Below are 46,372 nucleotides of genomic sequence, written 5' to 3'. Positions count from 1 at the left end.
GCCCGAGAACTGGCTCTTCCACTTGTAGTACGTCGGCTCGCTGATTCCGTGCTTCCTGCACGTCTCGCCGACCCTCGCTCCCATCTCGACCTCCTTGAGGATGCCGACTATCTGCGCTTCGCTGAATCTGGATTTCTTCATGTAGAGACTCCGTCTGGGGAATTCTCTACTTCCGGGTGGCTCAGGTTTTCAAGGGGACTTCAGTGACGTCAGCGCCGGGGTCGCATCTGCCAGCGTGCGACAGCCGCAGAGCGCCATGGCCATTTCCAGTTCGTCGCGCAGGGTGCGTACCAGGCGGGCGACGCCAACGGGGCCTGCAACAGCCAAGGCGTGAACGACCGGCCGGCCGATCATCACCGCGCGGGCGCCCAGGGCGACGGCTTTGAGCACGTCGGTGCCGCGGCGGATGCCGCCGTCGACGATGAGAGGCAGCGCTGGGCCAACCGCCTCGGCGATGCGCGCAAGGGCCTGTGCGGTGGCCGGCGCGGTGTCGAGTGTGCGGCCGCCGTGGTTGCTGACGATCAGGCCGGCCACGCCGAGGGACTGCGCCTGGCGCGCGTCAAGTGGGTGCAGCACGCCCTTGAGCCACACCGGCAGGCGCGTCTGGGCCTGCAGCCAGAGCACGTCGTCCCACGTGGGGGCGCTGGCGGCCACGCCTGCGCAGAAAGTGGCTGCGTCAGCGTGAGCGGCCTCGGTGCCGCGGCCGCCGTCCGACAAGTGCACGGCGGAGATGCCAGCGGGCAGACGGAATCCGGTGCGGCGCTCGGCGTCGCGCATGCCTTGCACCGGCGCGTCGACGGTGAGGACGATGGCCTCGTAGCCCGCGGCTTCAGCGCGCTGCAACAGTGCGCGGATCACGCCGCGGTCGGCCTGCCAGTACAGCTGAAACCACAGCGGGCCGCGCGCCGGCTCCGGCAATACGGCCTCGGCCACGCGTTCCATCGGCACGCTCGACAGCGTGGGCAACACGTACCCGGCGCCCTGCGCCGCAGCGGCGAGGGCGCTGGCCCATTCGCCCTGATCGTGCGCGAGTCGCTGGAACGCGACAGGTGCCACGAGGATGGGATGCGCAAGCTCACAGCCTGCAAGCGTGGTGCGGGTGTGGCCGCCTGTCAGGGGCTTGAGCACGCGCGGCCACAGGGTCATGTCTTGCCAGGCCTCGGCGTTGGCGCGCAGCGTGCGCTCGTCTCCCGCGCCACCGTCAAAGAACGCGGCGACGCCGGGGTCCAGCCGCGCACGAGCCGCTGAGGCGAGATCGGCCAAGCAGGCGGGAAAGTCAGTCTCTTGCATCAATTTTGATAGCTGGTCGCGCTTGCCCTGTATGGCTTAGGCATTGATTTCAATCGAACTCTCTGCCAGTGACGCGGTGCATGTGTCGTCTGGCGGATCCCTGCGCAGAAGGGCGACAGAATGCCTCAGGTGCTGCCCCACATCCGCAGCAGATTGTGGTACGTCCCGGTCAGGCGTGTGGCTTCGGCGCTTTCGCCGTCGCGCTGGCGCAGGGCGAGCAGGGCCATGTCCATGTCGAACAGCAGGCGGCGCTGCTCGTCGCTGCGCACCATGCTTTCGATCCAGAAGAAACTGGCGATACGGGCACCGCGCGTGACGGGGGTGACCTGGTGCAGGCTGGTGCCGGGGTAGAGCACCGCGTCGCCGGCAGCCAGCTTGACGCGCTGCTCGCCGTAGGTGTCCTGCACCACCAGCTCGCCGCCGTCGTACTCGTCCGGCTGGCTGAAGAACAGCGTGCACGACACGTCGGTGCGCACCCAGCTGTCGTCGGCCCGCGAATGCAGCACTGCACCGTCCACGTGGTTGCCGTAGTGGTTGCTTTGCCCGCTGTAGCGGTTGAACAGCGGGTTGAAGAATTTGCGCGGCAGCGCGGCCGAGAACAGCAGGGCGTCGCGCCGCACCGCGCCCAGGACCAACTGGCGCATCTGCGCGGCCACATCGCTGTCCTGCGCCAACTGCTCGTTCAGCTTCTGCTGCACGGCCTGCGCGCCGGCGCTGCGGCGGCCGTCGGTCCAGGGCGCATCGGGGCCCATCAACAGGGCGCGTCCGTGTGCCAGTTCTTCGGGCGTCAGGACATTCTTGAGATGAATCAACATGGAAGGAGCCCCAAAGCAAGGCAGCCGCCCGAAGGCGGCTGGTGGTGGTCTTGGAGAACGAGAGTGCCTTGCGTCCTAAGCGATTAGAACAGTGCCTTGAACGTCAGTTCCACGCGCCGCGGTGCGCCAGGTGCGTAGAAGCCGCGGTACAGCGCGTCGGCGTAGAGCCTGTTGGTCAAGTTGGTGACGTTCAGCTTGAGCGACATGGTGTCGGTCATGCTGTATTCGGCCATCGCGTCGAAGGTGACGAAGCCCTTGGCCTTGACTGCGCGGCTGCCCTCGGGGTTCTGGCTGCTGCGGTAGTTGGCGCCCAGGCCCACGCGGAATTTCGGCATGAAGCGGTAGGTGGTCCAGATGCTGCCGCTGTTGCGCGGCGTCAGACCCGGGCGGTCGCCCTGCACCTGCGCACCGCCACCGTTGGCCGCCAGCTGCTGGTTGCTCTTGTCGATCTTGGCCTTGGGGATCCAGGTGTGGTTCCAGAACACTTCCCACGCCGGGGTAATGCGGCCAGCGGCGTTGAACTCCATACCCAGCGCGTGGCGCTTGCCGGACAGCAGGTATTGCACCGCAGCGCTGTCGGGGTCGGTGTTGCGCTCGTTGTACTTCTCGGAGTAGAAGAGGGCAGTGCCCAGCGACAGGCGCTTGTCCAGCACGTCCCACTTGCCACCGATCTCGAGGTTCCGGCTTTTCTCGGCTGGCGTGTTGGCCAGCGTGTTGTTCGGGCTTGAGGGCGTGAACTGGTAGGCGTCGCCCGAGGTGTTGTACGAACTGCCGTACGACACGTAGTACGACTGCGTTTCGCTAGGCTGGTACAGCAGGCCGACGCGCGGGCTCCACAGCGATTCGGACTTGCTGAAGCTGTACGCTGGAGTCACCGTGCCATTGGCAGCGGTGGTGGCCGCCGTGTCGTAGCTGCCCTTGAAGCGGTCAAACCGGATGCCTGCGACCAGCTTGAGTTGCTCGGTCAGGCTCATCGTGTCCTGCACGTAGATGCCGAAGTTGCTGGCATCGAACTTGTTGTAGACCGGGTCGCCGCGCGTGTCGTCGCGCCACTGGTGCGGGTTGGGCTGACCGACGGTGGTCGTCAGCGTGCTGGCCGGGCCGGCAAAGTTGTTGTTGCGCTTGGACTTGTCGTAGTACAGGTCGACGCCCGCCATGATGTGGTGCTGGCGGCCGCCCCAGTTGAACTTGTTGCTGTAGTCGCTTTGCAGTTGGGTCAGGTCGCTGGTGCCCATGCGGCCCTTGGGCGCGCGGGTGATCAGGGTGTTGGGGCCCCAATTGTCGATGGTGGTGGGCGCGCCGTTGGTGGTGCCAAAGCGGATCACGCTGGCCCACAGATCGCGTTCGTAGCGGCCGTGACGGAACTGCGTCTTCAACTCGCCGCCATGGTCGAAGCGGTAGATGTGCGACAGGGTCGCGTACGTCGCCTTGGTGTTGAGCTTGTCGCTGTCGAAGCCGTAGAAATTGCGCGCCTTCAGTGTGGGCACGATCTCACCGTCGCGGATGAACCAGGGGTGGCTGTAGGTGGAGCGGCCTCGCGTGTCCAGGTGGTAGAAGCCGACCGAGAACTCGTTGCGCGTGCCAATGCCCCAACGGAAGGTGGGCGCCACGCCGAATTTCTTTTGCTTGCCGCCCCAGTTGTCGGCGTCGTAGGCCATGGCGTTCAGGCGGAAGGCCGAATCCTGACCGGTCTGGAAGTTGAAGTCGCCCGTGACGCGTTTGAGGCCGCCAGTGCCCAGCGTGGTGTTGACCTCGTGCTGGTTCATCAGGAAGGGCTGCTTGCTGACCTGGTTGACCACGCCGCCGGTCGAGCCCTTGCCGAACAGCATCGAGGCCGAGCCCTTGATCACTTCAACGCGGTCGTCGTTGAAGGTGTCGCGTTCGTACAGCGCGCCGTCGCGCATGCCGTCGCGGTAAATGTCACCCGCGGTGCCGAGCGAGAAACCGCGCAGGCGCACGTCTTCCTCGCCCGTTTCACCGGCCTGGAAGGTCACGCCGGCCGTGGTGCGCAGGACTTCGCGGAAGTCGTCCAGGTTGCGGTCCTGCATGAGCTTCTCGGTCATGACCGTGACGCTCTGGGGAATGTCGCGCAGCTCCTGCTGGCCCTTGCCGATCTCGGTCTTGGTGGCGCGCAGCGTGGTCTTACTGTTGGTCGAGCCGTCCTGCTCGGCACGGTCGCGCACGGTGACCGTGGGAAGCGTGCCAGCGGCTTGCGTCGGCGACGCGCCGGAAGCAGAAGCGGGGGTGGCGGGTGCAGCTGGGGTGGCGGTCTGCGCCAAGGCCGCCGTGCCCATCGAGCCGGCCAGCAGCATGGCGCCCAGAGGCAGCAGTGGGCTGCTGGTTGCTGCGTTTTCAGGAGCTGTCTGCGCTTGTTCGGCAAGCGTTTCTAGGCGTTTTTTTTTGGATCGGCGGGCAGCGGACATGGCAGTAGGCAGCTAAGAGGTTGGGTCAACAGCTGGCTACGTGGTCAAGGCCAAGCCGCCCAAAGGCGGCCTGACAAGACATTGGCTGGCTCTACGGAGGAGAACGGGCAAATTCTACATAAATGAGAATGATTGTCATTAAATTCTGTTAAACATGTCGACAGATCGCAACAAAAAGGGGCCTGAAAGGCCCCTTGGTGGAGGTCGGCGCACGCGACGCCGTACGCACGCCAGGCAGCGTCAACTCTCCAGTTCGCCCATCTGGCTTTGCAGGTAGTTCTGCAGGCCGACCTTGTCGACCAGCTCGATCTGGGTTTCCAGAAAGTCGATGTGCTCTTCGGTGTCGTCCAGGATTTCCTGCAGCAGGTCGCGCGAGACGTAGTCGCGCACCTTCTCGCAGTGCTCGATGCCGTCCTTGATGGTGGCTTGCGCGGCTTGCTCAAGTTTCAGGTCGCAGGCCAGGATTTCCGGCACGTTTTCGCCCACCATCAGCTTGCCCAGGTCCTGCAGGTTGGGCAGGCCGTCCAGCATGAAGATGCGGTCCATCAGCTTGTCGGCGTGCTTCATCTCGCCGATGGATTCCTCGTATTCCTTCTTCGCCAGCTTGTCCAGACCCCAGTGCTTGAGCATCCGGTAGTGCAGGAAATACTGGTTGATAGCCGTGAGTTCGTTCTTGAGCTGCGCCTGCAGGAACTCAATGGCTTTCGGGTCGCCTTTCATGGCTGCGCTCCTTGGTTGTGTGGATCAAGCCGACCATTCTAGGCAGCCATATGAAAGCGGCCAACCTGGGGATATTCGGAATGCGAACGCTTCGCGCCCACGTTCGCGACGCCGAAAATTCGCCCAGTCAGATCGCTGACCCTGTCCCAGAATTTCGAACTGTTCGGTAACACAGCAGCCGCCATGATGAGGGCGCGTTGGGCCGTCTGCGTTGCGCCGGCTGCGCCAGCTCGAAGAAGAAAACCGCAAGCTCAAGCAGATCATGGCCGATCTGAGCCTGGACAAGGCGATGCTGCGGTCGGTAGTCGCAGAAAACTTTGATGTCAGCCCCGACCTACTTGTACAAGCCGGTCAAGAAGGACGAGTCGGTGCTGGGGATGCGGATTAAGGAGATCACCGACGCGCGGGTGCATTACGGCCGCCGCATACACGTGCTGCTGCGCCGCGAACGCCACACTTTGATAACGTCAGGTGCGTTTACCGGCTGTACCGGGAAGAGGGGCTGTCACTGCGCCTGAAGCGGCCGCGGCGCAACAAGGTGGCCAAGCTCAGGCAGCCCAAGCGACGGGCAGACGCCATCAACGAGATATGGAGCATGGACTTCGTGGCCGATGCGTTGTTTGACAGACGCAAGCTGCGCATGCTCACGGCGGTGGATCTGTACACGCGCGAGTGCGTGGCCATCGATGTCGGCCAGAGCCTCAAAGGAGAGGATGTCCTGAGAACACACAGACAGTTATTGTGTCCCCCAATCCACTAGGAGCGGATTGGGGGACAACTGGTTTGGCGCGTCAGTCGTTGCCGCCTGACAGGCCCAGCAGGGCGAGCAGGCCCTGGAACACGTTGAACAGGTCCAGGTACAGGGCCAGGGTGGCGCTGATGTAGTTGGTTTCGCCGCCGTCGATGATCTGCTTCAGGTCGTACAGCATGTACAGGCTGAACACGCCCACGCACAGGGTGCTGATGACCATCATGCCGACGGTGGAGCCCACGAACACGTTGACGATGGCGCCCACGAAAATCACCAAGGCGCCGACGAACAGCCATTTGCCCATGCCGGAGATGTCGCGCTTGATCACGCTGGCCAGGCTGGCCATCACGAAGAAGACGCCGGCGGTGCCGCCCATGGCGGTCATGACGAGTTCAGAGCCGTTCTTGAAGCCCAGCACCATCGCGATCATGCGCGACAGCATCAGGCCCATGAAGAAGGTGAAGGCCAGCAGCACCGGCACGCCCGCGGCCGAATTCTTGGTCTTTTCGATCGCGAACATGAAGCCGAAGGCACCGCCCAGGAAGACGATCAGGCCCAAGCCACCGCTCAGGCTGCGGGTGATGCCGGTGCTGACGCCCACCCAGGCGCCCAGCACGGTGGGCAGCAGGCTCAGCGCCAGCAGCCAATAGGTGTTGCGCAGCACCTTGTTGCGCTGCTCTTGCGATACCGCCCCGCCGTGCGCGATGTCGGCGTAGGCCAGGGGTTGTGAACGGTCGTTCATGGTGTGCTCTCTCCAGGGGTTTTTGTCCGGTGGTCGCCACAGCGGCAACCTCTCGGGGCATTGTACGTAGAGTCGTCTGCGCTGCGAAAAATTCCCTTGCAGATCAAAAACCTACGTGAAATGTCGTTCCGCGATGCGGGGTGAAGGCAGGGCGCGTGCTGGGGCGACCGTGCAGGCCTGAGCGATACTGCCCGCTGCCATTTCCATGCATGCCCTACAAGGAGACGCACCCATGAAGACCAAACCCACCCTGGAAGCCGCCGACGTCAAGGCGATCGCCGCCGCCGCCGAGGCGGAAGCGCTGAAGAACGGCTGGGCCGTGACGATTGCCATCGTGGACGATGGCGGCCATTTGTTGCACCTGCAACGCCTCGATGGGGCCGCGCCGATCAGCGCCCACATCGGCACCGCGAAGGCGAAGTCGGCCGCTTTGGGCCGGCGCGACACAAAAGGCTACGAGGACATGATCAACCAAGGCCGCTACGCCTTCCTGTCCGTGCCCGAGGTGGACGGCTTGCTGGAAGGCGGCGTTCCGATCATGAAGGACGGTCAATGCCTGGGCGCCGTGGGCGTCAGCGGCGTCAAGTCGACCGAAGACGCGCAGGTGGCGCGCGCCGGGGTGAATGCCCTGGGTGCTTGAGGCAGGGCGGATTTTCAAAGAAATCTGACTTACGCCTTACAACCATCTACGCTGGCAGCTATTGAATCAGGAGTGATTGACTGCCGCCCGGGGTTGTCCGAATCGCTCAGCCGAGCGCTTGATGCAAGGCCGAGGGGCCGCGCCTGCGATTCTTTTGTTCTGTTCTGCGTTTTGCGCTCCGGTCGGCGAGCGCGTGCGCCAGCCCGGCTGTAGGGGTAGGGGTTGGAGATTTCTAGTCAAATCGGTGTCTGGCCCTACAACCACCTGCGCGGGCAGCTACTGAATCGGTAGCTGGCCGGCCCGCCCCAGGCGTTCTGGTGCACCCCGCTTCTCAGTAACTCAGCCGCTCCGGCCGCACTTCCTGCAGGATGGTGGTGGCGATTTCCTCGATCGACTTGGTCGTTGTCGACAGCCAGCGGATGCCGGCACGGCGCATCATGGCCTCGGCCTCGGCCACCTCGGCGCGGCAGTTCTGCAGGTCGGCATAGCGCGAATCGGGTCGGCGCTCCGAACGAATTTCCGACAGCCGCTCGGGTGCGATGGTCAGGCCGAACAGTTTTTTCTTGTGCGGCACCAGGGCCGGCGGCAGTTGCCGGCGGTCGAAATCCTCGGGGATCAGCGGGTAGTTGGCCGCCTTCAGGCCATGCTGCATCGCCAGGTACAGGCTCGTCGGTGTCTTGCCGCTGCGGCTGACGCCGATCAGGATGACGTCGGCGGCGGTCAGGTCGCGGTTGCTTTGCCCATCGTCGTGCGCCAGGCTGTAGTTGATGGCTTCGATGCGGTCGTGGTATTCGCGGCTTTTGCTGACGTCCGAAAAGCGGCCGACGCGGTGGTGGCTCTTGATGCCCAGCTCCGTCTCCATCGGCTGCACGAAGGTGCCGAACATGTCCAGCAGCATGCCCTTGCTGCCCTGGATGATGGCCAGGGCCTGCCGGTCGACCAGGGTGGTGAAGACCAGGGGCTTCTTGCCTTCGACCTCGGCCGTGTGGTTGATCTGGCGCAGCGCCTGATGCGCCTTGTCCGGCGTGTCGATGAAGGGCAGGCGCACGCGCCGCGGCTTGAAGTCGAACTGGGCCAAGATGGCGTTGCCAAAGGTCTCGGCGGTGATGCCGGTGCCGTCGGAGACGAAGAACACGGTGCGGTCGGACATGGGAGGCGTACGGTCAATACAATCTGCGCATTATGCGAAGCCGCGCCGCGTCCACCACGCACAAGTCCAACAACGGTGATGCGCCTGCCGGCTGGCCGCCCACACACAGGGCCGCGCCCCGCGACGATTTTTAAACTCTGGAGCTTTCCCCATGTCCGCACTGTTTGCGCCGACCGATCTGGTCGTGCCCTTCGAAAAACTGAGGATGACCGACGTCGAGGCCGTCGGCGGCAAGAACGCCAGCCTGGGCGAGATGATCTCGCAGCTGCCGCAAGGCGTGCGCGTGCCCACCGGCTTTGCCACCACGGCCCACGCTTTCCGCGAATTCCTGGCCCACGACGGCTTGTCGGACCGCATCAGCGCGCGCCTGAAGGCGCTGAACACCGAGGACGTGCGCGCCCTGGCCGAAGCCGGGGCAGAAATCCGCGCCTGGGTCGAATCGCAGCCGTTTCCGGCCGATCTGGAAAAGGCGATTCGTGAGGCGTTTGCCACGCTGTCGGCCGGCAACCCCGACGCCAGCTTCGCCGTGCGCTCGTCCGCCACCGCCGAAGACCTGCCGGACGCATCGTTTGCCGGTCAGCAGGAAACCTTCCTGAACGTCGTCGGCATTGAGGACGTGCTGCACAAGATGAAAGAGGTGTTCGCCAGCCTCTACAACGACCGCGCCATCAGCTACCGCGTGCACAAGGGCTTTGCGCACGACGGCGTCGCGCTGTCGGCGGGCGTGCAGCGCATGGTGCGCTCCGATCTGGGCGCAGCCGGCGTCATGTTCACCATCGACACCGAAAGCGGGTTTGATCAGGTCGTTTTCATCACCAGCAGCTACGGCCTGGGCGAGACGGTGGTGCAGGGCGCCGTCAACCCGGACGAGTTCTATGTGCACAAGCCGATGCTGCAGGCCGGCAACAAGGCCGTGATCCGCCGCAACCTGGGCAGCAAGCTGATCCAGATGGTGTTTGCCAGCGCCGAAGACAAAGCCGCCACCGGCAAGCTGGTGCAGACCGTCGACGTGCCGACCGAGCTGCGCAACCGCTATTCCCTGTCGGACGTCGACATCGAGCAGCTGGCGCAGTACGCGCTGGTGATCGAGCAGCACTACGGCCGCCCGATGGACATCGAATGGGGCAAGGACGGCCAGGACGGCCAGCTCTACATCCTGCAGGCGCGCCCCGAGACGGTGAAGAGCCAGCAGCAGGGCAAGACCGAGCAGCGCTACAAACTGAAGGGCACGGGCACTGTGCTGGCCGAAGGCCGCGCCATCGGCCAGAAGATCGGCACCGGCCCCGTGCGCCTGGTGCACAGCATCAGCGAGATGGACAAGGTGCAGCCCGGCGACGTGCTGGTCACCGACATGACCGACCCGAACTGGGAGCCGGTGATGAAGCGCGCCAGCGCCATCGTCACCAACCGCGGCGGGCGCACCTGCCACGCGGCCATCATCGCGCGCGAGCTGGGCATCCCGGCCGTGGTCGGCAGCGGCGACGCCACGGAGCGCCTGAAAGAAGGCACACTGGTCACCGTCAGCTGCGCCGAAGGCGACACCGGCCTGATCTACGACGGCCTGCTGGAAACCGAAGTAACCGAGGTGCGCCGCGGCGAAATGCCGCCGATCGACACCAAGATCATGATGAATGTGGGCAATCCGCAGCTGGCCTTCGACTTTGCCCAACTGCCCAACGAAGGCGTGGGCCTGGCGCGGCTGGAATTCATCATCAACAACAACATCGGCGTGCACCCCAAGGCCATCCTCGACTACCCGCAGGTCGATGCCGACCTGAAGAAGGCTGTGGAAAGCGTGGCGCGCGGCCACGCCAGCCCGCGCGCCTTCTACGTGGACAAGGTCGCGGAAGGCGTGGCCACCATCGCCGCCGCCTTCTGGCCCAAGCCGGTGATCGTGCGCCTGTCGGACTTCAAGAGCAACGAGTACCGCAAGCTGATCGGCGGCAGCCGCTACGAGCCCGAGGAAGAAAACCCGATGCTGGGCTTCCGCGGCGCTGCGCGCTACATCAGCGACGACTTCCGTGAAGCCTTTGCCATGGAATGCGAGGCGCTCAAGCGCGTGCGCGACGAGATGGGCCTGACCAACGTGCAGGTCATGGTGCCCTTCGTGCGCACGCTGGCGCAGGCCGAGCGCGTGACGCAACTGCTGGCCGACCGCGGCCTGAAGCGCGGCGAGAACGAGCTGAAGGTCGTGATGATGTGCGAGGTGCCGAGCAATGCGATCCTGGCCGAGCAGTTCCTCGAATTCTTCGATGGCTTCTCGATCGGCTCCAACGACTTGACCCAGCTCACCCTGGGCCTGGACCGCGATTCCGGCATGGAACTGCTGGCCGCCGACTTCGACGAGCGCGACCCCGCCGTCAAGGCCATGCTGCAGCGCGCCATCAACGCCTGCAAGGCCCAGGGCAAGTACGTCGGCATCTGCGGCCAGGGCCCCAGCGACCACCCGGACTTCGCGCGCTGGCTGGCGGATGAGGGCATTGCCAGCATCTCGCTGAACCCCGACAGCGTGATCGAAACCTGGACCCTGCTCGCCGGCTAGGCGGCAGCACCGGTCGCGGCGGGCGATGGCTACGTCTGCTAGAAAAAGAAGAGCTGCCCGCGCAGGTTGGGTACGGGCTGCACTTCTTTTTCTTTGGTTTCTGGCGTCCTTTGGCGTGGCCTTCTTTGCGCGCGAGCTGGACATGGTGGTGGGCGGTTGGCCGCTCAACTTCTGGCTGACCGCGCAAGGCGCGGTGCTGGTCTTCATCGCGGTGGTGATGCTCTACGCGGCCTATATGAACCGCGCCGAGCAGGACGAGCCGGGTGCGCCGCCGCCCACGCCTGCGCCCACGCCCGCGCGCGACGCTGACGATGCCACCCGCTGATTCCACGCGGCCGAGCCGAACGCCCTGGCGGCTGCACCGCAACCTGCTGCTGTTCGTGGCGGGTTTTCTCGCCTTTCTGGCGCTGATGGACTGGGCCGAGCGCGCCGGCCTGTCGCGCGCCTGGATCGGCCCGATCTTCCTGTTCCTGTCGGTGATGGTGTACGCCTGCATCGGCATCTACGCGCGCACCGGCGAGCCGGAGGAGTTCTACGTCGCCGGGCGGCGCATCCCGGCCATGTACAACGGCATGGCGACGGCGGCCGACTGGATGAGCGCGGCGTCTTTCATCAGCCTGGCCGGCGCGCTGTACCTGCAGGGCTTTGCCGGCACCGCGGCGCAGCCCGGCGGACTGGCCTACGTGCTGGGCTGGACCGGGGGCTTCTGCCTGGTTGGGCTGGTGGTGGCGCCGCGCCTGCGCGCCATGCAGCTGTACACCGTGCCCGACTTCTTTGCCGTCCGATTTGGCGGGCGCTGGCCGCGCTGGCTGGCGGCCATGGGGGCCATCGTCTGCTCCTTCCTGTACGTGGTGGCGCAGATCTACGGCGTCGGCCTGATCGCCTCGCGCCTGACCGGCGTGCAGTTCGAGATTGGCATTCTGCTGGGCCTGGGCGGGGTGCTGCTGTGCTCGTTTCTTGGCGGCATGCGCGCCATCACCTGGACGCAGGTCGCGCAGTACGTGGTGCTGCTGCTGGCCTTCCTGATCCCGGTGTCCTGGTTGGCCTTCAAGCAGCTGGGCACGCCGCTGGCGCCCATGGCGTACGGTCAGCAGTTGCCCAAGATCGAACGGCTGGAGCAGAAGCTGATCGAGTCCCCAGCCGAGCAAGAAGTGCGCGCCGCCTTTGCCCAACGCGCGCGCGAGTACGCCGAGCGCCTGAATGACCCGGCCGCCGCCCTCACGCGGGCACGCGACCAGCTGGAAGAGCGCATCCGCATGCTCAAGGCCCAGGGCGCGGACTTTTCGCTGGTGATGCAGGCGCGGCGCGAGTTGGCGGCGTTGCCGCGCGACGTGGCCGGTGCGCGCGAGCTGTGGACGCGCCAGATGAACGAGGCCGAGGACCGCAGCAAGCCACTGGGCGGGCTGCCGCGACACGGCCAGGCCTTTGCCGGCGACCCGGATGGCACACCGGCCGAGCAGGACGCCTTCAACGCCTCGCGCCTGAACTTCATGGCGCTGATGTTCTGCCTGATGGTCGGCACGGCGAGCCTGCCGCACCTGCTGACGCGCTTTTACACCACGCCCACGGTGGCCGACACGCGCAAATCGGTGGTGTGGTCGCTGGTGTTCATTTCGCTGCTGTACATCAGCACGCCAGCGGTGGCGGTGCTGGTCAAGTACGAGATCATGCAGGGCCTGGTGGGCAGCAGCTTCGATGAGCTGCCGAACTGGATCGCCCAATGGGCGCGGGTGGACCCGGGCTTGATCTCGGTGCAGGACATCAACGGCGACCGCATCCTGCAGTTTGGCGAAATCCGGCTGGGCGCCGACATGATCATGCTGGCCACACCCGAGCTGGGCGGGCTGCCCTACGTCGTCTCGGGGCTGGTGGCGGCGGGCGGCCTGGCGGCGGCACTGTCCACCGCGGACGGCCTGCTGCTGACCATCAGCAACGCGCTGGTGCACGACACCGCGACGTACGAAAGCGACCATGCCCGGGCGCTGTCGGACAACCGGGTGATCCTGTCCAAGTTCGCGCTGCTGGCTGCGGCCATGCTGGCCGCGCTGGTGGCGGCGCTCAAGCCGGCCGAAATCATCTCGCTGGTCACCGCGTCGTTCTCGATGGCGGCCGCCACCTTCTTTCCGGGGCTGGTCACCGGCCTGTTCTGGCGCCGCGCCACGCGGCGCGGCGTCGTGGCGGGCATGCTGGCGGGCATGGGCATCACCGTCGGCTACATGTTGCAGGCCAGCCCATCGCTGCGCGCCTGGTGGGGCCTGACGCCGGGCGGCCTGTGGTGGAGCATCCATCCGGTGTCGGCCGGTGTGTTTGGCGTGCCGGTCGGTTTTGCGACCATTGTGGCGGTTTCGCTGTGGGACAGCTGGCGTGGCCAGGCGACAGGCGCGCTTCCAAAACAGTAGCTGCCTGCGCAGATCCCTGCTGCGCTGGCGCTGTTTTTGACATCAAGCCCGGGCGTCGCTCGGTCAGTTTATGCCGCGCCGGCCAGCGCCGTCTCTTCGACTTGCTCGCCCAGAAAACCACCGCTCTGGCGCGCCCACAGTCGGGCGTACAGCCCGCCTTGCGCCAGCAGCTCGGCGTGCGTGCCTTGCTCGACCACGCGGCCCGCGTCCAGCACCACCAGTCGGTCCAGCGCGGCGATGGTCGACAGCCGGTGCGCAATGGCGATCACGGTCTTGCCCTTCATCAGCTCTTCCAGGCTTTCCTGGATGGCGGCTTCCACTTCACTGTCGAGTGCGCTGGTGGCCTCGTCCAGCAGCAGGATGGGGGCGTCCTTCAGCATCACGCGGGCGATCGCCACGCGCTGGCGCTGGCCGCCGGAGAGCTTCACCCCGCGTTCGCCCACCTGCGCGTCGTAGCCGCGCCTGCCCTGCAGGTCGGTCAGCTCGGCGATGAAGTCGGACGCCTGAGCGCGCTCGGCCGCGGCCCGCATGTCGGCCTCGTTCGCATCAGGTCGGCCGTACAGGATGTTGTCGCGCATGGCGCGGTGCAGCAGCGAGGTGTCCTGCGTCACCATGCCGATCGCCTGGCGCAGGCTGTCCTGCGTGACGTGAGCGATGTCCTGCCCGTCGATCGTGATGCGGCCCGAGTCCACGTCGTGAAAGCGCAGCAGCAGGTTGACCAGGGTCGACTTGCCGGCGCCCGAGCGGCCGATCAGCCCGATCTTCTCGCCGGGCCGTATGGTCAGGTTCAGGTGGTCGATCACCGGCGCCGAGCCGTCGCGGTAGCTGAACGTCACGTCGTCGAAGCGCACCTCGCCCTGGGTGACGACGAGCGGCGTGGCGCCCTTGGCGTCGACCACGGCGCGCGGGCGCGACAAGGTGTTGATGCCATCCTGAATGGTGCCCACGCTTTCGAACAGGCTGGTCATCTCGAACATGACCCAGTGGCTCATGCCCGACAGGCGCAGCGCCATCGCCGTGACGGCCGCCACCGCGCCGGTGCCGACCTGGCCGATCGACCACAGCCACAGCGCCGTGCCGCAGGCACTCAGGATGAGCAGCACGATCAGCGTGTGGTTAACCACTTCGAACAGGCTGACCAGGCGCATCTGCGCATAGCCCGTGCGCTTGAATTCGTCCATCGCCGCGCGGGCGAAGGCGGCCTCGCGCTGCGTGTGCGAGAACAGCTTGACGGTGGCGATGTTGGTGTAGGCGTCCGTGATGCGCCCCGTCATCACGCTGCGCGCATCGGCCTGGGCGCGGCTGACCTTGCCCAGGCGTGGCACGAAATACCAGCAGGCCAGCACGTAGGCCACGGCCCAGCCGACGAACGGCAGCACCAGCCAGCCGTCGAAGCCGGCGGCCAGCACCAGCATGGTCACGATGTACACGCCCATGCCGATCACCACGTCGGTGGTGGTGAAGATCATGTCGCGCACCGCCAGCGCGGTCTGCATGATCTTGGTGGTGATGCGGCCGGCGAATTCGTCGGCGTAGAAGGCCATGCTCTGGCCCAGCATCAGGCGGTGAAAGTTCCAGCGCAGGCGCAGCGGGAAGTTGATGGCCAGCGTCTGGTGCTTGACAACGGTTTGCAGCGCGACCAGGGCGATCGACGCCAGCAGCACGGTCGCCAGGATCGTCAGCAGGGGGCCGCGGTCGGCCCAGAGCGTGTCGGGCCGCACCTGGCCCAGCCAGTCGACCACGCGCCCGAGCATGGCGAACAGCAGCGCGTCGTAGATGGAAATGGCGGCCGACAGCACGGCCATGGCCCCGACGTAGCCGCGCACACCGGGCGTGGCGGCCCAGACAAAGGCCAGGAAGCCCTTGGGCGGCAGACCGGGTTCGCGCTCAGGGTAGGGGGGAAGGCGTTTTTCGAAGTAACCGAGCAAGGCAGCTCCGTGCAGATAGAGGGCCGCTCACCGGTCGACGGCGATCAGCCCCTTTTCAAGGTATTCATTGAATTGCACCAGCGGGATCGCAGCGTTCATGGGCTGGCCTTCTTCCTGCCAGCTCATCACCATGCTTTGCGGGGCGCGCTCCAGCTCCAGCTGGGCGTCCGGCTCGATCGTGATCATCGGGCCGTCGCCCGCGCGAAATTCGAGGCGACCGATGACGCGCGCGCGCGCCTGCTGACCCGGGGAAAGGCCGTCTGGGCCCACCACGTAGTCGACGTCGGTGCCTTGGGGCGAAACGGGAGGGGTATTCATGTTGGAGGTCGCTCCTGAGTGAGGTGGGGGCGCGCCGCGCGCCCATGCAAGCCATTGTGCACGCGCCGGCGCCGCCGCGCCGCCGCCCGGCATCGGCACAGGCGTGCCGAAAGCGAAGTCGAAGACTATGAAAAACGTAGCTGACCGCGCTGTCAGGTATTGGTTTGCAGCCATATTTAATGTGAAATGTGACGGTCATCAGTTGCCTCGCACCCCGGCGCCACCCTTGGAAAAAAGCGGTGCCCGCCGTAACGGGCACCGCATCAAAACCGCAGCCGAGGAGGAAGGGAGGAGAGAGGTTCGACTGCGGAGACCTGAGCCGCCCGTCAGGGCAGTGGCGCTGCCGCGCTGCCTGAGCGCGAGAAACGGCGCCTACGCGAACCGTGGCACGTGCGGTGGGGGGTGGAACTGGGTGTGGGCTGAGCGGATATTTCCTCGAAATCCGCGAGCGAGAAAAGTCTTGTTCTGGTGCATGAAAACCGCAATGCGAACTCCCATGAGAGGGTGTTGCCAGATATTGAACTGGGTAATGTAGATGGCCTATCGTCCTGACCCGCGGCAGCGTGTCGGACAAGACCGTCAGCCCAGCCTGCTGGCGCGGCGGAATCGGCGACTCAGAAGCGGCGGCTGAGGAAGCGCGAGCCTTGCAGGCCGAAGCGCCAGGGAAGGTCGGTCGCCTTAGTGATGCCGATGCGCGGACCGATGACTACTGGCGGCGGCATGTCGGGTGGCGCAGCGGTCAGCTGGAACGGCGCGCGGTCGAGCGGCAGGCCGTTGTGTTCCTGCGTGATGCCCAACGCCTGGCCCAGCCGCCCGGGGCCGGCACAGAGCAGGCGTTCGTCCTGCAGGCCGCGCCGCTCGCGCATGGTGTCGATGCCGATCATTGGGGCCAATGCGCGGATCAGCACACCGGCGCCGTGGCCCGGTTCGCGGCAGACGAAATTCAGGCACCAGTGCATGCCGTAGCTCAGGTACACGTAGGCATGGCCGGGCGGGCCAAACATGACCGCGTTGCGCGGCGTCGGGCCGCGGTGGCTGTGGGCGGCCGGTTCGCTGGCGTCGTACGCCTCGGTCTCGACGATCGTGCCGCCAACACCGTCCACCAGCAACGTGGCGCCGATCAACGTACGCGCCAAGTGGGATGAATCCACGGCGAAATCGGCCGGTGTGAGGGCGCGGGTCATGCCGCTTGTCCCTTGGGGCCGCCGAGCTCCAGTGCTTCCCGCAGCCACTGGATCTTCGGGTCGTCTTCCTGCACCGCGCGGTACAGGAGACCGACCGAGCCGCGTGCCAGAGGCGGATCTACCGGCAGACGCACCACCTCGCCGGCGGCCTCGGCTGGCCGCAGCACGTCGACCGGCAGCGCGCTCAGACCGACGCCATGCGCCACCAGCCGCAGGTTGGTGCTGGGGTGGGCCGACTCCATGACCGGTGTTGGGGTCAGGCAGCCGGCGCGGCCGAACGCTTCGTCAACGGCGCGGCGTGTGGTCGACATCTGCTCGGGGAGCACCCAGGGCTCGGCGCGCAGTTGCGTCCAACTCACTCGGCTCGCACCGGCCAGGCGGTGGCCGGGCGCGGCGATCACCGCCGATTCGGTCTCGAAAAGCTTCTCGTAGTGCAGTTTCGGGAACGCGGTTTCGCTGAGCTCGCGCGAGAAGGTGGTGACCAGCGCATCCAGGTGCTTGTGCATCAGCGCGTGTGCCAGCACCGGGGTCAGCCCTTCCTGCAGGTGGACGCGCACGCCGGGCCGCTGGCGCGCGAGGTTCTGAACGACCTGCGGCAGGTAGGCAAGCGCGACGAAGGGCGGTGCGCCGATGTGCAGCACCGCACCCGCCGGTTCGGCCGTGGTTTCGGCCACCAGATGCGACAACTCGCGCAGCAGGCGCTCTGCCCCGCGGATTGCCAGCTGGCCGACTGCGGTCGGCTGCATGCCCCGTGCACCGCGTATGAACAGCGCCAGCCCGAAGGCGGATTCAACCTCGTGAAGGGCCTTGCTGAGCGTGGGCTGCGTCAGGTGAAGCTCAGCCGCCGCCGCGTGCAGGCTGCCGACGCGGTCAAGCGTCACCAGCAACTGCAGGTGCTTGAAGCGCAGCTTGCCAGTCAGCTGGCGCATCACGGCAGTGGCATCCGGTGGCGTGGTGAGCATGGTGAAGAGGCGTGTCTTGCTACGGAATTCTTATTGTGAATCGCTTGATAAAAATTTATCACTTTTTCGAATAGAAAGACCAACCTAGACTGAAACCAGAGCCGAGCACCATTCACTCCACAGGAGACAACATGCAACGTCGCCATTTTTGCGCCTTGGTGGGCGCCAGCCTTTGGCCAGCAGTCGACGCCACAGCAGCCAGCGCATTTCCCAACCGCATGATCCGCGTCATTTGCCCCTACGCTGCCGGTGGCGGCCCCGACGTTCAGCTTCGCCAGATGGCGCCTGTGCTTGGCGAGGCGCTGGGTCAGTCGGTCGTGATCGAGAATAAGGTCGGTGCAGGCGGCGTACTGGGCGCGCAGTACGTGGCGGCGCAATCTGCGGACGGCTACACGCTGCTGCAACTGGCGAACACGCACCTGGTCCAGAAAATGATGACCCCGAGCCTGAAGTTCGATCCGCTCAACGACTTCGCGCCCATCACCAACATGAGCATGTCGCCGACGGTTCTGGTCGTACCGGCGAACTCGCCTTTCCAGCGCGCGCAAGACTTGATTGCAGCCGCCAGGTCCGCACCGGGAAAGCTCAATTACTCGTCAGGTGGCATTGGCACCTCCGCGCATCTGGCTGGCGCCACGTTCGCCGCGTTGCCGAAGCTGAACGTCACCCATATTCCGTTGAAGGGCTCGGTGGAGATCACAGCTTCGTTGCTGCGAGGCGATACCCAATTCGCGTTTCCCGTAGCAGGGACCGCCATCCCACAGGTCAAAGGGGGGAAGCTGCGCGCGCTTGCGGTGACCAGCGCCAAGCGGATGACGCAGCTGCCTGACGTGCCTACGCTGGAAGAAGTCCTGAAAAGCAAATTGGCGGTTCAGGAGTCCTGGTTTGCCTTGGGCGCCCCGGTGGGCACGCCGAAAGAGGTGATCGCCAAGTTGTTCACTTCGTTCACTGGCGCGATGAAGGTGCCCGCTGTCCGCAAGGCGATTCAAGACTCTGGCAGCGAGCCGGCACCAAGCGGCAGTTCGGAAGAGTTCGCGGCATTTGTTCGCGCGGAGAACGCCAAATGGGGGGAAATTGTCCGCCTCGCCGGCATCACCGCAACCTGAATCACTGGAGGTTTTGTGATGTTTCAAGCCTTGCAAGGCGTGCGGGTCGTCGACATGTCGCATGTCATCGCCGGCCCGCTCGCCTCGTTCTACCTGGCGCAACTCGGCGCGGAAGTCATCAAGATCGAATCGCCCGAGGGCGGCGACGTCATGCGCTCATCCAAGGCGCGGCCGGAAGAGGGCGACACGCCCGGTGGCTTTGCCGCGCTGAACGCGGGCAAGCGCTCGTTCGCCGTGGACATCCGCACGCCCGAAGGCGCGCGGCTGGTGCGCTCGCTGGCGGCCACCGCGGACGTGTTCATCGAGAACTTCCGTCCCGGCGTGGTCAAGCGCCATGGCCTGGACTACGACGCCATCCGCGCCGTCAAGCCCAACATCCTGTATTGCTCCATCTCCGGCTACGGCCAGGCCGGTGACTGGGCCGGGCGCGGCGCGTACGACCACGTGGTGCAGGCGCTCACCGGCATGATGATGATGAACGGCGATTCGCCCGAGGCGCCGCCGATGAAGGTCGGCTTTCCGGTGATCGACGTGGCCGTGGGCATGCTGGGCGCGTTGTCGATCGTGGCCGCATTGCAGGGGCGCAGCCGCGACGGCCAGGGCCAGTACATCGACGTATCGATGGTGCAGGCATCGCTGATGCTGATGTACCCCAACGCCAGCAACTTCCTCACCAGCCGCGCCGAACCGCCGCGTGCGGGCAACCGCGGCTATACCGGCAGCCCGGCCGCGGACACCTACCGCTGCCGCGACGGCTGGCTGTCCACGGCGGCCAACACACCCGCTCAGTTCCGCCAGATGGCGGCGGTGCTGGGGCTGGAGCACCTGTGCGACGACGCCGAAGCGCTGGACCTCGATGCCTTCAACGCGCCCGGCGGCTTTGTCGTGCCGCGCGATGTGGACCGCGTGCGCGCCGCCTTCAACGCCGCTCTGGCCGAGCGTAGCGCCGCTGACATCGAGGAGGCGCTCAATGCCCGCGGCGTGCCGGCGGCCCGGGTGCGCAAGCTCGGCGAGTTCCTCGACGAGGTTCAGGTAGGATCAAAACTCCCGTTCACGCCCGTGCGCTACGCGCAAGGCGTCGGCACCGTGCGCACGCCGGGCATCGGTTTCCCTCTCGGCCACGGGCCCGCCCAGGGCCTGCCGGGTGCACCGCGCCTGGGTGGCGATACCCGGGCGGTGTTGAGTGAGTTGGGCGTGCCGGCCGCCGATGCGCGCGCCCTTGCCGACGCGGGCATCGTGCGCGAAGCCACCCATCAGACTTAGCGAGAGATTTATTCCATGTTCCAAGGCCTGCTGCTCACCCGCACCGACGATGGCGCCCTGAAGGCCACCGTGACCGAACTGGACGACGCCCAACTGCCGCCCGGTGACGTGATCGTGCAGATCAGCCATTCCACGCTGAACTACAAGGACGGCCTGGCCATCACCGGCAAGGCGCCGGTGGTGCGCAGCTTCCCCATGGTGCCGGGCATTGACTTTGCTGGTGTGGTGCAGTGGTCCGACGACGTGCGTTTTCGCGAAGGCGACGCCGTGCTGCTGAACGGCTGGGGCGTGGGCGAAACGCATTGGGGCGGGCTGGCGCAGCGCGCGCGGGTCAGGGCCGACTGGCTGGTGTCCCTGCCGGGTGGTTTCACCGCTGCCCAGGCCATGAGTCTCGGCACGGCGGGCTACACCGCCATGCTGTGTGTGATGGCGCTTCAGCGCGAAGGCATCGTTCCCGAAGCCGGACCGGTGCTGGTCACGGGCGCCAACGGTGGCGTGGGCACGATCGCCATCGCGCTGCTGGCGCAGCTCGGCTTTGAGGTGCACGCCTCCACCGGCCGCCCGCAGGAGGCCGACTACCTGCGCCAGCTGGGCGCCAAGGAGGTCATCGACCGCGCCGCACTCAACGCCCCCGGCAAGCCACTGCAAAAGGAGCGCTGGGCCGCCGCCATCGACAGTGTGGGCAGCCACACACTGGCCAACGTGTGCGCCAGCATCCGTTATGGCGGCGTCGTCGCGGCCTGCGGTTTGGCGCAGGGCATGGATTTCCCCGGCAGCGTGGCGCCCTTCATCCTGCGCGGCGTGACACTGGCGGGCGTCGACAGCGTGATGGCGCCGATGGCGCGCCGCACGCAGGCCTGGGAACGGCTGGCGCGCGAGATCTCGCCCGAACTGCTGGCCCGCAACACCGAAACCATCGGCCTGGGTGACGCCGTCGCCACCGCCGAGCGCCTGCTGGCCGGGCAGGTGCGCGGGCGGGTCGTGGTGGACGTGAACCGCTGAGGCCCCGCACCACCCAGTACGCTGAGCCGGCGCGCCGCCACCATTTACTGGTGACGGGCGAGCGTCCGCACCATGTTCGCGGCCGCTTCCCAGCAGCGCCGGGGAACGTCGTCAGATGCGCGCCGCTTGCTCGCTGGCAGCAAAAAAGCAGAATGAATGCTATTTAAATGGTAGCTTGCTGCGCAGGTGGTTGTAGGGCTTGACTCTGATTTTGATCGGAATACGCGCGGCAGCTCAGCGCTGCCCGCATGGGTGTACCTTCCAGCACCTCTTGCCGTTCAGAACACGCGTTTGACGGTGAAACCGCGCGCCTTCAGCAGGGCCGGCAGGCCGTTGGGGCCGATCATGTGCAGCGCGCCCACGGCCGCAAAACTGCGGCCTTCCCTGGCGTGCAGCGCATCGATGCGTTCGGCGAGCACGCGGTTGCGCTGGTCGACCACACGCTCGGCCAGCGCCCGCTCGGCAGGCGTGTCCAGGCAGTCGCACCAGTCGGCGTAGCTTTCCAGGCGCTGCAAGTCGCTGTCGGCCCAGCTATCGGCCAACTGACGCACGACGCGTCTGGCCTTGACCGATGCCAGGTCTTCCAGCCCGGCCTCGATCAGCTTGACCTGCTCGTCGGGCGTGCTGGCCGACAGGGCGGCGATCTGTTCGTCCGCGGTTTCAAGACTGCGCGTGCGCAGGCCCAGGTGCGGTGCGATGCCGGTCAGCGCCACCTCGCTGCCATAGGCAGCTTCCAGCCCTTCGCGCCGCGCCAGCGCCAGCGTCACGGCGGTCAACTGAAACTCCGGGCGCTGGTCGGCCACCTGGTCCCAAGGCACGCACTCTGCCGCCGCTGCGGCGCGCAGGCGCTGCTGCAGCCGCTCGGGCAGCGGGCTCGCGCCGGTTTCCCGGATCTGGGCCAGCAGACTCTGCACGACCTGCGGATCGCTGATGTCCAGCTCCAGCGCCAGAACCTTGCTTGCGCGAAGTGCGCGTGAAAGCTTCGGGCCGGGCACTGTCCAGGCCAGCTTACCCAGGTGCAGGGTGCCGTACAGGTGGGACGTGCGGCCGTCGCGTTCGAGCGACCACAGGAAACCCCGGTCCGGGGAGGCTTGCCGCGTCAGATCCGCGATCTGTTCGGCACTCGGCGGCGTCAGCGGTGGCGGGCAGTCCTGCGCCCGGCTCCAGCCGCCGGCCAGCAGCGCCGACAGGGCCAGTACGCCAGCCAGCGCGCGCTGGCGCAGGGATCGGGTCAACACCATGCGGACAACTCCAGAGTCAGGACAGCACACCGGCGCTCTCGTGCGGCTCCCGGCGCAGCAGGGTCAGTGGGTGCAGGGCATTCTAGGGGGCGCACTGAATGTGCTGAATGCCGCCTGCGGCTGCTGATTTTGGGGGAGTGTCAGAAAACAGGCCTTGCAGGCCGCCGCCGATGCCCCGGGCGCTCCACTGTGCCGTCCCAAACGACCGCCTACTGCGGCTGGCAGCCTTGGCGTTCGTACACGCCCCACGCCAGGCGCTGCTGTTTCGCCAGTTGCGCGGCATTGGCGTACAGCGAAAGCTCCATCTCGCACGCCTTGCCGGCACGCGGCGCGATGCGCAGCAAGGTGAAGACGTCGTCACCCAGGCGACAGCCGGCCTGTCCGGGCAGCGTGATCTGCACCGCGTTGCCGCTGGTCTGCCCCTGCACGCTGCGCGCCACGGCGCCGCAGGGCTTCCAGGTCAGGCTTTGTGCGGTCAGTGTCAGCGGGCCTGGGGCTTCCAACGCCTTGCTGACCGGCGTCCAGCGGCCCTGAACGCTCGCCGGCAAGACTTCGGTGGCCACCGTGGGCGGAGCCTGCACGGCTGTCGGGGCGGTTCCTGGCGCCTGGGCGGTCACGGCGCGAGCGCCGCAGCCCAGGGTCAGCAGCGCGACCAGCCAGGCGCCCGCCAGTGCGGCGCGGAGGCGCAGTGGGCTCATTGGAACAGCTCCGCCGGGGCCTTGTGGGCGGCGGCCCAGCCTTCCCAGGCGACATCGGTCGGTCCGACGGCCAACTCGACCAGTTTCCAGACGGTGCCATCGCTGTGCAACAGTGCGACGCACAGGCTGGATACACCGCCCGCCTGGGCGGCGTCGTGGCGGTCGGTGCCAGCGTAGTCGAAGCGCTTGCCGGCCGGATCTTGCATCTGGGCGGTCAGGAAGACCCAGTTGCCGTGCCGTTTGATTTGCTCCGGGACGACACGCAGCTGCGCCGCTTCGACCTTGAGCGCTTTGGCGGCCGCGGCGCTGGTGGTGGCCACCATGGCGTCGCGCTCGGCCGGGGTCACTGTGACGGTCGCGGCGTCAGTGGGTGGCACCATGCTCAGGCAGACGACCGGCAGGGCCAGCCATTTTGTCGGAAATTTCATGGGGATCAATCTCTCAGAGTGACATCGGCTTCATTGGACCATCGCCGTGCGCTGTGCCTGCGACGAAACGTAGCTGAGCATAGTTGCTATAAAAATAGAAGCTTCCAGCACTGGTATGGCAAGGGCGGAGTCCGAATATGTCGCGAAAATCAAGCGAAGAAAAGGCGCCCGAAGGCGCCTCAAGCGGGAAGAGGGCTCAGGGGGGTGTCAGGATGGCCGACACCTTGTTGTGCCACCAGCTGTTGCTGTCGTAGGTGATGCGCTGGCTGCCGTCGGTGTTGCGGTTGTTGGAGCCCACCAGCGTGATCTTTCCGTTCTCGTTCTTCGCAACGATCTCCGTGTGCGAGACCCCGTTGCGTTGCATGATGACCACGTCGCCAGGCTTGGCGTTGGCCATGTCGACCGGCTTCCAGCCCTTGCCGCGCAGCGTCTTGTGGAGCTGTGCCACCGAGTCGGTGTGCTCGCCTTTGCTCAGCAGCCCGTTCTTCTCGAGCACCGCCGAGACGAAGTTGGCACAACACACGTTGTTGGGCACATTGGGGTTCATCGGCAGCTCGCCGCTTTTCTTCAGCTCGGAAGCGTTGCGTTCAAGAAAGCTTTCGGCAATCTGAGCCGTGCGCGCGCCCGCGCCATTGCCCACGGGCGTGGGTGTTGCCGGGCCAACGACGCCCGGGCCATTTGACCTCTCGCCCGGCCGTGCACCGCCGCCCGGGATGTTGATCTTCTGGTCGGGGTAGATCAGGTCTGGGTTGGCGATCTGCGGGTTGGCCGCGATCAGCGACTGCAGCGACACACCGTGCGCGCGGGCGATGGCCCACAAGGTGTCGCCCGACTTGACCGTGTAGCTGCCTTGCCGCGCGCGGCCGGTGCCTGCGTAGTCCGCGCCATTCGGTGCGGACGATCCGTTCGGGCCGGATGGGCCTGCGCCGTTGCCTGGCGGGCGCTGGTTGCCGAACATCTGCGCTTCTTCGTTGCGGCGGCGCACCAGGCCTGGCAGCACGCGGCCACCGGCGTGCACGTATTTGCCGAATTCGGCCTGCGCGCCGGCGTAGTCACCGGCGTTCAGCTTCTGCAGCAGGCCAGAGCGGCCCAGCGCGCCGGCGCCCAGGTTGAAGGTAAAGCTGACCAGCGCGTCGAACTGGCCTTGCGACAGCGGCACCTTGACATTCTTGCGCACCGCATCTTCAGCCCAGCCCACGTCCTTGCGCAGCAACTGTTCGGCCTGGGCTTCGCTGATCTTTTGACCAGGCTTGGCGGTGCCGGTGTGGCCGTAGCCGATGGTCCACACACCCACCGGATCCTGGTAGGCGCTGGTGCGCAGGCCTTCGTGGCTCTTGATCAGATCGAGCCCGCCAGAGCTGAGGCTCATGCCTGCCGGATGCGCACCGCCCTGACCGGGCGCAGCACCATGGGCGCTCCCGGTCGGAGTGCTGCCACCAGCGCCGGTGGACGGCTTGCCGCCCCCCATGCCGCCGGGCACGCTGATGACGTCGCCAGGGTAGATGCGGTTGGGGTTGATCAGCTGCGGGTTGGCGGCGATCAGTGCGTCGAGCGAGATGCCCAGCCGCCGGGCAATGGCAGAGAGGGTGTCCCCGTGGTTGACGGAAACGGAGCGGCCGGCGCCGGTGCCGGTACCCTGCGTACCGCCGGTGGCGAGAGAAATCGCTGTCATATGAATGCGTCCTTTCTAGGCGAGGATGGGAGGGTCTTGTGCCCTCGTTCCCGGCCTTCTGCGAGGCCTGTCTGTTCCCCTGGGTTAGTGAGCACTTTCATTCTGTGCCTCTGCCAAACTGGTGAAAAGCTGGGATGGTTCCCAATGGGAACGGCACCACCCAGGCGCGCTTGGGTACGCCGAATTGAGTTCATTGGTACGCATTCAAAGCCCCTGCGCTAGTAACGTTCCCAGTTTTCAAGGCACTGGCCCCTCGTTCACACTCACCAACCAGCATGATTTCTCACGATCCGAAAGACGCGGCCCCGTTCGATGGGCGCGCTACCGACGCCGATGCCGTACCCGATGCGGTGGCGCCCTGGGTGTTCGAGGGCGAGAGCCCCTGCGGCCCGTTGCGCCTGACACTGCCCCGAGAGGCTGGCGTCGACGAGCCGCTGTCTGGCGTTGCTCAGGTGCTGGACCTGGCCCAGGCCGAGCCCTTGATCCGCGCGGTCGAGCAGTGGCTCAGCAGCCCCTGGGATCCCGCGCCCGTGGACGCGGGCAGGGCGCCCGCGCTCTACCGCGCCGTGGTGCGCGACCCGGCGCTCGCCCGCCCGGGCAGCCACCTGGAAGTGCCGCTGGCGGCGCTGCATGTGCCGCCGCCGGAGGCGCTGCGTGCGCCTGCGCTGGAGTGGGCCACGCACGATGCGACGGTGCTGCTGGGCGAAGTGCCGCCGGAGGCGCTGGCGCAGTTGCAGCCCGGCGCGCTGCTGTGGCTTCCGGGCGCATTTGCTGCCGCCTGGGACGTGCAGTTGACCGACGCCGACCGGCGCCTTCCACCCTGCATGGCCCAACTGGACCTGACGGCCCAGCGCCTCGTCGTGCCAGCAACCAGGGCCGGTGGCGCCTTGAGCGCGGGCCCGCGCGACTCGGCAGCGCCCCAGGTCGTGCTGTCTCGCCCGGTCCGCCTCCCGCTGGACCGCTGGCTGGGTTGGGGCTCGGCGGGCAGCGCCTACGCGTGGCCGACGCCGCAGCCCTGGGCGGCCGAGTTGCGCCAGGGAACGCAGGTGTTGGCGCGTGGCGCGCTCATGCCCATGGGCAAGGGCTGCGGCCTGCGCATCGAGGCGCTGGCGCAGCCCGCGGTCGCGGCCTGAGCGTTTTGTCACCGGATTGGCACTGCGCGCAGGTAGGATGTGCGCAGACAGCTATGGTTTAGATAGTAAAAAAGTGTGAGAACGCCCTTGCATTCCCTTTGTCGAACGGGCGCGCGCAGCGCCACCCCCGAATGTGGGCCGAGCCATGCCGTACCCGGTGCGTGCCGGCTGGCCCAGGAGGGCTCAGCATGGACTTGAGCCAGTTCACCCCCTCCTCGGCGCTGATCACGGTCATCGTGGTGGCGCTGGTGCCCTTCGTGGGCGTGATGGTGACGTCCTTCACCAAGATCATCGTGGTGCTCAGCCTGCTGCGCAACGCGCTGGGCCTGCAGCAAGTGCCCCCCAACGTGGTGCTGAACGGCATGGCGCTGGTGCTGACGATCTACGTGATGCTGCCGGTGGGCATGGACATGGCCGAGCGCGCGCAAGGCGTGAGCAACCCGGCGGGCAGCACGGCAGGCTTGATGGCGGTGACGGACGCCGCCAAGGAGCCGCTGCGCGATTTCCTGGTCAAGCATTCCAGCCCGCGCGAGCGCGCCTTCTTCCTCAAAACCGCCCAGAAGAACCTGTCGCCCGAGCGCGCCGCGCAGCTGACCGAGCGCGACTTCGTGGTGGTGATTCCGGCCTTCACGGTGGGCGAGTTGTCGGCGGCCTTCCAGATCGGGTTTCTGATCTTTTTGCCGTTCCTGATCATCGACCTGATCATCGCCAACATCCTGATGGCCATGGGCATGATGATGCTGTCGCCGACCACCATCTCCTTGCCGTTCAAGCTGCTGCTGTTCGTGCTGGTGGATGGCTGGGTCAAGCTGTCGCACGGGCTCGTCCTCTCGTACTGAACAGAGGTTGACGGATGCTGGATTCGCAAGCCATTCAACTTGTTTACCAGGCCCTGTGGCTGGTGCTGGTGCTGTCGGCGCCGCCGGTGGTGGTGGCCGCGCTGGTGGGTTTGCTGATCGCGCTGATTCAGGCGGCCACGCAGATCCAGGAGCAGACGCTGCAGTACGCGCTGAAGTTCTTTGCCATCGTGTTGACGATCTTCATCACGGCCTCGCTGCTGGGCGGCTCGCTGTACCAGTTTGCGGACCGGGTGATGACGGAATTTCCCGCGCTCGTGAAGAAGTGAACCCCCCTGAGACGCTGACGCGCCTTCCCCCCTTTGCTGCGCAAGGGGGGACCAGGCCGACGCCCGGCGCAGGTCCGGGCGTGGCCTGCGCTGGCCGGGGCAGTGTGGTGCGGGCCGCGCGCGCACGGCTGGCGAAAGCACTCCCCGGTGGCGCGCCGCATCGGCTTCGTGCGAGGCGCGTCCATGGGTGAGCTCGCCGACGTCGGCAGCTTGGGCGATCTGGCGCTGCTGGCGGCGCTGGCGTCGACGCGGTTTGCGATGGCGTTCTTGCTGTTGCCGATCCTGGCGCAGGACACGGTGCCGCAGATGGTGCGGGCGTCGGTTTTTCTGGCGTTCGGGGTGATCACGCTGGCGGTGCAGCCGATGATCCACGTCAACGACTGGAGCATCGGGCAGTGGATCGGCATGTTCGGGCGCGAGGCCTTTCTGGGCCTGGCGCTGGGGCTGCTGCTGGCGGCGGTGCTGTGGGCCTTCGATGCGGCGGGCGAGGTGGTGGACGGCGCCAGCGGCATGGGCATGGCGCAGATCGTCGATCCGCTGTCGGGTCGGCAGACCTCGCTGTCGGGCGCCTTCCTGGGGCGTTTGGCGGTCTACGTGTTCATGTTCTCTGGTGGGCTGATGCTCTGGGTGGGTGTGCTGATGGAAAGCTTCGTCCAGTGGCCGCTGTCGCAGCCGGGCTTCACGCTGCGGCCGCAAGGGGTGACGCTGTTCGAAACCGCCTTTGCGCAGTTCGCCGGGCTCACCTTCATGATCGCCGCGCCGGCGCTGGTGGTGCTGTACGCGATCGACCTGTCGCTGGGCCTGATGAACCGTTATGCCCCGCAGCTGAACCTGATCTCGATCTCAATGTCGCTCAAGGGCGTGGCCGCCGTGGGCGTGTGGCTGGTGCTGCTGGGCACGCTGGTGCGCACCCTGATCGACCGGCTGGGCGAACTGATGCCCACCATCATCCAGCAGGTGCGCGCCTTGCTGGGATGACTACCAGTATTGATTTTTAGATGAAATTGGCCTCTAGCCCATGTCAAGCATGCGCGAGTAGCTATGAAAACAGGAGTTTTTTCCAACCCATGAGGGGCGTTGGCAGGCGTGAAAAAGTTCGCACCTACTGGGAACGATCCCAGTAGCGGCGAGCAGGCCGGGGTCGTAATATCTCCGTCACGAAACCTTTTTTGACGACCTGATCGCCATGAACACCTTTCCTCCCCTGTCCTCTCTGCCGCCCGGCCTGCACGCGCCGGCCGCCGGTTGGGACCGCGCCCGTCCGGCGTCGGACGGGACGGGCACCACCGGCGATGCGGCCCAGCAGTTCGGCTTTCTGGGCGACCAGCAGGCTGCCCGCGCGCTGACCGTGCCGGCCAACAGCGGCCAAGGTGCGTCGCAGTTGGAAGCGCGCTTTCTCGCCTGCCTGTTCCAGTAAGCTGCGCCTTGTCATCCTGCGGCCACCGCCGCGCCGCATCCGGCGCGGCTTTTCTCTTTTTTAGCCTCCCATGAGCAGCCCTGCGCCCACCTTGGTCCCCAAAACCGAGCCCGACTGGTCCGGCGCCGCCGAGGTGCTGATCGAAGGCTGCGCCCACCTGCCCACGCCCGAAGAGCGCGTGCGCTGGCTGGAGCGCCTGTGCATCTCCCTGGGCGACGCGCTGTACCCCGCCTTCCTGCAGGTGCTGTGCCGCGTGGGCGAACACGGCGACGCCGCGGCGCAAAAAGCCGTCGCCGACACGCTGGTGCTGGCGCTGCAGACCGGGCGTCTGCCGTCTGGCCGCCACACGGCCTGGGGCGCCACCCACGGCACCGCCACGCGCGCCATGGGCCCCGTCGAATACCTGTGCGCCTGGCACGCGCAGCCCGACAACCGCGGCCCGCTGGCCGCCACCGCGTTCGACCGCGCCGCGCGCGCCGTGCTGGGCCTGGTGTCGCACAGCGATCAGGCGCGCCGCATGTACTGCGCCAAGCTGCTGGCCGATGCCGAAGACCCGCTGGGCGGCGCCTGGGCACGCGGCACCCGCCCTGCGCTGGCCGCCATGGCGCGCAGCTGGGGCGCGGTGAGCGCAACCACGTCGCCCCAACGCGCCGCGGCCGACGCGGTCGACGCCTTTCTGGCCGAGCTGCGCCGCAGCGGCGGCGAGGGCGTGGCCCAAGTCACGTCCGGCTGGATCCCGCCAGCGCCCCTGCGGTAAGCAGGGTGGGCTGCCGATCGGAATGAAAACGCCCGCCAGAGCGGGTTGAATCTGCGCAGGCAGCTACCGTACAGATAGCAGCCGCCACGCTTCAAGCGACTGCCCATGCCCCCACATCGGGGATCTGGCATAGGTACAAGTACCAGCTGGTGCTGTTCCTAGCTCGTAACGCCCTGAATGTTCATCAGGCGCGCTCTTTGCTGCAATCAGACAAGAGTCCGGCCACAGCCGGGCTTGCATTTGGCAGTCAAGGAGTTTTGCCCATGTCACCCCCCATTTCGAGCGTTGGCCGCGCCGGCGATAACGTTGCCCACGCGGCAGTCGGTATGTCCGACGAAGCCCAGGAGCTGCTGGAGAGCGCCAGCCACCTGGGTGTACCCAACACGCAGGCGCTGGCCCAGCAGCTTGGGAAGGTGTCCGACCCCACGCAGCGCACCACGCTGCTCAACGAAATTGCGCCCAGCCTGGACGCGCGTCAGGCGGCCGACGTCAGCAGCGAGCTCGACAGGTTGGGCAAGCCCGCCAAGCTGGACGAGGACGCCGCAGCCGGGGCGGGCAAGAAGGACAACCCGGACGGCGTGGACGCCGACCTGGTCATGGACCTGACCCAGATGGGGCTGGACGTGGCGGGGATCTTCGACCCCACGCCCATTTCCGACGGCGCCAACACGCTCATCTCGCTGGGTCGCGGTGATTGGCTGGGTGCGGCCCTGAGCGCGGTCAGCATCATTCCGTACGTCGGCGACGCGGCCAAATTGGGCAAGCTGGGCAAATGGGGCGAAACGGTGACCAAGGCCATCGACGCAGCCAAGACCAACCCGGCCATGCGCGAAGCCATCAAACCGGCGATGGACGGCCTCAAGAGCGCGCTGGACAAGATCCCTCTCGACAGCTTGCCCGAGAGCATGCGCAAGCCGCTGTCCGACCTGAAGAACCAGGTGGACGACTTCGCCAAGGCGGGCAAGGGGATCGACTTTGGCAACATCCCCCCGCAGCACCATGGGCGGTATGAGCGCTATGTGGAAAAGGCCAAGGTCGACGGCAAGGAGCCCCTGGCACCCGATGCCTGGCTGAAGAAGGCCGAGACGGTCTGGGCCAACAACGCAGCGGGCAATGCCTACGAAACCTCCGTGCGCGAAACCCTGGGTTTGAAAGTCGGCCCTGGCTCCAAGCCGGATGTCATCGATGGCTACATCCCGGACTTTCCGGTTGGGAAGCAGTGGGGCGTGATGGATGTCAAGAACGTCAAGGACATTACCAGCAGTCCACAGTTGGACGCGTTCTACAAACATGCCAAGGAAAAGGGCTTGCCCTTCAACATCGTGATCGGTCCCAACACCGAGACGATGTCGGCACCCTTGATTGGCAAGATCCTGGAAACAGGCGGTCAGGTGTTCAAGATGGATGGTGACAAGCTGGTTCCCGTTACCATTGAGCAAGGTTCCCGACTGGTACTCTGATATCTATGTTCAATCTCTTCGCTCTTGCCAAAGACGATGCGGGCTCTATCACCAACGAGTCCCTGATGCGCGACTTGCAGAACGATCCCGGCTTCAAGCAGTTCCGTATCTTCACTGAGGATCTGCAACTCCCCCGGACCACCATCGTGGTCATGGAAAAGGATGGTTGGCGTGTGCGCTTTTTCATTCGGCCGGGTGAGGACATGACGCTGAGCGTGACGGAGGTGAAGAAGGTGATGGGCAAGAACGCCGCCAAGTTGCCCGCGAACTTTCTGGACTACAACACCGAGATCGCCATCGTCTTCGGGGATGACCCGGACAAGCGTTTCACCAACGACATCATTGAGATTGGCGAGTTCGTGCGGGGCAACTACCCTGGCGTGGTGATCTTCGACCAGTACAACAAGGACGTCTGGTAGCGCGCCACCTGCACCATCTCGCAGGTGTGCTGGAAAAAGCATAGCTATCTGCGCAGGTGGATGTAGGGCTGGAGATATCTTTGGCCGAAATTTTCGGTCAAGGGCAGCGCGCCATGGGCGCCGGTCGCTTTCTCAAGCGTCGTGATCGGCCGCCAAGGGCGAGGGTGCCGCCGCGCGCTTGTCGATCAGGCTGACGTTTGCCGCGGTCACCCCCAACACGTATTCGTGGTCGCCGTCGCGCACCACGATCAGGCGCTCGCGCCCGCCCAGCGGGACGGCCTGCACGACCTGCGGGGGCGTACGGCCGTCGATGGAGCGCATCGTGGTCGCGCGCTTCAATAGGCGCAGGAACAGCCAGGCCAGCGCCAGCACGAAGGCCAGCGCGAGCATGGTGACCAGTACGCTGGACCACAGACTGGCTTCGGGCGGGCCGCCGGCGACTTGGGCGGCGGACGCTGCTGCCGATGCGCCGTTCATGCCCGGCCTCCGTGCCCACCCCGTGGGCCGCGTCCGTGCGCGTCGCCGCGGCGCCAGCGGCGTGGCACGTAGCGGGTGAAGCGGCGGCGCGTGGCGCTGTCACCGTCCGCGCCCTGGGGCGCATGGTCGTAGCGGGTCAGGTCTTCGCCGGGCGGCTCGCGCCGTTTGCGAGGTTGGTCGCCGCGCGCGGCTTCTTCGGCGTGCGCGGCCGCTTCACCGCGCGCCTTGGCCAACTCGTGCCGCACATCCTGCGCCCACAGGACCACGGTGGCGATGATGTCGAACAGCTCGGCCGGGACGATTTCACCCGGTTCGGCGTCGGCCAGTAGGCTGCGGGCGAGGTCGATGTTGCGCAGCACGGGCACGCCCGATTCCTGAGCGGCCATGCGCATGGCCAGGGCGTCGTCGTCCTCGCCCTTGGCGGTGACGGTGGGCACCGGGCAGGTTTCCCGGTCGTAGGCGATGGCGATGGCCACGTGCGTCGGGTTGACCACCAACACGTGCGCGTTGGCGGCGGCGTTGTTGGCGCCTTGTTGGGCCCATTCCTGCTGCAACTGCTTGCGCTGGCCCTTGAGGTGGGGGTCGCCTTCCGCGTCCTTCATCTCCTGGCGGATGTCGCGCATGCTCATGCGCATCTTCTTGCTGTAGGAGTAGCGCTGCCAGGCCAGATCCATGGCCGAGACCAGCACGAAAGAGCCGCCGGCCCATGCCAGCAGCAGCCAGGTGGTTTGCCACAGCGCTGCGCCAACGCTTTCCGGCCGGCCGGACACCAACAGGGGCAACTGGGGCAGGACATCGCGCAGGACGAGCCAGGCGATGGTGCCGACGACGGCGGTTTTCAGGATGGACTTGATCAGCTCCACCAGGTTGTCCATCGAGAACATGCGCTTGAGGCCCTTGGCCGGGTTCAGGTGCTCGGCTTTGGGTTTGAGTTTTTCCGTGGTCATCACTGGACCGGCCTGGATGAACTCGACCAGCGCGCCCACCAGGGCGACCGGCACTACGACCAGACCGACGACCGTGAGCAGTGTCATGCCAGCCTGCCGGCCCAGGCGCGGCGCGGCCTGGGCAAACGGCTCCTGCATCACCTCAAAGCTGGCACGCACCAAGCTCGCGACCTGATCACCCACGACCGGCAGTGCCAAGGCCGCCAGCCCCAGGATGACCAGCATCCCGGCCGTGGACGTGATGTCCTTGCTTTTGGAGATGTCCCCCTTCTTGCGTGCGTCCTGCAGCTTTTTGGGGGTCGGCTTTTCTGTTTTGTCGCCGCTGTCGTCTGAACCAGCCATAAACCTGAGGCGAATTACTCGCGCAAATCGGAAATTAAGTAAAAACGATTCAATTTAAATCGCACCGAAAAATCGATGCTGCCGCAAGTCTGCGCGGCGCCGACGACTGCATTATGAAAGGTGAAACTGTACGTAACCAGATACAAATCGAATCTCCCTCCATGTATCCCTATGGGGCTCTGTATAACGATTCGGGCGTTTTGATTTGTCAAGCCAGGACACCTGGATACATGTTTGCGCGATATCCGTCACGAAACAGCCAAACCCGTCGTCAATACTAGTTGTTGTAGCTAACTGCAGATGTGTACCTGTGCGAATTCGGATCCATCGGCCAATGGCCGCGGGCGAGCCTTGGCGTTCGCCCCAGGCTTGGGCCATGCTGTTTTTCACGTGGACGTCCCTGAGCGTCGCCGTGGCGGGCGCGAGCCCGGCCACCCCTGAGGGGGGCGGCTGCTCGAGCGGGTGGGGGCAGTTGCTCCCGGCGGAGCAACGCAGCAAGGCGCTGGAAGCCCGAGGCTGTGGCGACGCTGCCAGCCGCCCTGTGGCGCTGGCCGATCAGATGACCATCTACGACCGTCCGCTGGACCGGGGCGCGTTGGGCCCGCTGGCCGACCCGGACGCTCGTCATTCCGGCGCGGCCTCGACGCGGGCCGCGCGCGCGGTCTCGCGACCGCAAGGAGGGGAGAGTGTGCGTTCCGGCAGTTTCCGCCCGGCCGCGTTTGCACCGCTGATCGACCGCGCCGCGCGCGCACACGACATCGATCCCCTGCTGCTGCACGCCATCGCCAGGGTGGAGTCGCGCCACCAACCCAACGCGGTGTCGCACGCCGGCGCCCACGGGCTGATGCAGGTCATCGTGCCAACCGCGCGCCGCTTCGGGGTGGGGGCGGCACAGCAACTGCGCGACCCTGAGACCAATCTCGATGTCAGTGCCCGCTACCTCAAGACGCTGCAGCAGCGCTTCGGCAACGATCTGCCGCTGGTGCTGGCCGCGTACAACGCAGGCGAGGGCGCGGTCGAGAAGTACGGCCGCAAGATTCCGCCCTACCGTGAGACCCAGGGCTACGTGCGCAAGGTCATTGCGGAATACGACCTGCTGCGGCGGGTGAGCACGGGCCACCGTTCTGCGACAGTGCTGTCGCGCGTGGCGGCGGAGTCCGATCTGTGAGTCTGGCGAGCTATTTCCAGACGGCCAATGCCGCGAGCAACCGCGGCGGTCTCATGGCGCGGTTCACCGACATTGCGCTGGTGGCCGGCATCGTCGCCATCATTGCGCTGATGATCGTGCCACTGCCGACCTGGGCGATCGATGTGCTGGTGGCGGTGAACATTGCCGGCGGTGTGCTGCTGCTGCTGCTGGCGATCTACGTGGCGAACCCGCTGGAATTCTCGGTTTTCCCGAGCGTGCTTCTCATAAGCACCCTGTTCCGGCTGGCGCTGTCGATCGCCACCACGCGGATGATTCTGTTGCACGGCGAGGCGGGCCACATCATCCAGACCTTCGGCCATATGGTGGCGGGCGGCAACCTGGTGGTCGGTCTGGTGGTGTTCCTGATCATCACCGTGGTGCAGTTCATCGTGATCGCCAAGGGCTCGGAGCGCGTGGCCGAAGTCGCGGCGCGCTTCTCGCTCGACGCCATGCCGGGCAAGCAGATGTCGATCGACTCGGACCTGCGTTCGGGCCTGATCGACAAGGATGAGGCGCGCCGCCGCCGCCGTGTGCTGGAAAACGAAAGCAAGCTGAACGGCAGCCTGGACGGCGCCATGAAGTTCGTCAAGGGCGACGCCATCGCCGGCATCATCATCATCATCATCAACCTGCTGGGCGGCCTGGCCATCGGCGTGATGCAGATGGACATGTCGATGGGCGATGCGGCGGTGAAGTACTCCATCCTCACCATCGGCGACGGCATGGTTACGCAGATTCCGGCGCTGCTTGGCGCCATGTCGGCCGGCCTGCTCGTCACCCGCACGACCGACGATGAGCACGACAAACACCTGGGCGACGCCATCGGCCGCCAATTGACCGCCAAGCCGCGCGTGCTGCTGGTTGCGGGCGGCTTGTGTCTGCTGTTCGCCATGGTGCCGGGCTTTCCGGCCATCGTGTTCGTGCTGCTGGGCATGGGTTTGTTTACCGCTGGCGCAATGCTGACGCCGGCGCTGCGTGCTCGCTGGGAACGCTTCATGCAGCCCAAGGTGGCCGCCGTGCGCCGCCGCGCGCCGGTGGCGCCGACCCTGATGTCGACAGATGCCGCGCCGCCGCGCCCCACGGTGCCGCTGCTGCTGGAGGTGCCCGCCGGTCGCCTGTCGGCCGACGACAGCCGCGAATTGCTGCATGGGCTGGAGGGGGTGCTCGACCATTTCCAGCTGTACCTTGGCCTGCGGCTGCCGCGCATCGATGTCCACGCCGTGCACCTCGACGAAGAAGCACTGGCCGACGAGCATGCGCTGGACTGGCGGCTGCTGGCCCACGAGGTCCCGGTGGCCCAGGGTCCCTTGCCCACCGAGCAGACGGCGATCGGCCTGACCGACGCGGTGCGTGAGAGCCTGCGCCGCCACACCTCGCTGTTCCTCGGCACGCAGGAGGCTAACCACCTGTTGACGCGCGCCAGCGCCGACCTACCTGACGTGGTCAAGGAAACCTTGCGCGCACTGCCGCTGGCCCGCGTGGCCGAGATCCTGCGCCGCCTGGTCGAGGAAGAGGTCGCCATCCGCAACCTGCGCGACATCCTGGAGACACTGTCGGACGCCGCGCAGCGTGAAAAGGATGTGTACGCGCTGACCGAACTGGTGCGAATCGGCCTCAAGCGCCAGTTGTGCTACCGCTATGCCCCCGAAGGGCGCCTCAACGCCCTGCTGCTGGAGCCCTCGCTCGAGGAGATGCTGCGCGGCGCGGTGCGCGTCAACGGCGGCGCCCAGCAGCTGGCGCTGGACCCGGCGCAGACCGCTCAGCTGATGCAGCGCTTTCGCGAGGCCGTCCAGCGCTACAAGCCGGCGGCCATCGTCACCGCGGTGGACATTCGCCGCCACGTGCGCAAGCTGATCGAAGCCGACTGCTTCGACACCCCGGTGCTGAGCTACCACGAACTCATGCCGACGCTGCACCTGGAGGTGCTTGGCCGCGTCGGCGCGGAAGGCACGGCCATGCTGGAGGTGGCCACGTGACCGCCAAGGAATTTTCGACAAACCACAAGGGAAGAGGAATGTTTTCTGCCATGGGAATGACGGAGGGAATAACGATGGGTACGGCCACCGCAGGTGTGCGCGGCTGGCGCGGCTTGTTGGCCGGCTGCGTGCTGGGCGCGGCTCTGGTGGCCGGCGCGGCACACGCGGCGCCCATGCCGATCGAGGGGCGTCAGGTGGACATGACGGCACGCGAGCAGCCGATTGCCGCGTTCCTGCAGGACTTCTTTGCCACGCTCGACGTGCCGGTTTCGGTCAGCGGCGAGGCCAAGGGCGCGGTCAATGGCGTGTTCAGAGGCCCAGCCGACAAGGTGCTGGCCAATATCCTGCGCTCGTTCGGGCTGATGGCGTATTACGACGGCTCGGTTGTGCACGTCTATACCCCGGGCGAAACCACCACGCGCACCTTTGCCATGCGTCAGGGCAATGCCCCTGCGGTGATCACGACCGCGCGCGACATGGGCCTGACCGACTCGCGCAACACCTTGCGCGTCAGCCAGAACGGGGCCCTGATCGCTTCGGGCAACAAGCGCTTCGTCGACATGGTGGGCGAGCTGGCGACCGGCCAGCAGAGCCAGGCCACGGCGATGGCGCCGCTCGGCTTCAAGGTCTACTACCTGCGTTATGCGTGGGCGCACGACGTGCAGGCAAATTTCGGCGGCGGAACCACGGTGATTCCCGGGGTGGCGACGATCTTGCGCTCGTTGCTGACGACGCAGCGCGGCGGCGGCACGGCGCCGCTGGCGCAGTACCGCAATGGCGGCGAGCAGAGTCTGCGCGAGCAGGGGCTGCGTCGTCAGGGCACGCTGGGTGCGCGCGGCGCCAACCCGATGATGCCGACCGCCGACACCGTGCAGCGCGCCTGGGACCGAGGCGGCGGCGTGGACATCGCCATGATCGATTCGCGCATGCTCGATGGCCTGCGCGAGAGCCCGGCGCCGAACGATGCACGCGTGGAGGCCGACACGCGCCTGAACGCCATCATCGTGCGCGATACGCCCGATCGGCTGCCGTACTACGACGAGTTGGTCAAATCGCTCGATGTGCAACCGCAGGCGCTGGAGATCGAGGCGACCATCATCGACCTCAAGACCGACAAGCTGCGCGAACTGGGCATCAACTGGCGCCTGAACGACGACCGCTTCTCGTTCCTGTTCGGCAACGGCACCAACAGCGATAACCGGCTGGTCAACGGCGTGCCGGTCCAGGACATCACGCCTTCCGGCCAGGGCGGCTTCATGTCGCTGGTGCTGGGCGGGCGCAACAACTTTATCGCCCGCATCACCGCGATGGAAAACCAGGGCGTCGCGCGCGTGGTTTCCAGCCCACAGGTGATGACGCTGTCGAACGTCGAGGCGCTGTTCGACCACACGCGCAGCTTCTACGTGAAGGTGGCCGGCCGCGAAGAGGTGGATCTGTTCAAGGTCTCCGCGGGCACCACGCTGCGCGTGACGCCGCACGTCTTCCAGGAAGGCACCGACGTGCACATCAAGCTGCTGGTGCAGATCGAGGATGGCTCCATCCTGCCCACGCAAGTGGACACGATTCCGGTCGTCGAGCGCTCTTCGGTCAACACGCAGGCGCTCATCGTGGCTGGCGAAAGCCTGCTGATCGGCGGCATGGTGCGCGAAGTCACCTCGGAAGGCGTGACGAAGGTGCCCTTCCTGGGCGACATCCCGGTGCTGGGCCACCTGTTCAAGACCAACACCGACATTGGCGAACGCGTGGAGCGCCTGTTCCTGATCTCGCCGCGCCTGGTGCCGGCACGCCGTCCGATGAGTGCCAGTGCCCCGGTCGGTCCGCAGCGCCCGGGTGGTGCGGTCGCGGTCCCGCCGATGCCTGAGCACGAGAAGCCGGCCTGGCTGCGTCCGCGTGAAGGCGCGGCCACCACGACGAACCCGTCGCTGCCCGCGGCGGGGGAGCAGTGAACGACCCCCATCTGTCCGTCGAACACTTTGACAAGGAGTTGCGACACATGAAAACTACTCTGTACGAACTGAGGGTGCTCAATGGCGAGCAGCGTGGCGCCACATCGGCAGTGCGCCCGGGCGATACGCTGCGCATCGGCCGCGAATGGTCGAACGACGTCGTTGTGCAGGATGCCGGCGACAGCGTTGCCAGCATCCTGCTGCGCGACGATGGCTCTCTCGCGCTGGGCGCCGACGGCGGTGACTGCAGCGTCGACGGCGCCGCCCTGGAAACCGATCAGCCGACAGAGGTGGCGCTGTACACGCCTTTCACGGTAGGCGGCACTTGCATGGCGGTGGGCCGCATTGGCGCCTCGCAATGGGGTGCGTTGTTTGGCGACACACCCGTGCCCGAGGAGCCAGCGCAAGCAGCGCCAGCGGCTGAGGACCAGCCGCTGGCCGCGGCCGAAATGGCGCCAGCCCCGGCCCGCAAGCGTGGCGGCCTGTCGCAGCGCCTGCTGACCGGGGGGGCAGCGCTGGTGGCGGTATCCGCCTGCGCGCTGACCATGGCCTGGGCCATGGGCCCGGGCACACTGAAGCCGGCCGAGCAGGTTGAGCACCTGCGCCAGACCCTGGCCCACCTGGGCTACGGCATGCTTGACGCCGAGCACCGAGACGGCCAGCTCGTCGTCAAAGGCTACCTCGACACCGTGGCGCAGCGCTCGCGGCTGGAGCAGGCATTGGCTGGCCAATCGCCCGCGCGCCTGGCGGTCACGGTGAACGAGCAGGTCACCGCCAGCGTGGCCGACGTCTATCGCCTGAACGGCATCAGTGCCGACGTGAAAAGCGGTGGCCCCGGCGTGGTACAGGTGCACACGCGCGAGGCCGACCAGGCGCGGCTGGATCAGGTGCAGGCCCGTGCGCGGCGCGATGTGCCTGGTCTGAGCCAGATCGTGGCGTCCAACGACGCGCCGCCGGTTCAGCCCAGGCCCGAGGCCACGATCAGCGACCCCGGCAAGCGCGTGGCCGCGATCGTGCCGGGCGAGCCCGCCTACGTGGTCACTGCCGACGGCACGCGTTACTTTGAAGGCGCCGTCCTACCCACCGGCCACCGCATCCTGGCCATCCTTTCCGACCGTGTGCAGATCGAGCGCGACGGCGCCGCCAGCACGCTGAATTTCTGAACCTTGCCGCGCAGCGCTTTCTGGACCCTCGCTGTGCCGCCTCCCCTTCGTTTCGGGTCCCCTTTTGTGCAGCTTCAACCTACACGAGGTCTTTCATGAACAACAACGCCAACATCATGGCCGCGATGGCGGTGACGCCGATCGCCGCGAACAAGCAGGCCAAGCCCAACAGCTGGTACGAAGTCATGGCCGAGGCATGGGGCAAGACGCTTGACGCCAAGGCCAGCGAGATCGAATCCGCTGCGGCCGAATTGACGGGCGGCAACGATCAGCCGAGCCACATCACCCAGATGACGGCACTGGCGCAGCAGATGGGCTTCATGTCCAACAGCGCGCACACGTCACTCCAGTCGGTGGGCACGGCGCTCGAAACCGTGGCACGCAAGCAGTAAGCGCCATGACATCGATCGTTGCCTCATTGGCCGCGCCTGAGGCGCTGGCTTCTACCGCTACCGGGGGCGTGAACGCCGGCTACGGCGTTTCGTTGACCGACCTTTCGGGTTTTTCCGCGGCCCTGTCTAACGCCCAACAGGGTGGCGCGGGTGTGCTCGAGCCCCAGGCCGTTGCCGGCCCCAGTGAAAGCATGCAGGCGCTGTTCAAGCCGCTGGAGCACATCAACGCGGAAGCCGCATCGCTGCACCAGACGGCCGAGGCGGCCATGGCTTCCGGCACCGAGATGACGCCCAGCGAAATGGTCATGCTGACGGTGCAGGCGCAGGAATTCCTGTTTCACAGCCAGTTGACGGCCAACGTCGCCAACCGCGCGTCGGACGGGCTGCAGCAGCTGTTCCGACAGCAGGCCTAAACGGGGCCGTGCCGATCGCCGACCGCCCAGGCGGTTGGGCGTGCTGCTCCGGCGCCGCTGCCACCACAGCGTACCTGTCCGTGACGACGTTTGGCCCGGCGCAGAGCTTGGCCGCCGCGGCCGGTCGGGCACGGCGCCACCATCGCTGGCGAATGTTTTGATAGCAGGTCGCGCAGGCCAGGCAAGCGTTTCAGCATCAAATATGCTTGAAAATGGCTTCCAAACTGCGCAGCCAGCTATGTTTTTGAAAGCGAAGCACCGCATGACGAATCCTGTTTACCACCGCGCCGCACGGCTGGCAGCGCCGCTGCTGCTGGTGGTGCTGGCGGCCTGTTCGCAGCAGGAGCTGTACGGCCAACTGAACGAGCGCCAGGCCAACGAAATGGTGGCCGTGCTGCGCAACGCCGGCCTGCAGGCCGACAAGGCACCGGCGCGTGACGGCAAGTCCTACGCCGTCAACACCAGCGCCAGCGACTTCTCGCGCGCCGTCGAAGTGCTGCACGCGGGCGGCTTCCCGCGCGATTCGTTCGACACGCTTGGCCAGGTGTTCAAGAAGGAAGGCTTCGTCTCCTCCCCCACTGAAGAGCGCGCCCGCTTCACCCACGCGCTGTCGCAGGAGCTGTCCAACACCCTGTCCAACATCGATGGCGTGGTGCAGGCGCGGGTGCATGTCTCCGTGCCCGAACGCAACCCGCTGGCAGACAAACCCACGCCCGCCACCGCTTCGGTCTTCATCAAGCACCGCCCCGGCGTGGACCTGAGCCAGCAGGTCGGCAACATCAAGGGCCTGGTCGTCAATGCCATGGAAGGCCTGCCTTACGACAACGTCACGGTGGCCATGTTCCCGGCCGAGCCCATTCCGCCCGCGGCACCGCGTTCTGCGCTGGCCGTGGCCTGGGCCAACTACGGCGTGGCCATCATCGCCGTGGCGGGGGTTGGCGCGCTGGCCGTCTTGGCCGCGCTGCTGCTGGGCTGGCGCCAACGCCGCAAGCCAACCGCGCCAGCGGGCAGCCAGCTGCCGGCCACGCAGTCACCCGCTTCGCCGGCGCCGCGCCGCTCATCGCCGCTGCGCGCCGTCGGCGCTGACGCTGCCAGGGTGGCCGCCGACAGTTGATGCCCGCCGCCATGTCCAGCGCCAACGACCTGCCAGCCACCGACGCCCGCGCCCGGCGCGCCGAGCGGCTCGCCGTCGCCCAGGCCTTGCCCGGCGTCGCGCTCGACTGGGCCGCCATCGACGCCTGTCCGGCCTGGCTGGCGCGCAGCCCCGCCGAACGAGAACTGCTTTGCGCCCATGCCGGGGCGTGGTGGCTGGCGGCGTCGCTGCGTGCCTGCATCGACGGCAAGCGCCTGACCCGCGTCTGTGAAATGCTGGGCGAACCGCGCCTCAACGCACTGCGAGAGGCGCCCGCCATTGCGCGCGCCGAAGCGCTGGGCCAGGCGCCCAGCTCGCTGCTGCCTTCGGCCGACGACATGCCGCACCACCTACTCGCCTGCGGGCGTGCGCTGTTGGGCTGGAGCTTGCCTGCGCGTGCGCGCGCCCCGGTGCTCGCGGCCATGGGCTGGGCGGCTGACGACAGCCACCACGCCGTTTTTGACGCCCACGCCGACTGGGCGCATCAGGCGCTTGAAGCCGCCCTGAGCGATACCGCCCCCGCACCAACCGCTGCGGACGACGGCGTTGTGCCCGAACTCGCGCAAGCCACCGACCAACTGCCGGACGGCGCCGCCCCGACCGAATGACCTACCTGCTCACCCTGCACCGCCACCCGCAGCTCACCGTGGCCACCACCGACCCGGTGGTGCCGCCCGGCGAGTTGGCCCCGCTGCAGGATGCGATGGCGCTGGCAGACGAACTGACTGCGCTGCTGGCTGGCCAGCAGGCGGCGCGCGTCCAGGCGCAGGCCGAAGGCTACGCCGCGGGCGAACTGTCTGGCCACGCGGCGGGACAGGCACGCGCACTCCAGGACGCCGCGGCCACGCTGGCCGAACACCTGCAGCGCATCGCCGGTGAACAGGCCGCCCAGCGCGACGAGTTGCGCCACGCCCTGGTGGCACTGGCCAGCGGCATGGTGCGCCGCATGGCCAGCGATCTGGCGCCGGCCCAGGTGCTGGCGGCGCTGGCCGAACGCGCGTTCGACCACGTCGTGCCGCCGCAGCCAGTGCGCCTGCGCGTGTCGCCCGCGCTGGTTGAGCCGGTGCGCCAGCAACTGGCGCTGCGCGAGCTGACGCTGCCGGTGCAGTGCAGCGGTGACGACACTTTGCACGGCCTGGAATGCGTCGTCGAATCGGCCGCTGGCACCTTGCTGGCGGGCTTGGACGACGTGCTCGCCCGCACTGCGCAATCGCTGGAGACCAGCCTGCGCACCCAGGCATCGACGGACGACGACGCCGACGGTCAAGCGGCGGCGCAGGCCGAAAGGATGGCCCCATGAACAGCCCGGCCGACCGCCCGCTGCTCGACCCGGCACTGCTCGACACGCTCCAGGCGCTGCAGCCGGTGGTTGCGCGCGGGCGCGTGGTGCAGGCCTTCGGCACCACCTTGCGCGTCAGCGGCCTGCGCGCCCACATCGGCCAGCAGTGCCTGATCCGCGACCCGGCGCGCCCCAGTGCTGCGCCCCTGCGCGCCGAAGTGGTTGGTCTGCGCGAGCACGAAGCCATCCTCGTCCCCCTGGGGCACCTGCAAGGCGTGTCGATGGGGGCCGAGGTCGAGATCATCGAACGCGGTGCGCTGGTGCCGGTGGGCCGCGGCCTGCTCGGGCGCGTGCTCGACGCCTTTGGCGAGCCGCTGGACGGCCAGCCGCTGCCCGCCAACACGGCGCTGCGGCCCTTCCAGTCCGATCCGCCCAACCCGCTGACGCGCCGCCCGGTCGAACAGCCCTTCATCACCGGCGTGCGCGCCATCGACGGCATGCTCACGGTGGGCGAGGGCCAGCGCCTCGGTGTGTTCGCCATGGCCGGTGGCGGCAAGTCCACCTTGCTGGGCATGCTGGCGCGCCAGGCGCAGAGCGACGTCAACGTCATCGCCCTGGTCGGCGAACGCGGCCGCGAGGTGCGCGAATTCCTGGAAGACAGCCTGGGCCCCGAAGGCATGGCGCGCTCGGTCGTGGTGGTGTCGACGTCCGACCGCCCTGCCATGGAGCGCCTGCGCGCCGCGCAGACCGCCACCGCCATCGCCGAGAACTTCCGCGCCCAGGGCCAGCGCGTGCTACTGATGATGGACTCCGTCACCCGCTACGCCCGTGCGCTGCGCGAGATCGGCCTGTCGGTGGGTGAACCCGCCGTGCGCCGCGGGTTTCCGCCCAGCGTGTTCTCCGAACTGCCGCGCCTGTTCGAGCGCGCCGGCAACGACGCCCACGGCAGCATCACCGCCTTCTACACCGTGCTGGCCGAGGACGAGGACGGTTCCGACCCGGTCGCGGAAGAAACCCGTTCCATCCTCGACGGCCACATCGTGCTGTCGCGCCAGCTGGGCCAGGCCGGTCACTACCCGGCCATCGACGTGCTGGCCAGCGCCAGCCGCGTGTTCAACCGCGTCACCAGCCGCGCCCACCAGGACGCCGCGCTGCGCGCCCGCGCGCTGATGGCCAAGCACGAAGAGATCCGCTTTTTGCTGCAGGTGGGTGAATACGCCCCTGGCAGCGACGCGCTGGCCGACGACGCCATCGCCGCGCAGCCGGCCTTGCAGGCCCTGCTGCGCCAGCGGCCCGACGAAGCCAGCGCCATGGACGACACCCTGGTGCAACTGCAACAACTGGGTTGACCGCCGCCATGACCGACCCCAGCCGCCAATTGCAGGACGCCCGCCAGTTGCAGCGCTTGCGCGACCTGCGTGAACGCAAGGCGCTGTCGGCCCTGCGCGTGGCCGAAGGCGAAGTCGCCGCCGCAGAACAGGCCGTGGCCGAGCGCCAGCGCGCCATGGACCGCCTGCAGCGCGAGCGCGACGATCTCAGCCGACGCATCGTCACCGACTGCGCGCCGACCATGGGCCGCCTGTCTGCCTACGTCAGCGCCACGCAGGAAGACCTGGACGACCAGTTGGAGCGCACCGAATACGCCCTCATCGACGACGAGGACGCCCTCAGCGCCGCCCGCGAAAAAGCCGCCGAGGCCCGCGCCGCCTGGCTGCGCGCCGTGTCGCAGAACGGCTCGGCCCAGACCCTGGTCGACGACGCCCGCAAGGCCCTGCTGCGCGAGCGCGACACCCGGCAGGAGCGCGAAGACGCCCCCGTACCCATTCCCCATCTGTGAGTCAGAGGAACACCGCCATGAGCCAGGTTGACCAACCCTCCAGCCGCCCCACCAACACATCGGAAACCTGCGTCCGCCCATCGGCCAGCGCGCGCGCCAGCGCCGCGCCGCCCGTGCAGGCGCGCCAGCAGTTCGACGCCGCCCTGCAGCGCGCCCAGGACTACGACGAAGACCGGCCCGATCCGCGCCCTGCCAACGGCCCGTCCCAGGTGCGCAAGCCGCGCGACAACGACGACGACACCGAAGTGCGCGACGCCTTTGGCGCACTCGGCCCGCTCAACCCCTTTGCCAACCTGCAGAACGGCCCACTGCAAGCGGGGGCCGTCGCCGGTGCCGAGGCCATGATGGGCGGCGCCGCCACACCCATGCCCATGCCGGGCAGCCACGCTGGCCTCAGTGCCGAATCCATGCCCGGCCAGACCATCGGCGGCGCCCGCCAGTACAACCTCAACCTCGCCGGCGAACAGGCCGCCCTGCACCTGCGCATGACCCAGGCCAGTGCCACCCACTGGCAACTGCGCCTCAGCACCGACGCCGCCACCCGCCAGCAACTCGGCCCCCACGTCGAACGCCTGCGCGAACGCCTGCGCGAGCGCCAGCAAGGCCAGCACACCGCCGACTTCGACCTGGAAGACGACATCGGCGCCTGAGGCTCACAGCCCGACGGCGCCATGCCGTCGAAGCGCCCGGCACCCTACTGGTCAGCCAGCGCGGGGCATCAGGGCATCAGGGCACGACACAGTCCCCCCTAAAAAAATCCGATTCAAATCGGGTCTCAGCCCTTGTCCAGTCTGCGCAACCAGCTACTGTTCGGATAGCAATCGGCTCACCGCGCAGCCGCCCCTGCCCAACGCAGACGCCCCGCACTGCGCCTCAGACGCCCCTGGTAGTTCTCCCAGCTGGGATCGTTACCAGCTGCCAACGCTCCCAATGGCGGTAGGGCGAAGCTATCGACACACTTGTGACAAAGCAGATCAGCGCGACTGGTCTGTCGAAAAAATGTGCTTCAGGGAGCATCTCATGCAAATCGCGTCCAACCCCGCCTTGGCGAACCCGGCTCCGGTCTCTTCACCCCCACCGGCTGCGCCCAGCGACCCTTAAACCGCAGCAGGTCCTGGACCGAACGGCGCACCCTCTGCGCCGGACCCAGCGGCAACCGCCCCTGAGGCGCAGCCCGAGTCGTACTTCGCCGGCTACGTCAAGCCGCTGATCCAGGGCCCGGGAGGCAGGACCTTTGCGCCAGGCCCCGGCGCACCGCTGCCCGACGTGGCAGCCCAAGCGGCCACCGCCCTCGGCGCTCAACCCGAACCGTTCAACGCGGTGACCAAGCCGCTGTACCTGGGGCGCGCCTCCTCGGGCCTATTCGCCGATCTGATGAGCGGCGGCCAACCCCTGCCCATCGGCGGCGACGCGCCCTGGGGCCGCCCCGAATTCATTCCTCGCCCGCAGCCCGCGCTGGCCGACATGGGCATGTTGTCGCGCTCCGGCGTGACCATCAACAACAAGGTTCCGCTGCGGGTGGATAACCCCGACGCCTACTTCGCCGGCACAGCGCCGGGGCGCCTGCAGCGCGTGCCCGACCTGGTTCAACGCCAGCCGGATGGCCGCGGCTCCCAGGGCGAGCAAGACGCGTTCTCCGGTCAACCCGGCAACCAGGATGGGCAACATCCGCTGTTCCAGCAGGCCGAGGACA

General features: G+C 66.9%; 45 protein-coding genes and 1 pseudogene. 29 read left to right on the top strand and 17 right to left on the bottom strand.

Features of this window, described 5'->3' with window-relative positions; all coding sequences use genetic code 11:
* From FVQ98_RS17815 to bfr, 5 genes are all read right to left on the bottom strand, one after another.
* A partial coding sequence (locus FVQ98_RS17815) for a transposase (RefSeq protein WP_147914801.1) occupies positions 1 to 141 on the bottom strand: 141 nt, incomplete at its 3' end.
* Positions 142 to 189: 48 nt separating this feature from the next.
* The gene (locus FVQ98_RS17810) at positions 190 to 1,263 is read right to left on the bottom strand and encodes an alpha-hydroxy acid oxidase (RefSeq protein WP_255507842.1); all 1,074 of its coding nucleotides are present in this window, start codon (positions 1,261 to 1,263) and stop codon (positions 190 to 192) included.
* A gap of 152 nt (positions 1,264 to 1,415) precedes the next feature.
* Positions 1,416 to 2,105 (bottom strand): Fe2+-dependent dioxygenase, encoded by a 690-nt coding sequence (locus FVQ98_RS17805; protein WP_147914799.1) that lies wholly within the window; start codon positions 2,103 to 2,105, stop codon positions 1,416 to 1,418.
* Positions 2,106 to 2,188: 83 nt separating this feature from the next.
* Positions 2,189 to 4,528: a TonB-dependent receptor gene (locus tag FVQ98_RS17800; protein WP_187265794.1), complete on the bottom strand. Its 2,340-nt coding sequence runs from the start codon at positions 4,526 to 4,528 to the stop codon at positions 2,189 to 2,191.
* 240 nt (positions 4,529 to 4,768) lie between these two features.
* A complete protein-coding gene (gene bfr / locus FVQ98_RS17795) occupies positions 4,769 to 5,248 on the bottom strand; it encodes a bacterioferritin (RefSeq protein WP_147914798.1) in 480 nt (159 codons plus the stop codon).
* Between the two features lie 190 nt (positions 5,249 to 5,438).
* Between bfr and FVQ98_RS20175 the strand changes: the two are divergent.
* Positions 5,439 to 6,008 (top strand): annotated as a pseudogene (locus tag FVQ98_RS20175) (DDE-type integrase/transposase/recombinase); the annotation flags it as partial.
* A gap of 31 nt (positions 6,009 to 6,039) precedes the next feature.
* On the opposite strand, the gene FVQ98_RS17790 reads toward FVQ98_RS20175, so the two are convergent.
* On the bottom strand, positions 6,040 to 6,741 hold the full coding sequence (locus tag FVQ98_RS17790) for a Bax inhibitor-1/YccA family protein (RefSeq protein ID WP_147914797.1): 702 nt from the start codon (positions 6,739 to 6,741) through the stop codon (positions 6,040 to 6,042).
* 232 nt (positions 6,742 to 6,973) lie between these two features.
* On the opposite strand from FVQ98_RS17790, the gene FVQ98_RS17785 reads away from it, so the two are divergent.
* Positions 6,974 to 7,381 carry a GlcG/HbpS family heme-binding protein gene (locus FVQ98_RS17785; RefSeq protein ID WP_147914796.1) on the top strand — a complete coding sequence of 136 codons (408 nt, stop codon included), beginning with the start codon at positions 6,974 to 6,976 and terminating at the stop codon, positions 7,379 to 7,381.
* A gap of 331 nt (positions 7,382 to 7,712) precedes the next feature.
* Here FVQ98_RS17785 and ppsR read toward each other — a convergent pair whose 3' ends face one another.
* Positions 7,713 to 8,531, bottom strand: a complete 819-nt coding sequence (ppsR, locus tag FVQ98_RS17780; RefSeq protein WP_147914795.1) for a posphoenolpyruvate synthetase regulatory kinase/phosphorylase PpsR — start codon at positions 8,529 to 8,531, stop codon at positions 7,713 to 7,715.
* 151 nt (positions 8,532 to 8,682) lie between these two features.
* Between ppsR and ppsA the strand changes: the two genes are divergently transcribed.
* The 3 genes from ppsA to FVQ98_RS17765 all read left to right on the top strand — a co-directional run bounded on the left by ppsA (position 8,683) and on the right by FVQ98_RS17765 (position 13,472).
* Entirely contained in the window at positions 8,683 to 11,073 is a 2,391-nt protein-coding gene (ppsA, locus tag FVQ98_RS17775; protein WP_147914794.1) for a phosphoenolpyruvate synthase, read from the top strand.
* A 115-nt stretch (positions 11,074 to 11,188) separates the two neighbouring features.
* Positions 11,189 to 11,398 (top strand): DUF4212 domain-containing protein, encoded by a 210-nt coding sequence (locus FVQ98_RS17770; RefSeq protein ID WP_255507841.1) that lies wholly within the window; start codon positions 11,189 to 11,191, stop codon positions 11,396 to 11,398.
* Entirely contained in the window at positions 11,385 to 13,472 is a 2,088-nt protein-coding gene (locus FVQ98_RS17765; RefSeq protein ID WP_147914792.1) for a VC_2705 family sodium/solute symporter, read from the top strand. The genes FVQ98_RS17770 and FVQ98_RS17765 overlap by 14 nt, the downstream gene beginning before the upstream one ends.
* 68 nt (positions 13,473 to 13,540) lie before the next feature.
* Here FVQ98_RS17765 and FVQ98_RS17760 read toward each other — a convergent pair whose 3' ends face one another.
* The 4 genes from FVQ98_RS17760 to FVQ98_RS17745 all read right to left on the bottom strand — a co-directional run bounded on the left by FVQ98_RS17760 (position 13,541) and on the right by FVQ98_RS17745 (position 17,864).
* On the bottom strand, positions 13,541 to 15,400 hold the full coding sequence (locus FVQ98_RS17760) for an ABC transporter ATP-binding protein (protein ID WP_147914791.1): 1,860 nt from the start codon (positions 15,398 to 15,400) through the stop codon (positions 13,541 to 13,543).
* Between the two features lie 27 nt (positions 15,401 to 15,427).
* On the bottom strand, positions 15,428 to 15,718 hold the full coding sequence (locus tag FVQ98_RS17755) for a hypothetical protein (RefSeq protein WP_147914790.1): 291 nt from the start codon (positions 15,716 to 15,718) through the stop codon (positions 15,428 to 15,430).
* 614 nt (positions 15,719 to 16,332) lie between these two features.
* Positions 16,333 to 16,902, bottom strand: a complete 570-nt coding sequence (locus FVQ98_RS17750) for a DNA-3-methyladenine glycosylase (RefSeq protein ID WP_147914789.1) — start codon at positions 16,900 to 16,902, stop codon at positions 16,333 to 16,335.
* Positions 16,899 to 17,864, bottom strand: a complete 966-nt coding sequence (locus FVQ98_RS17745) for a LysR family transcriptional regulator (RefSeq protein WP_147914788.1) — start codon at positions 17,862 to 17,864, stop codon at positions 16,899 to 16,901. Before FVQ98_RS17745 ends, FVQ98_RS17750 begins: the two co-directional genes overlap by 4 nt.
* 131 nt (positions 17,865 to 17,995) lie before the next feature.
* Here FVQ98_RS17745 and FVQ98_RS17740 point away from each other — a divergent pair, with 131 nt between their 5' ends.
* From FVQ98_RS17740 to acuI, 3 genes are read left to right on the top strand one after another with little or no spacing between them, the layout of a single operon-like run.
* On the top strand, positions 17,996 to 18,970 hold the full coding sequence (locus tag FVQ98_RS17740; RefSeq protein WP_147914787.1) for a Bug family tripartite tricarboxylate transporter substrate binding protein: 975 nt from the start codon (positions 17,996 to 17,998) through the stop codon (positions 18,968 to 18,970).
* Between the two features lie 18 nt (positions 18,971 to 18,988).
* Complete coding sequence (locus tag FVQ98_RS17735; RefSeq protein ID WP_147914786.1) at positions 18,989 to 20,233, top strand: CaiB/BaiF CoA transferase family protein; 1,245 nt, start codon at positions 18,989 to 18,991, stop codon at positions 20,231 to 20,233.
* 15 nt (positions 20,234 to 20,248) lie between these two features.
* Positions 20,249 to 21,235 carry an acrylyl-CoA reductase (NADPH) gene (gene acuI / locus FVQ98_RS17730; protein ID WP_147914785.1) on the top strand — a complete coding sequence of 329 codons (987 nt, stop codon included), beginning with the start codon at positions 20,249 to 20,251 and terminating at the stop codon, positions 21,233 to 21,235.
* A 278-nt stretch (positions 21,236 to 21,513) separates the two neighbouring features.
* Here the strand turns inward: acuI and FVQ98_RS17725 are convergent, their stop codons facing one another.
* From FVQ98_RS17725 to safA, 4 genes are all read right to left on the bottom strand, one after another.
* Positions 21,514 to 22,476 carry a TraB/GumN family protein gene (locus tag FVQ98_RS17725; RefSeq protein ID WP_147914784.1) on the bottom strand — a complete coding sequence of 321 codons (963 nt, stop codon included), beginning with the start codon at positions 22,474 to 22,476 and terminating at the stop codon, positions 21,514 to 21,516.
* A gap of 209 nt (positions 22,477 to 22,685) precedes the next feature.
* Entirely contained in the window at positions 22,686 to 23,174 is a 489-nt protein-coding gene (locus tag FVQ98_RS17720; protein WP_147914783.1) for a hypothetical protein, read from the bottom strand.
* Entirely contained in the window at positions 23,171 to 23,602 is a 432-nt protein-coding gene (locus FVQ98_RS17715) for a hypothetical protein (protein ID WP_147914782.1), read from the bottom strand. Before FVQ98_RS17715 ends, FVQ98_RS17720 begins: the two co-directional genes overlap by 4 nt.
* 196 nt (positions 23,603 to 23,798) lie before the next feature.
* Positions 23,799 to 25,274 carry a SafA/ExsA family spore coat assembly protein gene (safA, locus tag FVQ98_RS17710; protein ID WP_147914781.1) on the bottom strand — a complete coding sequence of 492 codons (1,476 nt, stop codon included), beginning with the start codon at positions 25,272 to 25,274 and terminating at the stop codon, positions 23,799 to 23,801.
* A gap of 275 nt (positions 25,275 to 25,549) precedes the next feature.
* Here safA and FVQ98_RS17705 point away from each other — a divergent pair, with 275 nt between their 5' ends.
* The 8 genes from FVQ98_RS17705 (at position 25,550) to FVQ98_RS17670 (ending at position 31,586) form a co-directional block, all read left to right on the top strand.
* Entirely contained in the window at positions 25,550 to 26,407 is an 858-nt protein-coding gene (locus FVQ98_RS17705; protein WP_147914780.1) for a hypothetical protein, read from the top strand.
* Between the two features lie 188 nt (positions 26,408 to 26,595).
* Positions 26,596 to 27,246 carry a type III secretion system export apparatus subunit SctR gene (gene sctR, locus FVQ98_RS17700; RefSeq protein WP_147914779.1) on the top strand — a complete coding sequence of 217 codons (651 nt, stop codon included), beginning with the start codon at positions 26,596 to 26,598 and terminating at the stop codon, positions 27,244 to 27,246.
* A gap of 14 nt (positions 27,247 to 27,260) precedes the next feature.
* A complete protein-coding gene (sctS, locus tag FVQ98_RS17695; RefSeq protein WP_147914778.1) occupies positions 27,261 to 27,533 on the top strand; it encodes a type III secretion system export apparatus subunit SctS in 273 nt (90 codons plus the stop codon).
* A gap of 183 nt (positions 27,534 to 27,716) precedes the next feature.
* Positions 27,717 to 28,511 carry a type III secretion system export apparatus subunit SctT gene (gene sctT / locus FVQ98_RS17690; RefSeq protein WP_147914777.1) on the top strand — a complete coding sequence of 265 codons (795 nt, stop codon included), beginning with the start codon at positions 27,717 to 27,719 and terminating at the stop codon, positions 28,509 to 28,511.
* A gap of 208 nt (positions 28,512 to 28,719) precedes the next feature.
* Positions 28,720 to 28,950 (top strand): hypothetical protein, encoded by a 231-nt coding sequence (locus tag FVQ98_RS17685; RefSeq protein ID WP_147914776.1) that lies wholly within the window; start codon positions 28,720 to 28,722, stop codon positions 28,948 to 28,950.
* Positions 28,951 to 29,020: 70 nt separating this feature from the next.
* On the top strand, positions 29,021 to 29,707 hold the full coding sequence (locus FVQ98_RS17680; protein ID WP_147914775.1) for a hypothetical protein: 687 nt from the start codon (positions 29,021 to 29,023) through the stop codon (positions 29,705 to 29,707).
* Between the two features lie 263 nt (positions 29,708 to 29,970).
* On the top strand, positions 29,971 to 31,167 hold the full coding sequence (locus tag FVQ98_RS17675; RefSeq protein WP_147914774.1) for a putative toxin: 1,197 nt from the start codon (positions 29,971 to 29,973) through the stop codon (positions 31,165 to 31,167).
* 5 nt (positions 31,168 to 31,172) lie between these two features.
* Positions 31,173 to 31,586 carry a hypothetical protein gene (locus FVQ98_RS17670; protein WP_147914773.1) on the top strand — a complete coding sequence of 138 codons (414 nt, stop codon included), beginning with the start codon at positions 31,173 to 31,175 and terminating at the stop codon, positions 31,584 to 31,586.
* A 132-nt stretch (positions 31,587 to 31,718) separates the two neighbouring features.
* On the opposite strand, the gene FVQ98_RS17665 is transcribed toward FVQ98_RS17670, so the two are convergent.
* Together FVQ98_RS17665 and sctU are read right to left on the bottom strand one after the other, a co-directional pair.
* Complete coding sequence (locus tag FVQ98_RS17665; RefSeq protein WP_147914772.1) at positions 31,719 to 32,063, bottom strand: flagellar biosynthetic protein FliO; 345 nt, start codon at positions 32,061 to 32,063, stop codon at positions 31,719 to 31,721.
* On the bottom strand, positions 32,060 to 33,352 hold the full coding sequence (gene sctU, locus FVQ98_RS17660; RefSeq protein ID WP_147914771.1) for a type III secretion system export apparatus subunit SctU: 1,293 nt from the start codon (positions 33,350 to 33,352) through the stop codon (positions 32,060 to 32,062). Before sctU ends, FVQ98_RS17665 begins: the two co-directional genes overlap by 4 nt.
* 376 nt (positions 33,353 to 33,728) lie before the next feature.
* On the opposite strand from sctU, the gene FVQ98_RS17655 reads away from it, so the two are divergent.
* From FVQ98_RS17655 to FVQ98_RS17595, 13 genes are all read left to right on the top strand, one after another.
* Positions 33,729 to 34,520 carry a lytic transglycosylase domain-containing protein gene (locus FVQ98_RS17655; protein ID WP_222707623.1) on the top strand — a complete coding sequence of 264 codons (792 nt, stop codon included), beginning with the start codon at positions 33,729 to 33,731 and terminating at the stop codon, positions 34,518 to 34,520.
* Entirely contained in the window at positions 34,517 to 36,517 is a 2,001-nt protein-coding gene (locus tag FVQ98_RS17650) for an FHIPEP family type III secretion protein (RefSeq protein ID WP_147914770.1), read from the top strand. The genes FVQ98_RS17655 and FVQ98_RS17650 overlap by 4 nt, the downstream gene beginning before the upstream one ends.
* Positions 36,518 to 36,591: 74 nt before the next feature.
* The gene (sctC, locus tag FVQ98_RS17645) at positions 36,592 to 38,463 is read left to right on the top strand and encodes a type III secretion system outer membrane ring subunit SctC (RefSeq protein ID WP_187265791.1); all 1,872 of its coding nucleotides are present in this window, start codon (positions 36,592 to 36,594) and stop codon (positions 38,461 to 38,463) included.
* 47 nt (positions 38,464 to 38,510) lie between these two features.
* On the top strand, positions 38,511 to 39,626 hold the full coding sequence (locus tag FVQ98_RS17640; RefSeq protein ID WP_147914768.1) for a SctD/MshK family protein: 1,116 nt from the start codon (positions 38,511 to 38,513) through the stop codon (positions 39,624 to 39,626).
* 95 nt (positions 39,627 to 39,721) lie between these two features.
* The gene (locus FVQ98_RS17635; RefSeq protein ID WP_147914767.1) at positions 39,722 to 40,018 is read left to right on the top strand and encodes a hypothetical protein; all 297 of its coding nucleotides are present in this window, start codon (positions 39,722 to 39,724) and stop codon (positions 40,016 to 40,018) included.
* A 5-nt stretch (positions 40,019 to 40,023) separates the two neighbouring features.
* Positions 40,024 to 40,431 carry a hypothetical protein gene (locus FVQ98_RS17630; RefSeq protein ID WP_147914766.1) on the top strand — a complete coding sequence of 136 codons (408 nt, stop codon included), beginning with the start codon at positions 40,024 to 40,026 and terminating at the stop codon, positions 40,429 to 40,431.
* A gap of 262 nt (positions 40,432 to 40,693) precedes the next feature.
* Positions 40,694 to 41,545: a type III secretion system inner membrane ring lipoprotein SctJ gene (sctJ, locus tag FVQ98_RS17625; protein ID WP_147914765.1), complete on the top strand. Its 852-nt coding sequence runs from the start codon at positions 40,694 to 40,696 to the stop codon at positions 41,543 to 41,545.
* Between the two features lie 11 nt (positions 41,546 to 41,556).
* A complete protein-coding gene (locus tag FVQ98_RS17620; RefSeq protein ID WP_147914764.1) occupies positions 41,557 to 42,171 on the top strand; it encodes a hypothetical protein in 615 nt (204 codons plus the stop codon).
* Positions 42,168 to 42,863, top strand: a complete 696-nt coding sequence (locus tag FVQ98_RS17615; protein ID WP_147914763.1) for a FliH/SctL family protein — start codon at positions 42,168 to 42,170, stop codon at positions 42,861 to 42,863. The genes FVQ98_RS17620 and FVQ98_RS17615 overlap by 4 nt, the downstream gene beginning before the upstream one ends.
* Complete coding sequence (locus FVQ98_RS17610; RefSeq protein WP_147914762.1) at positions 42,860 to 44,191, top strand: FliI/YscN family ATPase; 1,332 nt, start codon at positions 42,860 to 42,862, stop codon at positions 44,189 to 44,191. The genes FVQ98_RS17615 and FVQ98_RS17610 overlap by 4 nt, the downstream gene beginning before the upstream one ends.
* Positions 44,192 to 44,199: 8 nt before the next feature.
* Positions 44,200 to 44,679 (top strand): hypothetical protein, encoded by a 480-nt coding sequence (locus tag FVQ98_RS17605; RefSeq protein WP_147914761.1) that lies wholly within the window; start codon positions 44,200 to 44,202, stop codon positions 44,677 to 44,679.
* Positions 44,680 to 44,696: 17 nt separating this feature from the next.
* On the top strand, positions 44,697 to 45,329 hold the full coding sequence (locus tag FVQ98_RS17600; RefSeq protein WP_147914760.1) for a hypothetical protein: 633 nt from the start codon (positions 44,697 to 44,699) through the stop codon (positions 45,327 to 45,329).
* A 616-nt stretch (positions 45,330 to 45,945) separates the two neighbouring features.
* Positions 45,946 to 46,372 (top strand): hypothetical protein (locus FVQ98_RS17595; RefSeq protein WP_147914759.1); only part of this gene is annotated, 427 nt, incomplete at its 3' end.

Source organism: Ottowia flava (genome assembly GCF_008017535.1).
GTDB lineage: Bacteria > Pseudomonadota > Gammaproteobacteria > Burkholderiales > Burkholderiaceae_C > Ottowia > Ottowia flava.
Note: the sequence above shows the minus strand (reverse complement) of the source record. Positions and strands in the feature narration are given on the sequence as shown.

What these genes read in the sequence shown, in the direction of transcription:
- FVQ98_RS17735 (WP_147914786.1), top strand. Translation starts at nt 18,989, where the DNA reads ATGTTTCAAGCCTTGCAAGGCGTGCGGGTCGTCGACATGTCGCATGTC.
- ppsR (WP_147914795.1), bottom strand. Translation starts at nt 8,531, where the DNA reads ATGTCCGACCGCACCGTGTTCTTCGTCTCCGACGGCACCGGCATCACC.
- FVQ98_RS17630 (WP_147914766.1), top strand. Translation starts at nt 40,024, where the DNA reads ATGACATCGATCGTTGCCTCATTGGCCGCGCCTGAGGCGCTGGCTTCT.
- FVQ98_RS17610 (WP_147914762.1), top strand. Translation starts at nt 42,860, where the DNA reads ATGAACAGCCCGGCCGACCGCCCGCTGCTCGACCCGGCACTGCTCGAC.
- FVQ98_RS17665 (WP_147914772.1), bottom strand. Translation starts at nt 32,063, where the DNA reads ATGAACGGCGCATCGGCAGCAGCGTCCGCCGCCCAAGTCGCCGGCGGC.
- FVQ98_RS17755 (WP_147914790.1), bottom strand. Translation starts at nt 15,718, where the DNA reads ATGAATACCCCTCCCGTTTCGCCCCAAGGCACCGACGTCGACTACGTG.
- FVQ98_RS17685 (WP_147914776.1), top strand. Translation starts at nt 28,720, where the DNA reads ATGAACACCTTTCCTCCCCTGTCCTCTCTGCCGCCCGGCCTGCACGCG.
- FVQ98_RS17725 (WP_147914784.1), bottom strand. Translation starts at nt 22,476, where the DNA reads ATGGTGTTGACCCGATCCCTGCGCCAGCGCGCGCTGGCTGGCGTACTG.
- sctU (WP_147914771.1), bottom strand. Translation starts at nt 33,352, where the DNA reads ATGGCTGGTTCAGACGACAGCGGCGACAAAACAGAAAAGCCGACCCCC.
- FVQ98_RS17800 (WP_187265794.1), bottom strand. Translation starts at nt 4,528, where the DNA reads ATGTCCGCTGCCCGCCGATCCAAAAAAAAACGCCTAGAAACGCTTGCC.
- FVQ98_RS17655 (WP_222707623.1), top strand. Translation starts at nt 33,729, where the DNA reads ATGCTGTTTTTCACGTGGACGTCCCTGAGCGTCGCCGTGGCGGGCGCG.
- FVQ98_RS17720 (WP_147914783.1), bottom strand. Translation starts at nt 23,174, where the DNA reads ATGAGCCCACTGCGCCTCCGCGCCGCACTGGCGGGCGCCTGGCTGGTC.
- FVQ98_RS17615 (WP_147914763.1), top strand. Translation starts at nt 42,168, where the DNA reads ATGACCTACCTGCTCACCCTGCACCGCCACCCGCAGCTCACCGTGGCC.
- FVQ98_RS17805 (WP_147914799.1), bottom strand. Translation starts at nt 2,105, where the DNA reads ATGTTGATTCATCTCAAGAATGTCCTGACGCCCGAAGAACTGGCACAC.
- sctR (WP_147914779.1), top strand. Translation starts at nt 26,596, where the DNA reads ATGGACTTGAGCCAGTTCACCCCCTCCTCGGCGCTGATCACGGTCATC.
- FVQ98_RS17715 (WP_147914782.1), bottom strand. Translation starts at nt 23,602, where the DNA reads ATGAAATTTCCGACAAAATGGCTGGCCCTGCCGGTCGTCTGCCTGAGC.
- sctT (WP_147914777.1), top strand. Translation starts at nt 27,717, where the DNA reads ATGGGTGAGCTCGCCGACGTCGGCAGCTTGGGCGATCTGGCGCTGCTG.
- FVQ98_RS17750 (WP_147914789.1), bottom strand. Translation starts at nt 16,902, where the DNA reads ATGACCCGCGCCCTCACACCGGCCGATTTCGCCGTGGATTCATCCCAC.
- sctC (WP_187265791.1), top strand. Translation starts at nt 36,592, where the DNA reads ATGGGTACGGCCACCGCAGGTGTGCGCGGCTGGCGCGGCTTGTTGGCC.
- FVQ98_RS17740 (WP_147914787.1), top strand. Translation starts at nt 17,996, where the DNA reads ATGCAACGTCGCCATTTTTGCGCCTTGGTGGGCGCCAGCCTTTGGCCA.
- FVQ98_RS17675 (WP_147914774.1), top strand. Translation starts at nt 29,971, where the DNA reads ATGTCACCCCCCATTTCGAGCGTTGGCCGCGCCGGCGATAACGTTGCC.
- FVQ98_RS17600 (WP_147914760.1), top strand. Translation starts at nt 44,697, where the DNA reads ATGAGCCAGGTTGACCAACCCTCCAGCCGCCCCACCAACACATCGGAA.
- FVQ98_RS17765 (WP_147914792.1), top strand. Translation starts at nt 11,385, where the DNA reads ATGCCACCCGCTGATTCCACGCGGCCGAGCCGAACGCCCTGGCGGCTG.
- FVQ98_RS17605 (WP_147914761.1), top strand. Translation starts at nt 44,200, where the DNA reads ATGACCGACCCCAGCCGCCAATTGCAGGACGCCCGCCAGTTGCAGCGC.
- FVQ98_RS17640 (WP_147914768.1), top strand. Translation starts at nt 38,511, where the DNA reads ATGAAAACTACTCTGTACGAACTGAGGGTGCTCAATGGCGAGCAGCGT.
- FVQ98_RS17670 (WP_147914773.1), top strand. Translation starts at nt 31,173, where the DNA reads ATGTTCAATCTCTTCGCTCTTGCCAAAGACGATGCGGGCTCTATCACC.
- ppsA (WP_147914794.1), top strand. Translation starts at nt 8,683, where the DNA reads ATGTCCGCACTGTTTGCGCCGACCGATCTGGTCGTGCCCTTCGAAAAA.
- FVQ98_RS17745 (WP_147914788.1), bottom strand. Translation starts at nt 17,864, where the DNA reads ATGCTCACCACGCCACCGGATGCCACTGCCGTGATGCGCCAGCTGACT.
- FVQ98_RS17620 (WP_147914764.1), top strand. Translation starts at nt 41,557, where the DNA reads ATGTCCAGCGCCAACGACCTGCCAGCCACCGACGCCCGCGCCCGGCGC.
- FVQ98_RS17680 (WP_147914775.1), top strand. Translation starts at nt 29,021, where the DNA reads ATGAGCAGCCCTGCGCCCACCTTGGTCCCCAAAACCGAGCCCGACTGG.
- FVQ98_RS17705 (WP_147914780.1), top strand. Translation starts at nt 25,550, where the DNA reads ATGATTTCTCACGATCCGAAAGACGCGGCCCCGTTCGATGGGCGCGCT.
- sctJ (WP_147914765.1), top strand. Translation starts at nt 40,694, where the DNA reads ATGACGAATCCTGTTTACCACCGCGCCGCACGGCTGGCAGCGCCGCTG.
- FVQ98_RS17790 (WP_147914797.1), bottom strand. Translation starts at nt 6,741, where the DNA reads ATGAACGACCGTTCACAACCCCTGGCCTACGCCGACATCGCGCACGGC.
- acuI (WP_147914785.1), top strand. Translation starts at nt 20,249, where the DNA reads ATGTTCCAAGGCCTGCTGCTCACCCGCACCGACGATGGCGCCCTGAAG.
- safA (WP_147914781.1), bottom strand. Translation starts at nt 25,274, where the DNA reads ATGACAGCGATTTCTCTCGCCACCGGCGGTACGCAGGGTACCGGCACC.
- bfr (WP_147914798.1), bottom strand. Translation starts at nt 5,248, where the DNA reads ATGAAAGGCGACCCGAAAGCCATTGAGTTCCTGCAGGCGCAGCTCAAG.
- FVQ98_RS17785 (WP_147914796.1), top strand. Translation starts at nt 6,974, where the DNA reads ATGAAGACCAAACCCACCCTGGAAGCCGCCGACGTCAAGGCGATCGCC.
- sctS (WP_147914778.1), top strand. Translation starts at nt 27,261, where the DNA reads ATGCTGGATTCGCAAGCCATTCAACTTGTTTACCAGGCCCTGTGGCTG.
- FVQ98_RS17635 (WP_147914767.1), top strand. Translation starts at nt 39,722, where the DNA reads ATGAACAACAACGCCAACATCATGGCCGCGATGGCGGTGACGCCGATC.